Here is a 55,972-nt window from a genome sequence, read left to right on the forward strand (position 1 = left end):
CTGGAAGGAGCGGAGCCGGGTCAGCCAGTAGAACGCCTCGAGCTGCTTGAAGTTCATCGCATGGCCCCCTGCCATAAAGCTTTTCTATCCGGCGCGCCAAAATTTCTGCTTTGACCGCCGGGGCGCCCGCGGGGAGAGTTCCCCGGAGTTTCGAAGTGAAAGGATCGCCCGTGACCGTCGCCGTCTATCTGCCCTCCGAGGAAAAGAGCCAGGACTGGTGCAACATGCTCGGAGAGCTGCTGCCCGGCTGGAAGGTGGAGCCGATGCATGCCGTCTCGGACCCCTCGGCCATCGAATACGGCGTCGTCTGGCGTCCGAAGACCGGCGACCTGGCGCAGTTCCCCAAGCTGAAGGCGATCGTCTCGATCGGAGCGGGCATCGACCACGTGCTGGCTGATGCCGCCCTGCCGCAGGACGTGCCGATCATCCGCACCGTGGGCACCGACCTGACCCAGCGGATGCGCGAATACGTGGCGCTGCACGTGCTGCGGCACCACCGCAACATGCCGGACATCCTGGCCAGCCAGGCGAAGTCCGAGTGGAACCAGATCGTCGTTCCCCCCGCCACCCGCCGCAAGGTCGGCGTCATGGGCCTGGGAAATCTCGGCAAGGTCGCGGCACAGACGCTCGCGGGTCTCGGCTTCGACACCCATGGCTGGGCGCGCAGCCCGCGCGAGGTCGGGGGCGTGACCTGCCATGCCGGGACCGAGGGCTTCGACGCCTTCCTCGAAGGCACCGAGATCCTCGTCAACCTGCTGCCGCTGACCGGCGAGACCCGCGGCATCCTGAACGCGTCGCTGTTCAACAAGCTCGCCCGCGGCGCCTGCGTGATCAATGCCGCGCGCGGCCCGCATCTGGTGGACCAGGACCTGGTCGACGCGCTGGCCTCGGGGCAGGTCGCGCAGGCGACGCTGGATGTCTTCCATGTCGAGCCGCTGCCCTCGGACCACCCGTTCTGGAGCCATCCGCAGATCACCGTGACGCCGCATATCGCCTCGATGATCGACGCGCCGACCGGCGGGCAGATCATCGCGGCCAACCTCAGGCAGTTCGAGGCCGAGGGCAGCGTCCCCGACCTCGCCGATGCGCGCCGGGGCTACTGAGCGTCTCACGCCGCGGCGAGCCCGCGGGGCTTCGGCGCGGCGACCTTGCCGAAGCGGTCGAGGCGGAACCGGGCGGGATTGACGCAGGGCGCGGTCCCGCTGGCCAGATCGGCCGCCAGCCGCCCTGCCCCCGGGCCGATGCCGAAGCCGTGGCCGGAATAGCCGGTCGAGAGCACGAGGCCCGGGATCGGCGTTTCCGAGATCACCGGCACGGCATCCGGCGTGACATCCATCATGCCGGCCCAGCTGTCCGCCGCCTCGATGGTGCCGCAATCCGGGAAGCGCTTCGCCCAGGCCTGCCGCGCCCGTGCCAGCAGACGTTCCGTCGGGGCCGGGTTCCAGATGCGCCATTCCTCCGCTTCCATCGGCGACGGCCCGGAGGGATCCCAAGTCTTCGGCATCCGCGCCTCGTCGAAGAAGGTCCGGCCCAGCTCCAGCCCCAACTCGTGCCTTGTCTCGATCAGGCTCGGCAGGAAGCGGAAGAACATGCGGAAGCTGTCCGGCGTGATCTGCGCGGGCGATCCGCCGCGCCAGGCGAGGTTCAGCCCGCCGTCGAGCCGCGCCCGCACCCCGATGGCGCTGTCGCCGAGCGCCGTGGTCAGCCCGGGCGAGCCGGCGACGGAGACGCCGTCGAGCCGGAACAGCACCGCGCCGGGCGTCACGGCAGGCACCTCGGGCGGAACGATCTCGGCACCGACCATCGCCTCGGCAAGCCGGTGGCGGTCAGTCTCGGCGGTCCTCATCTCGGCGACCTTGGCGCCGCGGCGCAGGATCACCACGCGGTCGGCCACGGCCATCACCTCGCCCAGCTTGTGGCTGATGAACACCACGGCCAGCCCCTTCGCCACCGCCTTGCGGATCGTGGCGAAGAGCGCGTCGACCTCCTGCGGGGTCAGCACCGCGGTCGGCTCGTCGAGGATCAGCACGCGGGCATCGCGGTAGAGCGCCTTGAGGATCTCCACGCGCTGGCGCTCGCCCACCGACAGGTCGGCCACCCGCGCGGACGGATCGACCGCCAGCCCGAAATCCTCCGACAGCTGCCGCAGCCGCGCCCGCGCCGCTCGGCGGCCGGAGCCGAGCGAGAACAGCGGCCTTGTCCCGAGCACCACGTTGTCGAGCACGGTCAGGTTCTCGGCCAGGGTGAAATGCTGGTGCACCATGCCGACGCCCGCGGCCAGCGCCGCGCCGGGCTGGCCGGGCGGCAGTTCCTGCCCGGCGACATGCACCGTCCCCTCGTCGGCCACGTAATGGCCGAAAAGGATGTTCATCAGGGTGGTCTTGCCGGCCCCGTTCTCGCCCAGAAGCGCCAGCACCTCGCCCTCGGCAAGCGAGAAGCCGATGCCGTCATTGGCGAGGACGGGACCGAACCGCTTGGTGATCCCGTCAAGCCGCAGGATCGCAGCGCGGTCCCGCCGGAGGCTCCCGGACATCAGGCGGAGGGTTCGCTGTCGACGATCTCCACCGTGAATTCGCCCGAGAGGATCTGGGCGGTGCGGGTCTGCACCAGCTCCAGCGCCCCGGCGGGCACCTTGCCCTCGAAAGTGCCGAGCGGCGGCAGCGAGCAGCCGCCATGCTCCATGAAGCTGTAGACGCCGTAATCGGCGGCGGTGAATTCGCCCGCAGCCGCCGCCGCGATGGCCGCGTCCAGCGTCGGCTCGAAATGCCACAGCGCCGCGGTGATTTCGGTGTCGGGATAGTCGGGCTGGGTGTTGACCACGTTGCCGACCGACAGCACGCCACGCTCCACCGCCGCATCGGCCACGCCGAAGCGTTCCGCATAGAGCAGGTCGGCGCCGTTCTCGATCATCGCGAAGGCGGTTTCCTTGGCCTTGGGCGGATCGAACCACGAGCCGATGAAGGCGACCTGGAAGGCGATGTCGGGATTGATTTCGCGCGCCCCGGCCATGAAGGCGTTCATCAGCCGGTTGACCTCGGGGATCGGGAAGCCGCCGACCATGCCGATATTGGCCGACTTGGACATCGCGCCGGCCATGATGCCGGTCAGGTAGCTGGCATCCTGGATGTAGTTGTCGAAGACCGCGAAATTCGGCAGCGCCTCGTCCGGCTTGAAGGACGACCCCATCAGGAAGGCGGTCTCGGGATAGTCGGCGGCGACCTCGCGGGCCTCCTGCTCGACCGCGAAGGCCTCGCCGATGATCAGCTTGGCGCCGCCCTCGGCATATTCCCGCAGCACCCGGGTATAGTCGGTGTTCGAGACGTTCTCCGAGAACTGGTAGGTGATGTCGCCGCGCGCCTTGGCGGCCTCGGCGGCGATATGGATGCGGCCGACCCATTTCTGCTCCACCGGAACGGTATAGGCGGCGGCCACCGGCAGCGCGGCGCCCTGCGCACGCAGCAGGCCCGGGGCCATCCCGGCAAGCGCAGCTGCCCCGGCGGTGCGGGACAGAAGCTGGCGGCGGTTGAGGAAAAGGTTCGCCATGGTGAAGCTCCCTGACATTCGGTTTTGGTTAACCCTAGCCGGAAAGTCCTGTTTGGAAAGCAGAAGCTGTGCCGCAGCGCCCGTTTCCGGGCAGCCGCCCAATTCATGTGCACTCAAACAGCGCCGCCATGCGGCGCACCGGCCGGGGTGCCGCAACCGACCCCGAGCGCGCCGCCATGACGGTCGCGGATTTCCCAGCCTGCCGCCGCAGTGTTCCGCCCGTGGACAGGAGCACCGCGCTTGGCGGAGTTGGCCCGTGGCCACTCGCTTCCGCGCCGGGGATGGATCGGACCCGCCGCAGCTGGACCTCCCGCCCGTCGCGTTGTCACGTCGCGGACCGGCAGGGCGCCGCGCGACGCCGGACCGAGCACCAGATCGCCGCCGAGCCGGACCAGCGTTTCCACCCCGGCACGGACTTCGCCGAAGACCAGCGCCGAGCTGGACCCGCCCAGCGGCATGATGCGCGTGCCCGCGAGGGTCAGCGTCGGATGCACCCCGTCGCCGATCTGGTCGCTGACAAGCGCGTTGCCCGGCCGGTCGCCGGAGGGATGGACCTGCTTCAGCGCCTCGTCATAGCCCGTCGAGGGTCCCACGCCGACCAGATCGACGCCGAATTGCAGGCTGTTGCGCTCGCCCAGCATGTAGCCATGCAGCCCGAGGCTGATCACCCCCGCCAGCGGCCGGTCGTCCGGCGCGGGATCCGGCAGGCTCGCCGGGGTCAGAACCTCGGTCGAGAAGCGCAGCTCCACCAGATCCGGCCCGGACTGCCCCGGTTGCGGCTCGGCCAGCAGGCCCACCTGGTAGCTGTGGGTATGCCAGCGGTCATGCCGGTCGCCGAAGAAGTCGTTGGTCAGCAGCCGCGCCATGCCGACCGTTTCCCAGGCCGCCGCAGGCCCGGCCGCCAGCAGCAGCCCGAAGATGAAGAACCGCCGGAGGATGCCCATTGTCTTGCCCCGCTATCCGCGCCGCCATCCTGCGGCTCCGGGCATCCTGCGGCCGCGACTCTTTCAGCGCGGTTAACCATGTCCCGGTCAGGGCAGCCGGTGCCAGCTCTGGGCCGTGCAGAACGGCCCGACGCAGCCCGAGACGTCCAGCACGTCGCCATGCAGCACCATCTTCGAGCGGAAGGTCTTGTCGCGCTGCGGGTCCCAGATCCGGCCCTCGCCATAGCGCCCGCCCCCCTCGGGGCGCATGTCCCAGACGATCGGCTGCCCCACGGCCCCGGATTCGCGGCGGCTGCCATCGGCATTGAACGCCGCCTGCAGCACCCCGCAGAGCGCCGCCCCGCAGGCGTCGATGCGGACATGGCCGAAGGCGCCGTCCCGTCCCGGTTCGGTCCGCCACAGCCCCTCCGCCGGATCGGCAAGGACCGGCCCCGCAGCCAGCAGGGCCGCGCAGATCAGGTATCTCATCGATGTCTCCTCCCGCCCCCAGCACGCCTGCCCGCCCTCCGCCGGTCAAGCGGAACTTCGCGTCGCTTGGCTTCGCGGCCCGGACATGGCATGGGAACGCGGCAATCACGAAAGGGACCGACCATGATCCTCTACCCCGCCATCGACCTGAAGGACGGCAACTGCGTGCGTCTCTTCAAGGGCGACATGGACCAGGCCACCGTGTTCAGCGACGACCCCGCCGCACAGGCCAGGGCCTTCGTCGAGGCGGGCTGCGAATGGCTGCACCTGGTGGACCTGAACGGCGCCTTCGCGGGCGAGCCGGTCAATGCCGCGCCGGTCGAGGCGATCCTCGGGGCCTGCAAGGTCCCCGCCCAGCTCGGCGGCGGCATCCGCGACATGAAGACGATCGAGACCTGGCTGGACAAGGGCCTGGCGCGGGTCATCCTCGGCACCGTCGCGGTCGAGAACCCGGCGCTGGTGCGCGAGGCCGCCAAGGCGTTCCCGGGCCAGGTGGCGGTCGGGCTCGACGCCCGCAACGGCAAGGTCGCGACCCGCGGCTGGGCCGAGGAAACCGAGCTCCAGGTCACTGATCTGGCAAAGGATTTCGAGGACGCGGGGATCGCCGCGATCATCTATACCGACATCAACCGCGATGGCGCGATGCAGGGCCCGAACATCGAAGCGACCGCCGCGCTGGCCCGCGCCGTGTCGATCCCGGTGATCGCGTCCGGCGGCGTCTCCTCGCTGGACGACCTGATCGCGCTGCGCGATTGCGGCGTGACGCTCGACGGCGCGATCTCCGGCCGGGCGCTCTATGACGGCGCGCTGGATCTCGCCCAGGCGCTGGCCGCGCTGAAGGGCTGAAAGCCGTCCCCGGCTTAACCCGGCAGAAACCATGGCGCCTCCAGAACATGCGCGTTCGAGGAGGTGCCGGATGGCGATTGACGTGAGCATGGCCGCGGCGCGGCGCGGACGGAGCGGAACCGGGACAGGTCCGGGCGGGCGGCTGGCGCGGGACACCCGCATCCAGACCCCGGCGGGCATGCGCCGGATGCGCGACCTCGGCGTCGGCGAAATGGTCGACACCCAGGACCGCGGCCCGCAGGAAATCCTTCGTCGCGGACCTCTTCGACGCCGTCCCGGAGCTGGAAAACAGCCTGTGACCCGGAAGGGCGGGCAGCAGCGCCCGCCCGAACCCTGCCCGCTCAGTCCGCCGAAACTGCCGCATGGATCATCTCCGGCACGGCCGCCGCCCGTCTTTCCTTCATGTCTACCGCCAGAAGGCAGGTTTCTGAAACCGCGACCGGCCGTCCGGAAGCGGTCCGCAGAAGATGGGCGCTGATCCAGGACTTTCCGCCGACCTGCACGATCCGCGATTCCATCCGGAGGAGCTCTCCGGCGCCGCAGGGCGACAGCGGCCGGTGGCGGAGTTCGACCAGCATGCGGCCGATGCCGGTCTTGCGGACGGTGTCGCGCCGGAATCCCACATCTTCCATGTGCTGGTGGGACCCGGTTGCCAACCTGGCGATCTGTGCCTCGAAGCAAAGCGTTCCGTCTTCGCCGAGCTCGTCGCGGCGGACTGGGCCGAGTTCCGCCAGGCTGTCTCCGCTCTGCGCGGCCTGCCACGGCGCAACCTCGGGCACGGCAAGCCCGCGCGGCAGGACCAGCCCTTCCAGCTCCCGCGGCAGGTCGGGCAGGTCCGGCATGTGCGGTCCCGCCTGTTCGAGGGCCGTGGCCGCCACCCTTCCTTCCGAGATCATGACATGGGCAATCGCCCCGCCATCGGCCAGGCAGGACCGGATCGACAGCGCATCGCCCTGGGTCAGCTCCCGGTGGAAGCGCAGATGGCGCCGCCGCGGGGGCGGCATGCCCGGCAGGGCCCTGCCCTTCCGCGCCTCCAGGACCGACCGCGCGGCATCGAAGCTGCGGCAGTAGAACCGCGTGTTCCAATGGCCGTTGAAATCGCATTCCCAGCTTTCGACCCGGGCATGCAGGGTCGGGCGTCCCGCTGTCATCGCCTCTGCTCCCGCCTGTCCGCGCGGCAGTGCTGCCGCAGCCTCATTCCGCAGCCAGCGCCGCGGCGCTTTCCGGCGGCAGGCCGACACTCTTCAGCTCGAAGAAGGGGTCGAACCCTTCGGCTCCCGCTTCGCGGCCGAGGCCCGAAGCCTTCACCCCGCCGATCGGCGCCCGGAAGCCCACGCCGCTGCCGTTGATCTCCACCACCCCGGTCTTGATCCGCGCGGCGATCTCCAGCCCGCGTCCGGGATCGGCTGTGAAAACCGAACCGTTGAGACCGTAGGGCGAATTGTTGGCGATCGCGACCGCCTCCTCCTCATTCGCATAGCCGATGACCGACAGGACCGGACCGAAGATCTCCTCCTGCGCGATGGTCGCGTCCGGAGCGACCCCGTCGAACAGGGTCGGGCGCACGAACCAACCGCGCTCCAGCCCCTCGGGCCGTCCGCGGCCGCCGCAAACCGCGCGGGCGCCCTCGTCCAGGCCCTTGCCGATATAGCCCGCGACCCGCTCCATCTGAGCGCGCGTCGCCATCGGCCCGATCTCGGTCGCCGGATCGTTCGGATCGCCCACTGGCATGGTGCCGATCATCGCCGCCAACGCGTCGACCGTCTCGTCCCTGCGGCGGGCGGAGACGAGAATCCGCGTCTTCAGGCTGCAGACCTGGCCGGAATTGCGCAGCGATCCGACGCGCAGCGAGGCCACGACAGAGGGGAGATCGGCATCGTCGAGGATCAGCGCGGCCGACTTGCCGCCGAGCTCCAGCGTGATCGGCCGGAGCCTCTCGCCGCAGCGCGCCGCCAGGTGCCGCCCGGCGCCGGTCGAGCCGGTGAAGGACACCTTGTCGATGCCCGGATGCAGCGCCAGATACTCGCTGGTCTCGCGCCCGGCAGGCAGGATGCTGACGACTCCCTCGGGCAAGCCCGCCTCGGCGATCATCTCCCCCAGCAGATTGCCCGAAAGCGCGGTCTCCGGCGAGGTCTTGATGATCATAGTGCAGCCGGCGAGCAGCGCCGGGCCCATCTTCATGGTCAGCGACATCAGCGGCGCGTTCCACGGCACGATCGCCGCCACCACCCCCTTGGGCTGGCGCAGCACCAGAGCCTGCGCCTCGGCGGAGCTGCGCAGCTCGCGCAGCGGCAGGTCCCGGGCGATCTCCATGAAGGCGTCGAGCATGCGGATCGGCAGCAGCGCCTGCTGCGTGCGGGACGCGGTGATCGGGCTGCCCATCTCCGCGGTGATGACCTGGGCGGCCTCCTCCAGCCGCCGTTCCATCACCGCGCGGAGCCGCGCCACCGACCGGCTGGACGGCGGGCGGGTCGTCGCCATCGGCGAGGGCCAGCTGCGCTACCAGAAGAAGGGGCGCAACGAAGTCCTGGCGATGCCGAGCGGCTGATCCGCCCCGCCGCCGCGCCCGCGGCTTCCGCCCGGGCGCCCGACATGCCATCATGCCGCGGCAGCATGTTTCGGACCCCGTCCGGGGCCGCCGCAGCCTATACTCGCAGAAGACAGCCGGAGCCCGCAGGACATCATGGAGAGCTTTCTCTTTCAGGCCACCCTCTACCTGACAGCCGCCGTGGTCGCGGTGCCCCTCGCCGCGCGCCTGGGACTGGGGTCGGTGCTGGGCTACCTGGCCGCCGGGCTCTGCATCGGGCCGCTCCTGGGGCTGGTCGGCAACGAGGTCGGCGAGCTGCAGCATTTCGCCGAATTCGGCGTTGTGATGATGCTGTTCCTGATCGGGCTCGAGCTGGAGCCGCGGGCGCTGTGGGACATGCGCCACCGGCTCCTCGGGCTCGGCGGGCTGCAGGTGGCGGGCTCGGCGGCGTTGATCATGGGGGCGTCGATGGCGCTGGGGCTCGACTGGCGCCCGGCGCTGGCGATAGGCTTGGCGTTTTCGCTCTCCTCCACCGCGATCGTGCTGCAGACCCTGTCCGAAAAAGGGCTGATGCAGACCGCCGGGGGCCGCTCGAGCTTCTCGGTGCTGCTGACCCAGGACATCGCGGTGATCCCGATGCTGGCCTTCCTGCCGCTCTTGGCCCTGCCAGTGCTCGGCGCCGCCGACGGCAGCTTCACCATGGTCGGCGCAGGCAGCGGCACCGGCGCGCTGGAGGAACTGGCGACGAACGACCATGCCGAGGCGCTGGTGGAGATGATCGACCGGCTGCCCGCCTGGGGGGTCACGCTCCTGACGCTGGGCATCGTCGGCGGCATCGTGCTGGCCGGGCTCTATCTGGTCGCGCCGATCTTTGAATACATCCACAACGCCCGGCTGCGCGAACTGAACACCGCGCTGGCGCTGCTGATCGTGATGGGCATCGCCTTCCTGATGAGCATGGTCGGGCTGTCGCCCGCGCTCGGCACCTTCCTCGCGGGCGTGGTGCTGGCGAGCTCGGAGTTCCGCCATGAGCTCGAAAGCGACATCGCGCCCTTCAAGGGGCTGCTGCTCGGCCTCTTCTTCATCACCGTCGGCGCGGGCATCGACATCAACCTGCTGATGGCCGAGCCGGTGCGGATCGTGGCGCTGACCTTCGCGGTGATGGCGATCAAGGGGCTGGTGCTCTTCGCGCTGGCGATGCTCTTCAAGCTGCGCCGCCGCGACCGCTGGCTGTTCACGCTGGGACTGGCGCAGGCCGGGGAGTTCGGCTTCGTGCTGATCGCCTTCGCGCTGCAGCAGGACGTGGTGCCCGGCGATCTCGGCCCGACGCTCTACCTGATCATCGCGCTGTCGATGCTGCTGACGCCGCTGTTCTTCATCCTCTACGAATATGTCTCGAGCCGGGTCGGCGAGGACAAGAGCGAGGCGCCGAAAGCCGACGAGATCACCGAGCAGGGCCCGATCATCATCGCGGGCATCGGCCGCTTCGGCCAGGTGGTGAACCGGATGATCCAGATGTCGGGCTTCCGCGCCGTCGTTCTGGACCATGACCTGGCGACGATCCGGCTGATGCGCCGCTTCGGCTTCAAGAGCTTCCTCGGCGACCCGACCCGGCCCGAACTTCTGCATGCCGCCGGGCTCGGCAAGGCCAAGGTGCTGGTCGTGGCGATGGACGACAAGGATGCCTCGACCCGGATCGTCGCCTATGCCCGCAAGGAGCGGCCCGACCTGCATATCGTCGCCCGCGCCTATGACCGGGTGCATGTCTACGAACTCTACCAGGCCGGGGCCGACGACATCGTGCGCGAGATGTTCGACTCCTCGCTGCGCGCCGCGCGCTACGTGCTGGAGAACATGGGGCTCAGCGAATACGAGGCGTCCGAGGCCGAGCGCGCCTTCTACAAGCATGACCGCCGCGCCATGCTGGAGCTTGCCGAGGTCTGGAAGCCGGGCGTGCCGGTGGCGCAGAACGAAAGCTACGTGCAGCGCGCCAAGGAGCTGAACAAGGAGATGGAGACCGCCATGGTCACCACGCTCGGCGAGGAGATCGAGACCGCCGAGATGCGCCGCGCCGACGGCGGCTGAGCGGCCGGCGTCCCCTCACCCCGGCCCTCTCCCCGGCGGGGAGAGGACGAAGCTGCCCGAGGGCGCCACCGGCAAGCCCGTCGGCAACCCGGTGCGCCAGGTCGTCCATGACCGCGCGGGCGCGCCCTATATCCCGCCCGGCGACTACCCGATGAGCCTGACCGTGTTCGGCGGCAGCCAGGGCGCGCGCATCCTCTCGGACGTGGTTCCCGAGGCGATCTGCGGCCTGCCCGAAGAGCTGCGCGCGCGGCTGCGGGTCTCGCAGCAGGCGCGGCCCGAGGATCTCGACCGGGTGCGCTTCGCCTATGAAAGCGCGGGCGTGCAGGCCGATGTGCGCGATTTCTTCAACGACATCCCGGCGCGGCTGGCCGAATGCCAGCTGGCGATCGCCCGGGCGGGCGCCTCCTCGATCGCCGACATCACGGTGATCGGGCGGCCGGCCATCCTGATCCCCTTTGCCGCCGCCGCCGCCGATCACCAGACCGCCAATGCCCGCGCGCTGGTCGAGGACGGCGGGGCGATCATGATCCCGGAAACAAAGTTCGATGCCGCTGCGTTAAGGGCGCAGGTCGTCACCATCCTGCAACAGCCGGACGTGGCCGTGAAGATGGCCGCTTCCGCTCTGGCCGCCGGTCGGCCAGATGCAGCCACCCGCCTTGCGGCCCTGGTCGAATCCGTCGCCAAGAACAAGTAACGAAGAAGAGGAAGAGCAGATGAAACACTGGGAGGCCGCCATGCACGCCGCCACGAAACTCCCCCTCGGCCTCGGTGCCATCCATTTCGTCGGGATCGGCGGAATCGGCATGTCCGGCATTGCCGAGGTTCTGCTCAATCACGGCTACACGATCCAGGGCTCGGACGCGAAGACCTCGAAGATCACCGACCGGCTCGTCTCGCTCGGCGCCAAGGTCTTCGAAGGCCAGCGCGCGGAAAATCTCGAGGGCGCCGAAGTGGTGGTGATCTCCTCCGCGATCAAGCCGGGCAATCCTGAGCTCGACGAGGCGCGCCGCCGCGGCATGCCGGTCGTGCGCCGCGCCGAGATGCTGGCCGAGCTGATGCGGCTGAAATCGAACGTCGCCGTCGCGGGCACCCACGGCAAGACCACGACCACCACCATGGTGGCGACGCTGCTCGATGCCGGCGGGATCGACCCGACGGTGATCAATGGCGGCATCATCCATGCCTATGGCTCGAACGCGCGCATGGGGCAGGGCGAATGGATGGTGGTCGAGGCCGACGAGTCCGACGGCACCTTCAACCGCCTGCCCGCGACCATCGCCATCGTGACGAATATCGATCCCGAGCACATGGAGCACTGGGGCACGGTCGAGAACCTGCGCAAGGGCTTCGACGATTTCGTCCACGGCATCCCGTTCTACGGCCTCGCGGTCTGCTGCACCGACCACCCGGAGGTGCAGGCGCTGGTCGGCCGCACCACCGACCGCCGCATCCTGACCTTCGGCTTCAACGCCCAGGCCGATGTCCGCGCCACCGGGCTGCGTTACGAGCGCGGCGTCGCGCATTTCGACGTGTCGCTGCCCGACGGCGAGGTGATCGAGGGCTGCACCCTGCCGATGCCGGGTGACCACAACGTGTCGAACGCGCTCTCGGCCATTGCGGTGGCGCGCTATCTCGGCATGCCGCTCGAGGACATCCGCGCCGCGTTGGCCAATTTCGGCGGCGTCAACCGCCGCTTCACCCGCGTGGGCGAGGCGAACGGCGTGACGATCATCGACGATTACGGCCACCACCCGGTGGAAATCGCCGCGGTGCTCAAGGCCGCCCGCCAGTCCGTGGAGCCGGGCGCCCGCGTCATCGCCGTCCACCAGCCGCACCGCTATTCGCGCCTCTCCTCGCTCTTCGACGATTTCTGCACCTGCTTCAACGAGGCCGATGTGGTGGGCATCGCCGAGGTCTATGGCGCGGGCGAGGCGCCTATCGAGGGCGCGACCCGCGAGGGCCTGGTCGCAGGGCTGATCCAGCACGGCCACCGCCACGCCCGCGCGGTGATGGACGAGGACGACCTGGAGCGCCTTGTCCGCGAACAGGCCCGCCCCGGCGACATGGTCGTCTGCCTTGGGGCAGGCACGATCTCGGCCTGGGCAAACCGTCTGGCCGAGCGGCTGAATGGATAAACTAAATTTGCTCGTTGTCTGCGGCGGAAAGAGAAACTGAAATAAAGTCCGGGCTTTGCCCGGACTTTTCTTTTAGGGATTTTTCCATTTCGACGGCGCTGTTGCACAAATCAACTGATGACCGCAGTTACCGAGAATTCCAGCGGCACCGGCTCCTCGGCACCGGCCAGGTCGACCTCCAGCACGCTCTCGCGGCGCTCGCGGATCGCGGCCGCGATGGCGCCGCCGACCTGGCTGCGGGCCGGTTCGGCGAAGAAGCCTTCCAGGGTCTGGCCGCGGAGCGCGCCGATCTTCTGGCCGATCGCATCGCAGAAGGACCGGCTGGCATCCTCGATCAACCCGTCGCGCGACACCACCACCAGCACATCGCTGATCGAGGCGAGCACCGAAGCCAGGAAATCCTGCAGCACCTGCAGCTCGTTGTTCCGCGCCTCGAGCTTCTCCTGGTACTCGATCAGCTCGGCATAGGTGCGGTCGACGGCGCTGAGCACGTCGGCCCAGACATGCTCGCCCAGATCACCCGCCTTGTCCGGCATCCCAGCCTCTCGCTCCATCCGGCTCCTCCGCGCCACAGCATAGGCAGCCCCGCAGGCCATGGAAAGCCCCGCGCGGTCAGCCGCGCCCGATCGCGCGGGCGATCCGGGAGATGCCCTCGGGAATGGCCGAGCGCGAGATCGAGGAATAGGCCAGCCGGTAGAAGTTCCGCGGCCGCGCCGCATCGTCGAAGAAGGCCGCGCCCGGCTCGATCAGCACGCCTTCGCCGCGCAGTTCCAGCGCCAGCGCCTCGGTATCGACATGCCCGGGCGCCTGCATCCAAAGGCTCGACCCGCCGAGCGCGTCGCGGCCCGCAACCGTCAGCCCGTGTTCGGCAATGGCCTGTTCCATGACGGCGCGGCGCTGCTGGAAGGCGGCGGACATGCGCCGGATCAGCGCGTCGTAATGGCCGAGCGACAGGAAATGCGCGACAGTGCGCTGGATATGGCCGGGCGGGTGGCGCAGCATCAGCGCCCTGAGTGCGCGGGCCTCGCGGATGAAGGGCTCGGAGCCGACCAGATAGCCGAGGCGCAGCCCCGGGAAGAGCGATTTCGAGAAAGAGCCGACATAGATCACCCGGCCCTCCTGATCGAGCGATTTCAGGGCCGGGGTCGGCGGCGTGAGGAAGGACATCTCGAATTCGTAGTCATCCTCGACCACCAGGAAATCCTCGGCCGAGGCGCGCTCCAGCAGGCGGCGCCGCCGCTCCATCGGCATGGTCGCGGCGGTCGGGCATTGATGCGAGGGCGTGGCGAAGACCACGTCGGCGCCCTTCGGCACCGCGTCGGGGATCAGTCCGCGGCCGTCGACCGGCACGGTCCGCACCTCGGCCCGGCTCTGCCCGAGGATGTCCCTGAGCTGCGGATAGCCCGGATCCTCGCGCACTGCGCGGCGGCCCGGCCCCAGGAGCACCCGGCTGGCAATCCACAGCGCGTTCTGCGCCCCCAGCGTCACCAGGATTTCCTCGGGGCGCGCGCGGATGCCCCGGCGCGGCAGCGAGTGGCGGGCGATGAACTCGACCAGCATGGCGTCGTCGCGGTCGTAGTAATCCTCGGTCAGCGCGTTGAAATCGCGCTGTCCCAGCGCCATCAGCGCGCATTGCCGCCAGTTGGCGTGATCGAAGAGCCGCTTGTCGGTCTGGCCGTAGATGAAGGGATAGGGATAGCTGCGCCAGTCCTCGGGCCGCGCCACCCGCGCCGCGCGGACATGGCTGCGGGCGATATGGGCGGACCAGTCGACCCGGTCCTCGCGCTGCGGCGCATCGCCGAAATCCGGCAGCCGCGGTGCGGTCTCGGAGACGAAATAGCCCGAGCGGCCGCGCGAGGCGAGATAGTCATTCGCCACCAGCTCGGTATAGGCGAGCGTCACGGTGATCCGGCTGACGCCGAGATGCTGCGCCAGGCGGCGGCTCGAGGGCAGCTTGGCCCCCACCGGGAAGCGCCCCGCCAGCACGCCCTCGGCCACGATGTGCTGGAGCTGCTTCTGGAGCGTGCCGTCGAAGGACGGGTCGAGGAAGAACAGATCCTCGGAGATCACCATGGACGCCCCCTGCACTGGACCTAGCAACAGCCGCTTTGATAGGTCCAAATGCCGGGACGGGCAAGGCCGCCTCTCTTCGCCCGGCTCGACGTTGAAGCCGCGCGTCCACAGGATTGTCCGCACCGCCTTGGCGTTCCAGCATTCCATCGCGCTCCCGAGCGCGGGATCGAAGCGGCCCTACCTGGCGAAATCCTTGCAGCCAGTCTCGGGCTGCTCGAAGGGCGGCGCGCGCTGGCGGAGTTCGACCGCGCCCTGCCGCGGATCGGTGCCGGTGCGCGCGGTGACCGGGCGCTGGTCGCGATCGCTCCGCCGTGGCCTGAACTCAACTGGGGAAAGGGGAATCACGCCCTAACCCAGACTTCTGCAACAACGCCGCATCAGTGCGGCCGGCTGCGAAAGATCCATCCGGCGACGGACGCGGCAACGGGGTCATCGGCTTGGCGGACCTTGTCTCCAGCCGCGACGTCGGCAGCCCATTCGGCGGGGAAGCACGCCCCGGGCGTTTCTCCTGCTCCTCCTCATTGCCCAAGTTTCCGGGCCAGAACACGGGAAACGGGCGGATAGGCACGGTCACTGACGGCGGGGCGTGTCCGACACGCGCAGGTGCCGTCCGGCACTCCCGGTCTGCCGACAGGCCTGTCCGGTGGCGCGCCAGGACGCATCCGGAATCCGGCGCTTGCCTGCGGTCTCCGGTCCGGGATGGGAACGCGGCCATTGGAGCACGCGGACACGCCGGCAGCCCCTGGCCCAGGGACGCCATTTGCGACGGTCCCTGCGGCTGCCAGAGCCACGCCCGGGCCAGGCGCGTCACACCTCCGCGCCGCGGCCCATGTCGGCGAGGAAGCCCTGCGCCCCGTCGAGCACGGCCCGGCGATGCGCCGCGTCCATCCGGTCCCAGGTCCGGTACATCTGCGCCATCCGGGGATTGGCCTCGAACCGGTCGCGGTGGCGGTCGAGAAAGGCCCAGTAGAGCAGGTTGAACGGGCAGGCGCGTGCGCCTGTCTTGTCCTTCACCCGGTAGTGGCATCCGCCGCAATAGTCCGACATACGGTCGATATAGCTGCCCGAGGAGACATAGGGCTTCGAAGCGATCACGCCGCCATCGGCGAACTGGCTCATGCCCACCGTGTTCGGCGCCTCGACCCATTCGAAGGCATCGACATAGACCGACAGGTACCATTCATGCACCTCGGCCGGATCTATCCCGGCGATCAGCGCGAAATTCCCGGTGATCATCAGCCGCTGGATATGGTGGGCATAGGCCTCGTCGCGGGTCTGGGCCACGGCATGGGACAGGCAGTTCATCCTGGTCGGCGCCCCCCAGTAGAGAGCCGGCAGCTTGCGCTGGTGGTTCAGCTTGTTCTGCCGCGCATAGTCCGAGCCGCCGCGGAAATAGATGCCGCGGACATATTCGCGCCAGCCGACGATCTGGCGGATGAAGCCCTCGGCGGCATTGATCGGAACATGGCCTTCGGCCCAGGCGGCCTCGGCGCGGCGGCAGACCTCCAGCGGGTCAAGCAGCCCGATATTCAGATAGGCCGAGACCAGCGAGTGGTAGAGGAAGCGGTTCCCCGAGAGCATCGCGTCCTGGTAGTCGCCGAACAGCGGCAGCGCCTCGGCGATGAAGCGGTCGAGCACCTGGCCTGCCTGCTCCGGATCGGTGGCATGGCCGAAGGGGCGGAGCGTGCCGAAATTGCCGCCGAAGCGGTCTTCGACCAGGTCCAGCACCCCGGCGACAGTGTCGTCCGGTTCGAACCACAGGGGCTTCGGCGCGAAGAGGTCGTCCTTGGCGGGCTTGCGGTTGTCGTGGTCGAAATTCCACTTGCCGCCGGCGGGCTGGCCGTCCTCCATCAGGAGGCCGGTCTTGCGCCGCATCTCGCGGTAGAAATACTCCATCCGGAGCGCCTTGCGCCCCTCGGTCCAGGCGTCGAATTCGGCATGGCTGGCGATGAAACGGTCATCTTCCAGCAGGGTGACGGCGAGCGGCAGCCCGCCGAGCGCCTCGATCAGCCGCCATTCGCCGGGTTCGGTCGCGATGACCTCGGAGGCGCCGGTTTCCGAGGCGCGGCGCAGGAGCTCGCCGGGGATCGAGCCGGCATTGCCGGGATCGTCGAGCCGGGTGTAGGCGACGCGCCAGCCATCGGCCTCGAGCCGGGCGGCGAATTTCCGCATCGCCGCGAGGATCAGGGCGATCTTCTTCGGGTGATGCGGCACATAGCCGGTTTCCGCGCCAACCTCGGCCATCACCACCAGGTCGCGCTCCCGGTCGGCAGCTTTCAGCGCGGCCATGTCCGGCGAGAGCTGGTCGCCGAGCACAAGGATCAGCTTCATGCGCAGGCCCCTTCGCCGGAGACTGCTGCCGAAGGGCCGGGGGCCGGGCGCGGGAGGAGGAAAGCGCCGCCCGGATATCTGTGCTCGTCTGCCGCCATCTGCCGCTCCTGTTGCCGCTCCTGTGCCGTTTTGCACTCCAGATAGCGCGGCGGCGGCGGGCGGCCATGGCCGGAGGCAAGGTCCCGGCGGCCGCTTCTGCGGCGGCCCTGCCGGGGTGGCCTGTCCTGCCCGGGGCCGGTGCAAGCGGCCTCCGGGCGGAGGCGTTCCGGGAAAATCGCCTGGAGGCATCGCGGCGCGCAACGCCGGAAGCGCCGGGCCATGACGGGAACACGGACTTCCAGCCCGTGCGCAGGCAGGTCGGCGAGCTGGCGGACGCAATGGCTGTGTACATGCCGGGACCGCTTTCCGCAGCAGGGGCAGCTTGCCGAAGCGGCGGCGGCGCGTGCGGAGATTTCGATGAGGCCGGCCCCGGCGGCGACTTTCCCGGCGACAAGGCCAGCTGGAAGCAGCGTTTCCATGTTCAATCGTGGCATCTCGCTTGTCCTCCTGAACTTGCGTCAGAAAGATAGGGAGCGCGCGTGCGCCACTTGCATCGAAAGCGAGCCAGAGCCGAAATTGGATCCGCGCAGAGAAAAGGCCCCCGCGATGCGGAGGCCTTCCCAGCGTTGGCGCGGCGCGCGCGGGTCACGCGCGGCGGCGCTCCGGCTCCTGTTCGGACAGGCGCTGCTCGATGCTTTCCAGCCGCTTGAGCACCTCGTCGCGGTAATCCGCCGTGGCCGCGTTCGATTCCTCGGCATGCGCTTCCTGCATCGAGTTGACGATCAGGCCGACGATCAGGTTCACCACCGCGAAGGTGGTCATCAGGATGAAGGGCACGAAGAACGCCCAGGCATAGGGATGGACCTCCATCACCGGCCGCACGATGCCCATCGACCAGCTTTCCAGCGTCATCACCTGGAACAGGGTATAGGCGGAGTCGAACAGCGTGCCGAACCACTCGGGGAAGGTGTCGCCGAAGAGCTGCGTCGCCATCACGGCGGCGATGTAGAAGATCAGCGCCATCAGCAGGAAGACCGAGGCCATGCCGGGCAGGGCGCTGACGAAGCCCTCGACCACCCGGCGCAGGGTCGGCGCGACCGACACGATGCGGAACAGCCGCAGGATGCGCATCGCCCTGAGCACCGACAGCCCCTGGGCCGAGGGGATCAGCGCGACGCCGACGATGACGAAATCGAACAGGTTCCAGCCCGAGCGGAAGAAGGCCGGGCCGCGCGCGAAGATCTTGGCGGCCAGCTCGATGACGAAGATCGCGAGGCAGATCTTGTCCAGCGCCACGATCAGCGTGCCCGCGGCCTCCATCGCCCGGTCCGAGGTCTCGAAGCCGAGCACGACGGCATTGAACAGGATCACTCCGGTGATGAAATTGCGGATGGCGGCCCTGTCGAGGAACGCGCCGAGGCGCTGGCGGACGGTCATGGGGTCTCCTGCACGGGAAAGTGGGAAAAGGGTCTGGCGCGGATGCCTTACTGGCGCGCCGGAGACCGCACAACTGCGCGAAATGGGCCGCTCGCCCGGGCAGGCCGCGCCGGGCCTTGGAAGACAGGGTGCCGGGCCGGGCGTCCGGGCTTCACGTCTGCGTGGGCGGCGGCGGCCTGCCTGTCCGGCAGGCGGAAACGCAAGAAGGCCCCCGCGATGCGGAGGCCTTCGGATCACTCGCCAGAGGCGCGGAGGATCACTCCTCTGCGGCTGCCTCTTCTTCTTCGTCATCGGAGCTGCCGCCGAGACCGGCCGGTGCCTGGATGTTCGCGATCACGAAGTCGCGGTCGATGGTCGGCTTGACGCCTTCCGGCAGCTGCGCGTCCGAGATGTGGATCGTGTCGCCGATCTTGCGGCCTGCAAGGTCGATGACGATCTTCTCGGGGATGTCGCCTGCGGTGACGACCAGCTCGACTTCCGGACGGACCTCGGTCAGGACGCCGCCGCGCTTCAGACCGGGGCATTCCTCGTGGTTGATGTACTCGACCGGGATGTAGAGGTTGATCTTCGACGCACGGCGCAGGCGCATGAAGTCGACATGGGTCGGAAGGTCCTTGACCACGTCGCGCTGCACGGAGCGGCAGATCACGCGGACGTCTTCCTGGCCTTCGATCTTCATGTTGAAGAGCGTTGCGAGGAAACGGCCCTGCTTCAGGCGCTTCAGCAGCACGTTGAACGGGATCTGGATCGCCTGCGGCTCTGCTTCGCCGCCATAGACAACGCCCGGCACCATGCCGTTGCGACGTGCCTCGCGAGCGGCCCCCTTGCCCGTCCCCGCGCGAACCTGGACTTCGAGATCAGGAATCTCACCAGCCATCGTAAATTCTCCTAGATAAGTGGGCCGCCTCCAAGGGTGTCGGCCCGGATGAAGCGCGCCCATAGCCGGCCGGGGCCGTTCGCGCAAGGAAAAAGCGTCGCCGTGCCGCAGCTCAGGCGGCTTGCGCGCGGGCCGGGGCGGGGCGGCTTCCGGCCCAGACGCAGCCCAGCTGGATCGCATTCGTCGGGGAATTGATCCCCCGGACCGCCAGATTTCACGCTTTGCAGTTGAGACGAACACATTGCGCTACAGACATGGCAGAACTGAAAGATTGCGGTGCCACGAAAGTCCGGAAAGTCCCGCACCACGGCCGCCCCATGTCTTCGGGTAAAGGTCCGCTTCTCCGCGTAGGCAACTCGGGGCGAAGGGCGAGACAGGGCTGTTTGCGACCGGCTGCAAACTGCGGGCATCCGGCCGCCCCGACGCGGGCCGCCCCTAGCCCGGCGTGAACCAGATCGGCGAGGTGTAGGCGCGGTCCCGCACCGTCATCGAAGTTCCTTCCGGCATCTCGATCCCGAAGAATTTCGCATCATAGGCCGTCCAGCGCGGCGACGGGATCTCGATCACCCGCGCGTAGTAGAAGGCCCGCGCAGCCGGGTCGAATTCCGGGTCCTGCCAATGGCCACCCAGCACCGCCGCGCCGATCGTGTTGGTCCAGGAAGCATCGGCAATGTCCACCGTGCTGCCGACATCTCCGGCGCAGTGCCCCGCCTCGATCTCCCGTCCGGCACAGGCGATGTCCCAGATTCTCTCCTGCGGGATGCCCTCCGCGTCGAGCCAGCCCTTCACGATCTGGATCCGGTCGAGATTGGCGCCGTCGGGATCGCGCAGCGCGCGCACCATGAAGGTCGGCGACGCGCCCTCGGGGCCCGCGAAGAGATCGCCACCCATCGGCACGCCCCGCGCATAGCCCTGCCGCGCGAAATCCGGGCGGCTGACCTCGTCCTCGGCGAAATCCCAGCCGCCGAAAACCTGCACCCGCAGACGGCTGCCGGTGGTCGCATAGACCTCGCGCCGCTTCATCGCGTCCCAGATCGCCTCGCGGGTGTTCTCGGTCGCCCAGACCGCCGCCAGCCCGGACGCGCCCAGGTCGATGTCGTAGATCGAGTATTCCGGCGAGACCTGGCTTTCGATCAGCACTCCGTCGCGGCGATGCGGCGAAGGCTCCACGATATAGGCCTTGCCGAACCAGTTCTCCTCGCGCGTCGAGGGGATCGCGTTATGCGCGTCGGTCGAGCCGATCATGCCGAACTTGAACGGGTTCGCGCCGATCCGCGCCTCCTCGGCGAGGCCGAGCTTCAGCGCCTCGCGGGCATACTCGGTCTTCAGCATCTCCGGCTGCTTCGGCTCCGATCCCGAGAGGTTCGAGGCATCGACAATCTCGAAATCGGCAAAAGCGTCGTCCGGGGACAGCAGCGGATGCGCCTCGCCGGTGCCCTTGGGCTGGGTCACCTCGACCAGCGGCTCGTACCGCGCCCTCGTCGCCGCATAATCGCCGTCGAAGGCGGTGCCGCCGAAGGTCTCCAGCATGAACATCATGCCGTTCGACAGGTTGCCGTTGTGCGGGATCGCGAGCGCCCGGCCGCCGGTGCGCGCCTCGTAGGATTCCATGTAGGCCCAGAGCGCTTCGGGGTCGTCGCTGTCATAGGTCGAGAACGGCAGCACCTGCCGCGTGCGCTCCGCCCCGTCGCGGAAGATGACGTTGCGGTGCAGGTTGTTGCCGCCCGGGCCGGAGGTCCATTCGAAGCCGATGAAGGTGGTGAAAACGCCGGGATCGTTGTAGCGCTCGGCATTGGCGATCACCGTCTCCCAGACCGAGGCGGCCATCTCGGGACTGCCGATCTGGTCCTCGCCTCGGCCATTGCCGTCGACCCATTCGATGAAGGCGTCATAGCCGTTTCCCTGCCGCATCATCTCGGCCCAGCGGCGGCCGGTCTCGCTCTGCAGCACCAGCGGATCGCCGCGCTGGAGATAGTCCGAGAGGCCGATATTCTCGGCATGATCCGCCACCACCACGAAATCGAGCGGCCGCAGCAGCTTGAAGGGCCCTGCGGCCTGGCTCTGGATCACCTCGCCGCGCGAGACCCGGTAGGCCTCGTCCGGCCCGAGCGTCGCGCCCGCCATGCCCGCATCCGCAGACCAGGAGGTGTGCAGGTGGGTGTCGCCGAAATAGACGTCCTGCGGATAGTGGTCATTCACATAGGGGGAATAAGGGCGCGGCGGGGAGGCATAGTCTTCCTCGGCGACTTCGAAATCCTGGGCAAATCCAGGGAGGGACAGGCAACAGCAGATCGCGGCAAGCACAGTGCGGCAACAGGTGGGCATCTCGGTCTCCTCCAGAAACTCCTCGTCTCCGACATACAGGAATTCCCGCCAGGATTGTACTGCCATGAGCCCTCCGCCGAAACTCCGCGGACCAGCGAGGTGCCGTTTCGAGTTCCGAGCTATGGCTGAAAATGGGTGATGGGGCCTGAAGCGCCGAGACCGCGCCGAACAGGTCGTTGCGGCCCAGCACCAGGTCGGCCCCGGCACCGCCGTCCGCCAGAAGCTCGGCCAGCACGCCGCCCTCGCCGAGGATCCGGCCTGTCAGCACCTGACCCAGATCGGCGGCGCGGCTCTCGAGCCCGCCCGACAGCATGCCGAGGATCTGGCCCGCAATGCCGCCGAAGGGATCGAAAATCGCGGTCGAGGGCAGCAGCCCCGAAATCTTCGCCGCGACGCCTTCGAGCAGGCCGGTGATGCCGGTCGCGTCGAGGATCGGGTTCAGCACCGGGTCGATGATCTTCGAGATCAGCCAGTCGGCCTTGCCCAGAACCCATTCAAAGGGCTTCAGCGCGTCGGCGACCTTTGCCAGCGGCGCGAAGAGCGGGTTCAGCGCCGCGATCGCCGAGCCGAGCTGGCCGGAGGCGCGCTCCAGCGCCGCGGAGACGCCCGCCAGCGGATCGGCAGCGGCGACGAGGTCCGACACCTGGTCCGCCAACCCGGCCAGCGCGTTCTGCGCGGTGCCCAGATCGTTGGCGTCGAACCCCTCGATTGCGCGGCCGATGCCGTCGAGCGTCGCGGCCTGGGCATCATCCAGCAGGTCGCGGTCGATCTCGAAGGCGGTGGCGGCCTCCCTCAGGCTGCCCAGCACCCCGCCGATATCCGCGGCGGTGTTGTCGAGCGGCAGCTCGACCGCGGCCAGCGCCTTGTGAACCGCCTCGATCCCGTCGGACACCTTGGCGAAGGTCTCGTCGGTATTGGCGGCCTGCTTGCGCAGCTCCTCGATGCCGTCCTCGACCCGGTCGATCACCTTGCCCAGAAGGCCGACGATCTTGCCGGCCGGGCCGAACTTCGACAGCACCTTCACGACGGCCTTCAGGTCCTCGACCTTGTCCTCGGCGTCGCGGATCTGGTTGTGGAAGTTGCCCGCGGCGTCCGAGGCGTCCTTGGCCTCTTCCAGCACGGCCTGCACGAGGCCGATCCCCCCGAGCGCGCGGCCGACATCCCCGGCGGTTCCGGCAAGCTGGTCGGCAAGGGCGGCGATTGCATTGGTCTGGGTCATTGTCCTGGCTCCGGTCTGGCGTTTCCTGCGATGTCCCGAAGCTACCGGGCAGGGTCCGCCCGGGTTATGGGGTCGACACCCCATATTGCCGCCCGGCCTGCGCCGCCGGTTTTGCCGCAAGCGGTGGCACGCTCGCGGAAACAGTATAAGTAACAACCAGTTGTCGGCGCCTCGATTGACACTTATTGCGGCATATGCAGCTATGGCCCGTCAGTGCGGGGAGAATTCGGAACGTGCGGAACATCTTGCTCGAAGCGCCTGGCAGAACGGCCGGGACCGCCCTTGAGATCGCGGTGGACGCGGTGGCGCGGGTCAATGCGGCCTCCGCCCAGAACGGCGTGTCGATCCTGCGCGGGATCACGCTGCGCAATGCCGGGCCGGTCCCGCTCGAAGGGCTGACCGTCACCGCGGATTGCCGCCCCGGCCTGATCCGCCCCAAGACCTGGACCGTCGACCGGCTGGCACCGGGCGCCTCGCTGGCGCTGCCGCAGCTCGACACCCCGCTCGATCCGGCGCTGCTCGGCGGGCTGAACGAGGCCGAGCTGGGCGAGCTTGCCGTCTCCGCCGCGAAGGGCGAGGACCAGCTTGCCCGCGCCACGGTCCAGGTCGAAATGCTGGCGCGCGACGAATGGGGCGGTCTCGGCGAGATGGCGCATCTGCTGGCGGCCCATGTCTCGCCGAACGATGCCGCAGTCGCCGCGGTGCTGAAGGAGGCCTCCGGCCTTCTCGAGGCCGCCGGGCATGACGGCGCGATCGACGGCTACCAGTCGAAGGACCCGGGCCGGGTCTGGATGCTGGCAGGCGCGATCTGGTCGGCTCTGACCGGACTGGGGCTGAGCTATGCCGTGCCCCCGGCCTCCTTCGAGACCCGCGGCCAGAAGATCCGCGATCCGGGGCGCATCCGGGCCGAGGGGCTGGCGACCTGCCTCGACAGCGCGCTGTTCCTCGCCGCCTGCTACGAAGCGGCCGGGCTGAATCCGGCGGTGCTCTTCTCCGAGGACCATGCCTGGACCGGGCTCTGGCTGGCCGAGCGCGATTTCGGCGCGGTGACCGAGCCCGACGTGGTGGCGGTGCGCAAGGCTGCCGATGCCCGCGACTTCGTCATGCTGGAAACCGTGCTGCTGACCAAGCGTCCCTCGATCGGCTTCGAGCAGGCCGCCAGCGCCGGGCGCGAGCTGACCGCCGAGCATAACGAGCACGCCTTCCGCATGGCGGTCGACATCCGCCGCGCCCGCGCCGCCCGGATCCGGCCGCTGGCCGCGCGCCAGCGCGACGCGCTGCTGCTGGCCGCCCGACAGCGCGGCGGGGCGGCGTCCGGCCAATTGTTCGAGCCCGGTCAGCGCCAGCATTTCCCCGACCCGGGCGGCGATCCGCGCCCGGCTCCATTTGCGGACCCGCAGCGGAAAGGCGATGTTTTCCGCGACGCTGAGATGCGGGAAGAGCGCGTAGCCCTGGAAGACGAAGCCGAAATCCCGGTCCTCGGGATCGCGGGCGGTGATGTCCTCGCCCTCCATCAGGATGCGGCCCGAGCTCGGCGCGGTGAAGCCCGCGACCGACATCAGCAGGGTCGTCTTGCCCGAGCCCGAAGGCCCGAGCAGCGTGACGAACTCGCCCTCGGCCACCTCGAGCGAGACCCGGTCCAGCGCCCGGATCCCGCCATAGGTCTTGGCGAGCGTGTCGACGGTGAGAAGCGTCATCTCACAGCGCGTCCCGCGCCAGCGGCGAGGTCGAGCAGTGGATGCCGCCGCCGCCGAGCTCGACGGCCTCGTAGTCGATGGCCACGACCTCGATCCCGGCCTTGTCCAGCAGCTCGGCCAGCCGCGGCGTGCGGGTGTCGTGCATGATCACCCGGCCGGGCTTCACCGCGAGGCAGTTCAGCGAGAAGGCATTGTCCTCGGGCGGCAGCTCGATCAGGCGCATGCCGCGCTTCTTGAGGTAGTCGAGGAAGAAATAGGGCAGCTCGTTGATGTTGACGATGGCGGTCTCGCGGTCGACCATCATGAAGCTGCCGTCGATATGGATGCGGTAGCCGGGCATCGGCAGCTTGATCAGATCGATGCCGAGGCCGTTCAGGATGCTCTCGACCTGGCGCACGCCTTCCTCGTTGCAGGCGACCGTGACGCCGCAGACGGCGGTCTTGTCGTCGATCAGCGCGAAGCCGCCGCCCTCGAACACGCCTTCGCCATGCACGGTGCCGAGGATCGGGCAGCCCGCCGCCGCGAGCGCGCGGGTGACGGCCAGTTCCTCGCCGCGGCGCACCTGGCGCGCCAGCCGGGTCACGATGGCGCCGCCGCGCACCGAGATGACGCTGTCGCGGGTGAAGATCTGCTTCATCGCGCCGGGCGCGGCCTTGTCGACCAGAACCACGTCGACGCCCTCGGCGCGCAGGGTCGCGGCCAGCGTGTCATGCGCGGCCTGCATCGCGGCAAGGTCGGGCAGGGTCTTGCCCATCCAGTACCAGCCCTTCTCGGGATCGCCGAAACCGCCGATCTCGGGCATCGGCTTGTCCTCGACCACGCCCAGCTCCTCGCCGGGGCGGTGCATCAACACGGTGCGCAGCTGGCCGATGTCGGAGGTGCAGCCCCAGGGCTGGCCCCAGACGCGGGACTGTTCGGCGGGATCGTCGAAGCCCGGGCTCGGGACCGAGCCGAAAGTCTGGAAGAACTTGGCTTCCTTGTATTCGTGCTCGCTCATCGCGGGGGTGTGGGCGGTCACCTTGGCGGGCTTGTTCATCGGGAGGGTCCTTTGGTTGGGAACGGAGAGGAATGGGAGAGGGATCAGCGCTGCGCGCCGGGCGGGCGGCTGCGGTCGCGGAAGGCCATGCGCAGCGCGAGGCCGAGCACCGTTGCCAGCAGCATCAGCGTGGCGATGGCGGCGATGGCGGGATCGACATTGTCGTTGATCGAGGTCCAGATCCGCCGCGGCAGCGTCACCACGCTGCGCGAGGTGATGAAGAGCGTCACGGTGATCTCGTCCCAGCTGACGATGAAGGACAGCAGGGCCGAGGCCGCGAGGCCGGGCTTGAGGTTCGGCAGGATCACCCGCAGCACGACGGTGCCGGGCCGCGCGCCGAGCGACCGGGCGGCGCGCACCAGCGCCGGGTCGAGATTGCCGAGCGACCCGCCGATCGCCAGCACCGCCAGCGGCATCGCCAGGATGACATGGACGATGACGGTTCCCGCCCAGGTGTCGAGCAGCGACAGCGACGACCAGAGCCGCACCATCCCCACCGCATAGATGATCGGCGGCACGATCAGCGGCGACAGCAGGATCACCCGCAGCAGCGAGGGCCAGCGTCCGGCATGCAGCCAGGCGCCGATCGAGAAGGCCGCCGCGGCGGCGGTGCAGAGCAGGCTCGAGACCAGCCCGATCGCCAGGCTCGCGCCGATCGAGGCCAGCCAGCCGTCGCGGGGATCGGCCAGCGACGCGAAATGCTGCATCGACAGCGCGTCGGCGGGCATCGACAGGTAGCTGCGGTCGGTGAAGGCCACCGGCACCACCACGAGCATCGGCACGAAGAGGAAGGCGAGCAGGCTCCAGGCGAGGAGGCCGGGCAGCCAGGTCTCGGCCAGTTTCACGAGCGGCGGCGCCCCGGGGCGCCGCGCTTCGGCCGTCAGGAACACTCGCCTCATCTCTCCTCCTCAGAAGGCGTCGCATTGGGACTCGGGGGCATCGAGCCCCAGAGTGTCGAGCGGGGAGCTCTGGTGCAGGAAGCCCTCCTGCGGCGAAACGCTGGCCGTGATCCGCCCGTCGAAGAGCAGGATCGGCTGGCGGAGCTGGCCGTTCCAGCTGCGGAAGGTGACCTTCTGCCCCTTGAAGGCCGCAAGTTCGAACGCATCCGACAGGATGTAGCCGCGCATCTCGCCGGCATCGGCGCTGCCGGTGCGGGTGACCGCCTCGCCGAGCACGCGCAGCGCCAGCCAGGTGTCGTAATCCTCCTCGCGGACATAGCGCCCGGTCAGCGCCTCGAAGCGGCGCTGGAACTGCGTCGCGCCCCAGGCCTCGTGCGCGGCATGGAAGGTCACCGGGCGCAGCCCGGCCGAGCCCAGCACCGGACGCGGGTCCCAAAGGTGGAACGGCAGATAGGGCGCGAAGACATCCGAGGCATCGGCGGCGATCACCGCGTCATGGCGCTTCGCCCCTTCGGTGAAGACCGGCAGCTGGCGCTGCACCAGCACATGGCCCGTGTCCGTGCGCCGCGCGCCGCCCGTGTCCTCGAATTCCCGCTCCTCGACGATGCGGGCACCGAAGCGCGCGGCGGCCCGGCGATAGGCATCGGCCAGCTCGCGGTCCGCCGGGTTCGAGCCGCGGATCATGTAGAGGCTGGTCCATTTCTTCCAGGCGGCGAACTGCACGACCGCGTCGGCAAGCATCGCGGCCGAGGGCGTGACATGCAGGACGTTTGCCCGGCAATCCTGGCTCCGCAGCCCCGTGCCGCGCGCCCGCGCATTGAGGATCAGCACCCCCGGCCCCGCCCGGTCGGCGAGCCGCAGAAGGTCGGCCCCGTCGGCCAGCACGACGACCGACTCGATGCCCTCGGCCAGGAGGCGGTCGAGCGCGGCCTCCGCCTCCGAGGGCGGCGCCGACACGGTTTCCAGCGCATAGTTGTGGCCGAGGAACGCACCCGTGGTGGCGTTGTCCTCCATTGCCAGCTCGGCCCCGGCAAAGCCGAGATCCCCGGGCATCTCGTCGAAACGCGAAATCGGCGCCTGCGAAGGATAGTCGACGCGCAGCACGGCCGCGCGCAAATCGGCAGCTGCCGCAGGTAGCGGCATGGCCAGCATCGCCGCAAAAAGCGGTGCAAGCAGTTTCAAGTTGTCCTCCCTTCCCGGAAGCCCGGGATCCCTTGGCATGCAGACTGCGCCACGGGCCTCGCGAACCCAACCTATACCTTTGGCCGAGTTGCCGCACCCCCTGTGACCGCTACCATGCCGCCATGTTCCGCGTGACCGCCCTGCTAATCTCCCTTGCCGCCGCCGGTGCCGCCCTGGCCGGGCCCGCGCCGGAGAAAGGCGCGACCGTGGCGTTCCTGGGCATCCATCTGATCAACACCTCGCCGCTGCCGCTGCGCCCGGAAGAAACCGCGCGCAAGGCCATGCTGGAGGAGCAGGTGCGCGCGCGCTTCGCCGAGGAAGGGCTGGAGCTCGTCGATCTGGCGCCCGTCGCGGAAGAGCTGGACCGGGTGGCGAACCCGGCCAACTGCTATGGCTGCGACGTGCGCATGGCGCGCAAGCTCGGCGCCGATTACGTCGCGGTCGGCGAGGTGCAGAAGGTGTCCGAGCTGATCCTGTCGATGAACCTGGTGCTGCGCGAGACCGGCGAGGGCCGGATGGTCCGCGGCCGCAGCGTCGACATCCGCTCCAACACGGATAACTCCTGGTCAAGGGGCATCCGCTACATACTGAATACCGAGATCTTCAAGGAATGAGGGAGGCATGATGCGCATTCCAAGGATACTCGCGCTGGTGGCGGGGCTTCTGATCCCCGCCATGGCGCTGGCCCACGGCCCGTCGCGGCAGAAAGTGACGCTGACGACCGAGGTCGCCGCGGCCCCGGCCGAGGTCTGGGCCGTGATCGGCAACTTCCAGGACATGGGCTGGCATCCGGCGATCTTCTCGACCACCGGTGAGGGCGGCAACGAGATCGACGCCACCCGCCAGCTGGTGCTGGGCGAAGACGGCGGTCCGACCATCGACGAGCTGCTCTACAAGTACGACGACGCCAAGATGACCTATTCCTACCGCATCGATCAGGTCGATGTCGCGGTGCTGCCGGTCACCAACTATTCCTCGCATCTGACGGTCAAGCCGCTCGACGGCGGCGGCTCGCAGATCGAATGGCGCGGCGCCTTCTACCGCGGCGATCCGCTGAACGATCCGCCCCCGGAGCTGAACGACGAAGCCGCGCTGGCCGCGGTGACCGCCGTCTACCAGGCCGGGCTCGACGCGCTGACCGAGCGGTTCGGTGCGGCGCAGTAGCCTCCGGGCCGCCCTGCTCTGCCTCGCCGCGCTTCCGGAACTGCGGTCATCAGTTGATTTGTGCAACAGCGCCCATCAGCGCCCCTGACCGGACATCAATCTAGTTTCCAGCTTCAAACTCCAGGGTGCAGCGCAGTCCTGACGGAAGGCGGTGATCCCGATTTTCCAAGGTCAGCTCGACGCCGAAAGTGCCGCTGGCAATGTCGAAAGCCGAGTCGACAAGGCTGATCTCGGCGGCGATCGGCGTGTCGAACGGCGCCTGCGGATACACCGTTGCGCCTGCCGCCGCCATGACCATCGGGTAGGACTCGACCGGCACGAACGCGTGCACGGTGAGTGTGGAAAGATTGGCCAGTTCCAGGATGATCGCCCCGTTGGCAACCAGCGCCCCCGGATCGAGCGTCTGCTGCACCACTGTGCCGGCGAACGGGCTGCGGACAGTCTTCAGCGCCAGGACCGCCTTGGCCCGGTTCACTTCGAGCGCGGCGAATTCCAGGTCCTTCTGCGCGGTTTCAAGTTCGTTCCTGGCGATGATGAACTCCGTTTCGGCACGTTCCAGTGCCTCTGCGGTGGTCGCCTTGCGGTCGAAGAGCTGCTGCGCCCGGTCGAGCCGGTTCTCGTAGAACTCGCGCCGCCCCTCTGCCGTCTGCAGCGCGGTCCGGTTCGCGGCGCGGGCGCGCGAAATGGCAAGGTTGGCAGCTTCGACTTCGGACTTCAGCCGCGCCAGCACCTGACCTTCGGCGACGCGCTCCCCCGGGCTGACCAGCACCTCCTGCAGGATGCCGTCCACGGCGGTGGTGACGGCGACCTTGAGCGACGGCTGGACCGTGCAATCCAGCGGCGCGGCAAGTGCCGGCGGCGCAAGGATGGCGAGCAAGGCGGTTGGCAGGGTTTTCATGATGGTCAGCCTAGTCATTGTTGCCCGTGAATCCGAAGGCCTGTTCCATGGCCGTTTCCCATCGCATCCGCGCGGCGCGGTAGCGGGCCGCAGCGCGGCGTTCGAGCCGGTCCGAATGCGACAGGGCCAGAGCCACGAGCCGCGCGGACGGCCAATGGAGGCGCTTGCGCAGCTTCAAGCCGAACTGGCCGCGCACGGCAGCAATCGCAGGATCGTCCCAGGCCGCATGGAGTTCGATATCGGCGCCCGGCCGGGCGCGCCAGACGGCATCCATCTTCGGCACCCGCCAGCGGGCGGTCTCGGCAGCGGCGAAAAGCACAGGCATGTCCCCGGAGGCGAGCAGGTCCTCGATCTCCTCGGCCCTGACGGCAATTTTCGCGGCAGCGCGCAGTTCGGAGGGCAGCCTGGACAGGAGGGCCTCTTGCGACGGCGAAGCGAAGGGAGCGACCAGCGCCACCTTGCCGCCGCCTGCACTCAGGTCACGCACCCGCTCCGTTATCCGGCGCCAGCGCATCGTGTCATCGGCATGGGGCTCAAGCAGGACCTTGCCGCGGCGGACTGGCCGCAACGAAGCGATGCGATCCGCGGTCAGCGCATGGACCTGCCACAAGGCGCGGCCGAGGCCCGGAGCCGGCGCGGAGACGCCCGCCAGGTGGCGGTAGCGGTTCAGCACGCGGCTCAGCGACACTTCGCTGACGATTTCGCTCCGAGGATCCCGGTCGCCCGCCTTGGCCTGGACCAGGCTTGCGGCCGAAACGAGGCTGCCCCGCGACAGGCGCTCTGCACGAGCCGGGTCGGACAGCTTGGGCACGCCGTTGATCATCGCGTAATCCTTGTGCTGGTTCATCCCGTGAAGGACGGTCAGCGCGGACCCAATCGTTTTCTCGCGCCAGGCTGCCACTGCCCAGGCCGGGCCGAAGGACAGTGCAAGGCGTTCGGCGCGTCGCCTGCCCTCCGCGGTCAGGGCAGCGTCTCCCAGCCCGGCCAGGTCGAAATCCGTGCCGCGGCGCATCCGCATTGCCAGGATCATTGCTTCGGCCGCGACACTGGCTTCGTTCACGAGGTCGACCTCGTCCTTGAGATGCACGGGGCGCCCCGCGGCTTCCATTGCGACATCGGCAAAGCTGTCGACCAGCACCACGCCGAGCGGACCGCAGAGATGGGCCTGCCGCGCGGCGGTTCCATCCGCCAGCACATGCGCCAGATACCGGGCTCCGGACCGGTGGGTCAGTCCCGCCCGGCTGTCGCGGAGGTGGTCGGTGGCCACCTGCAGGATGCCGGCCGCCACGACCGGCGCGCCATAGCATCTGCGCCGCAAGTCGTTCGGCGCATCTTCGGGAATGGCGGCAATCGGCATTTTCATCGCAGCGAAAAAGGCTGCCGCGGCATCGCGGAATTCCTGCGCCATCGCCGGGACGGCGAAAAGGAGGTGTACGCGGTGCCCCTGCCGGGCGAAGGCCAGGGCGGCAACGGCCAGGGCGGCGCGGCGCACTTCGGCCTCCTCGGCAATCGCAACCTGGCCGCGCAGCAACGCTGCGGCGGCCAGCGCCGCAGACTGCAGTCATCAGCTGATTTGTCCAACAACGCCACGTGCCGATCTCCGTGACGGCGCTTTTTCCGACGTTCGGCTTGCGCGCTCACGACTCGATGGCGCCGAACTTGGTGGTGCAGAGCTCCGAGGAGCCAACTTGTGGCAAGCTTCGCCAATCGGCTGCCAATTACAGAATACTGACCTCCGCGACACTGAACTTCGCGGCACAAATTTCCAAGGTGCGAACTTCAAAAGCTCTCTTCTTGGGGGCATCTTCCGTCATCAACGGCCGGAAGATGCGGACGAGAATACAAAATCGTCACTCTCCAAAAACAGCTTACGGGGCGCGGCCTTTCGAGATTGCGATCTCAGACGCTTGTCTATCGATGAACATGACCTCCAGAAAGTTCTCGAAGACACATTCGTAAAACTGGATTTTCCGCATCCGCAGCATTGGGTGGCCCCGCAAAGGCGTGACGACTTCTATCGGGAATGGGTACAGTTCCAACGTAGTATTTGGTATCAATCCGTTAACCTTTGACCGTGCATCTCCTATCCAAAGAAGTTCAAGCCTCTGACCGCGGCCATCCTGCCCTTGGCGCTGGCCGCGGGATCGTCTAGGAGACCGGCAAACCACCCCCGGAGGCCCCTATGCACGACATCCGCATGATCCGCGACAACCCTGCCCAGTTCGACGCCGCCATGGCCCGCCGGGGGCTCTCGGGCGTCTCGGAGCAGGTGCTGGCCCTCGATGCCGACCGCCGTGCCAAGATCGCCGCCGCCGAGGCCGCGCTGGCCGAGCGCAACGCTGCCTCGAAAGAAGTAGGCAAGGCCAAGGCCTCGGGCGACGAAGCCGAGTTCGAGCGGCTGCGCGCCCTCGTCGCCGCCAAGAAGGAAGAGATCGCCAAGCTCGAAGCCGAGGCCAAGGCCGAGGACGAGGAGCTGCGCAACCTCCTGATGACGCTGCCGAACATCATGTCGGACGAGGTGCCCGAGGGCCCGACGAAAACGACAACAAGGAACTCCGCCGGATCGGCACGCCGAAGACCTTCGCCTTCAAGCCGGTCGAGCATTTCGAGATCGCGGGCGTCAAGGCCGGCATGGATTTCGAGACCGCCGCGCGGCTTTCCGGCTCGCGCTTCGTGGTGCTCAAGGGCGCGGTCGCGCGCATCCACCGGGCGCTAGCGCAGTTCATGCTCGACACCCATGTCGACGTGAACGGGCTGGAAGAGACCTGGACGCCGGTCCTCGTGCTCGAGGAGATGCTCTACGGCACCGGCCAGCTGCCGAAATTCGGCGAGGACAGCTACCAGACCCGCGAAGGCTGGTGGCTGGTGCCGACCGCCGAGGTGACGCTGACCAACACCGTCAACGGCATGACCGTCGAAGAAGCCAGCCTGCCCCGCCGCATGGTCGCCCATACCCAGTGCTTCCGCTCCGAGGCCGGGAGCGCCGGCCGCGACACCTCGGGCATGCTGCGCCAGCACCAGTTCGAGAAGGTCGAGATGGTCTCGATCGTCAAGCCGGACGAGAGCCGCGCCGAGCATGACCGCATGACCGCCTGCGCCGAGGACATCCTGGAGCGGCTGGCCCTGCCCTTCCGCACCGTGGTGCTCTGCTCGGGCGATATTGGCTTCGGCGCCATCAAGACCCATGACCTCGAGGTCTGGCTGCCCGGCCAGGACACCTATCGCGAGATCAGCTCGGTTTCCAATTGCGGCGACTTCCAGGCGCGGCGGATGAATGCCCGCTTCCGTCCCGCCGAGGGCGGCAAGCCGGAATTCATGCACACGCTGAACGGTTCGGGCCTGGCGGTCGGACGCACGCTGATCGCGGTTCTGGAGAACGGCCAGACCGAGGATGGCGGCGTCGAGCTTCCCGAGGCGCTGCATGCCTATCTGGGCGGCAAGACCCGCCTGACGCCCGAGGGCACGCTGGCCTGAGGCCGGGCGCGTCCCGAAAAGCTTGGACACGGCGCGTCCTCCCCTGTACCAGTTAACCATTGGTCAAGGGGAGGACGCGATTTGGACGGAACCGAGTCCGGAGCGGCGGAAGAGCCGCAGCACGACCCCGCCGCCGAGCCCCAAGCGGCGGAACCGGCGCAGCAGACCAGGCTCGACAGGCTGCGCGCCAAGCTGCGCCGCCTGAAAGGCGAGGACCCCGATATCTATCCGATGTTCTGAGCCCGCGATGCGGATCGCCGTGACGGTCGCGATGGCAGGGCTCTACTATCTGGCCTTCTGGCCGGGCGCGCTGCTGTGGCGGCGGTTCCGCCGCGATCCGCTCCGACTGGCGCCTGCGCCGGAGGCCGAAAGCTTCTGGCAGCCGCCGCCGCGCCAACCCCGGCTGGCCGGGCGGATTGCCCGGTGAAGATCCTCGGCCTCTCCGCCTTCTACCATGACAGCGCCGCCGCACTGGCGGAGGATGGCCGGATCGCCGCATGCTGCGGCGGTGAAGCGCCAGGTCGCGGCCATGGCGCAGGAGCCGCCCCGCGACATAGAGCGCGGCGCCGGGCTTGCGGGTGGCGTCGAAGAACTGCCGGATGTCCTTGCCAGAGGCGATGCCCATCCCCGCGAGCGAGATCACGCCCAAGGGCGGGCGCAGCCGCTTGATCCAGGGGCCGAGCGCGCGGCCGTCATAGGGCGCGGCGCAGACCGAGCGGCCGCCGCCGAGCGCGCCGGGGCTGTCGGTGAAATCGGGCACCAGGTTGCCGTCGATCCAGTCGACCTCGGTCTCGTCGCGGAAGAAGCGGATCGCCTCGGGGCCGGTCTCGAGGTACTGGGCGATGCGCGGATCGCCCGCGCGGTTGCCCATGATCCCGGCGAGATACTGCATCGGGCCGGAGAGCGGCTCGTCGATCCCGGCCTCGGTGGCCAGCGGGTTGCGAGGCACCCAGAGCCAGCCGCCCGACCAGGCGCTGGTGCCGCCGAAGACCGGCGCCTTTTCCAGCACCGCGGCCTTCAGGCCCAGATGGGCGGCGGTCACCGCCGTGGCGAGGCCGCCGGCACCGGAGCCGACCACCAGCAGGTCGTATCCGGCGCCGTCCTGGGGACGGGATTCGGTCTGGCTCATGTCGGTCATGCCTTCTTCTGGGGCTGTGCCATCGGAGACTCCGGGGCATACCAGCGCGAGAAATTGCGCCCGGCGCGGCTGGCCTCGGCCAGCTCGGCCGCGGTCTCCTGCAGCTCGGGCAGGAAATCGCGCAGCAGTTCCGGAGTGGCTCGGGCGGCCGGCCCGGCGATCGAGACGGTGCCGATCGGCACGCCGGTCTCGGGATGGCGGATCAGCACCGCGATCGCCGCCATGCCCAGCATGAAGCTGTTGGCGTTGAGCGCGTAGCCGTCCTTGCGGGCGGTCTGGATGATCTTCATCAGCTCGGCGACGCTGCCCGGCGCCGAGACCCCCGATCCGCCGGTCTTCTCCAGTCCCTGGCGCATCGCCGCGGCGATTGCCTCGTCATCGGTCATGCCCGACAGCCAGGCCTGGCCGCCTGCGGCGGAGGCGAGGTGGATGACCTGGCCGTGCTCGGCCTCGGGGTCGTAGCGCAGCCCCGAGGTCGCGCCCTGCGAGACGCCGACCCAGACGAGTTTCTCGCCGTCCGACAATGCCATCCGCACCAGTTCCCGCGTCGACTGCGCCAGCCGGTCGAGAATCGGCTGGCTGAGATCGGGGATGCCGGTGCGGGCGAGGAAGCTCAGTCCCGAGGTCGCGAGCTTCAGCGTCAGGCAGTAATCGCCGTGATTCCGCGTCTGGCGGGCATAGCCCAGCGTTTCCAGTTCCTTCAGCAGGCGGTGGACCCCCGAGGGCGGCAGGTCCAGAGCCTTGGCGATATCGGTGACGGCCGCCCCGTCGGGATGCTCCGCGAGGAAGCTGATCACCGAGAGTCCCTTCTCCAATGCGCTGCTCATGGTCGTCCTCATTGTTCCGCGATGGGGTTACGTTATCGAATAGGAATCAAAAAAGGAAGGAAATTAAAAAGTGGAAGTTCATTCCATTTTTTGAGATGGTGAGGACAGGCGGCGATTCGCCGGGGAAAAGGAGGAGCCCATGCCAGACATCACCATCGACCGCGCGGCCCCCGTCTATGACGTGGCGGTGATCGGCTCGGGGGCGGCGGGCCTCGCGGCGGCGGTCTTTGCCGCGCTCGACGGCGCGAAGGTCCTGGTCGTGGAGCGCACGGACCATGTCGGCGGCACCTCGGCGCTGTCGGGCGGCACGGTCTGGGCGCCGATGACCCGCACCGGCGCCACGGTGAATGGCGGCGACAGCCGCGCCGATGTCTCGGCCTTCCTCGACAGCGCGGTCGGCAATTTCGGCGACAAGGCGATGCGCGAGGCCTTCCTCGACGCCGCCCCCGAGGCCATCGCCACGCTGGAGGACCGCACCAAGGTCGCCTTCCGGCCCTGTCCGAAGCATCCCGACTATGAATGGGACCATCCGCATCCGACGCTGAACGGCCGCGCCATCGAGCCGGTGCCCTACGACACCCGCGCGATGGGCAAGCTGCGCGAGCTGGTGCGCCCGCCGATCGCCGAATTCACCGTGCTGGGCGGCATGAATATCGACCGGATCGACATCGGCCACCTGCTGAACCGCTACAAGTCGCCGGCTTCGTTCCTGCATGTGGCCAAGCTGGTCGCACGCTACATGCATGACCGCGCCCGCTATGGCCGCCATGCCCGCCTGGTGATGGGCGCGGCGCTGATCGGGCGGCTGATCGACACGGCGATGGATCTGGGCATCGACCTGGTGCGCAGCACCTCGGTCGCCGCGCTCGACAGCGATGCGGGCGAGGTCACCGGGCTCCAGCTCTCCGCGGGCGGCCGCACGGCAAGGGTCGCGGTCAAGGGCGGGGTGATCCTCGCCACCGGCGGCTTCGGCCGCTCTCAGGCCCCATCACCCATTTTCAGCCATAGCTCTGGAAAAGAGGCTAGTGGGTCGCGGGCCCTTCCCACTGATGGAAAATCGTGGCTAGCGAAACTGAGCTTTGCTTTGCTCGCCACGCACAGAGATCTTCCCGACCGAGCGAGGCAGTCAGCCTGATGGCGAATGGGCCGTGGCACAAAGATATATGTCTCTCGAAACCGTCGCCCGCGTCACCGAAAACCAGAGCATCAGGCTGCCAGCCGTGACCTCCTGATCAAATTTTGCAAAGGGCACTTTTTGGTCATCCATGCGCTGAGCAAGGAAAAGTCGGCTGTCCGTCCACCTCGACCAATGCTGCACGGCGTACGAACGCCCGAAAAGGGGCTCTCAGCAGCCTTGCGGCAGCGCGGAACCTTGGCGCTGGGGACGATAGCTTATCGGATGAGACCGTGCGACGCCGAGGGGCGGAACCTGCCGCTCGCCCTCAGCATCCCGAGCGCCTCCACCCAGCTCTTTTCCAGCCGACTGCGGCGGCCGCCTGTCGCCGCGCAGAGGCTTGCTGGCGCCACACTTAGGCGGACGTGCGCACAGCCAAGGCGGGCGCGCAACGCGGAGTCGCCATGGCGCGCACCAGCGATTCATGTTAGCCGCCACCTCTGCCATGAGCGCGCGCAGCTCCATCATCAGTTTGGCCATCCGGGCGCCCCCGGTTCTGTCGAACCGGTGGCGTTCACCGAATGGACACCGAAAGCTACACCACCACTTAGCGTAATCGCCATGTCCCACCCACTGCATGTCGTAGTGCATGATGGGTTGCAGCCCGGCAAGCAGCCGGGATCCGAACATGGAGGCGACGATGAACTTATTTGCTGCGCTTGATGTCTCGCAAGGCCTGACGGCGATCTGCGTGGTCGACGGCGCGGGTGCCGTCCTGGCCGAAGCCAAGGTGCAGACCTGTCCCGAGGCGATCACGGAATGGCTGTCACGGCACGCCGGGGAGGTCGAACGGGTCGGCATGGAAACGGGGCCGCTGGCCGTCTGGCTCTGGAATGCGCTGACGGAGCGCGGGCTGCCGGTCGTCTGCCTCGATGCCCGCCATGCCAATGGCGTGCTGAAGATGATGCCGAACAAGACCGACAGGTTGGACGCCCGGGGCCTCGCGCAGATCGTCCGGACGGGTTGGTTCCGGGCGGTGCAGATCAAGAGCCACGACGCCTATGTGAACCGTGCCCTGCTGACGGCACGGGACACGCTGGTCGGCATGCGCGTCAGGCTCGAGAACGAGGTCCGCGGGCTCCTGAAAACCTTCGGCGTGATGTTCGGAAAGCGGGTCGGCGGCTTCAAGCGCCGGGCGGAAGAGATCATCGCAAGGGATCTCGCGGTCTCGCCAGAACTCGTGCCCGTCTTCGAGGCCCTGATGCGGGCCAGGCGGGACGTCCTGGCCAGGATCGCAGATCTGGACCGCCGGATCCGGGCGATTGCCAGATCGCACCAGACCGTCCGGCTGCTGATGACAACGCCTGGCGTCGGGCCGATTACTGCGATGGCAGTCGTCGCGGCTTTCGACGATGCCGGGCGGTTCCGCCGTTCGTCGAGTGCCGGGGCCTACCTTGGCCTGACGCCGCGCCGCTACGAGTCGGGCGAAATCAGCCGGAATGGGCGCGTCTCGAAGCGCGGCGATGCCTTCGCGAGGAAATGCCTCTTCGAGGCGGCGAACGCGATCTACTGCCGGAAACTTGGCGGTTCGCGCCTGCGTGACTGGTCCAAGGGCATCGCGGAACGCACCGGACCGCGGAAGGCGAAGGTCGCGCTGGCAAGGAAGCTGGCGGTGACCCTGCATGCAATGTGGCGCACAGGTACGCCGTTCCGGGAGGAGGTCGCGGCCTGAACGACCCAGGTCCTCAACGCTGACTTCGCCACACCCGAATGCGTCCAGCCGGGACGCGCGGCGAGGGCAAGATCGTTCCCAGGACAGCGGACTTGACCGCGCACAGCACTTCGATCTGCCCGACCCTGAACGCAAACATGCGGCACCCATCGCGGTGACCGCGGAGAGAACCAAAGAGCCCGGCACGCAGAAGGACCGCGAGGAGATCAGCGCTTGACCAAGGCGATTAGAGAACGCCCCGGGACATGATCCTTCTGCCCGCCGAAATCTCGCATGGGCAGCCGCGCCAGCCCGAGGTCGGGGCGTCCATTTGCGCCGCGAGGGCATGATCGGAGCAGGGCCATGGCAGCTGCGCCCGCCGCCTGAACCGGCGGTTCCCGTAGCGGAAGCCTCCGGATCCAGCGGGTGCTGTGCCGCAGGGACGGCGACCCTGCCTGCGCCGGGAACAGAGCTGAGCCGCCGGCAATTTCCGCTCCGCCGGGGCGGCGAGGCGGGGTTTCCATCTATGGCCGCCCGCTTCCCGCCGCGCGTCCGCCTTTCCAGCCAGTGCGGTGCAGGCCTGCGCCCTTCCGTCATCGGTCCGGGGAGGTCCCGCTGGCTGTCGGGCCGCGCCACCCGGGCTCTGCCGCCCTCCGGAGCGGCTACCGCCGCCGCAGCAGGGTGGAGATATGGTATCCCTGCGGTGAGGGCCGTCTTCCGAGGTCTGTGACGCCCGTCTAAGAGCATGCCTTATGGCATGCGCTAAGGTTATTTCGCAATTTGAGCTCCTGGGCCCCGGTGATGCCGGGCGTCGGCGGGAGTGGTCTGACGAGGAGAAGATCCGGATCGTCGAGGAGAGTTTCCGCGGCCATCGCCAGGGATCGGCGACGGCGCGGCGGCACGGGATTTCGCGGTCGCTTCTGACGCTCTGGCGGCGGGCCTATCGCGAGAACAGTCTTGTCGCATCGCCGGAGGGGTTCATGGCGGTGTCGATCGCGCCCGATCCGGCGGCCGGAGCGATGAGCGGCGCTGACGCCGACGCGCGGATCGAGATCGTGCTGACCAACGGCCGGCGGATCCTCGTGCCCGCCGGGGTCGACCCCGGCAGCCTGGCCCGGCTGCTGCCGGTGCTGGAGCGGGCATGATCGCGTTTCCGGCCAGGGTGAAGGTCTGGATCGCGGGCGGCGTGACCGACATGCGCTGTGGCATGAACAGCCTGGCGATCAAGGTTCAGCAGGGTCTCGGCCGGGACCCGCATGGCGGCGAGATCTTCTGCTTCCGCGGGCGCAGGGGCGACCTGATCAAGCTCCTGTGGCATGACGGGGTCGGCATGTCGCTCTATGCCAAGCGGCTGGAGGCCGGGAAGTTCATCTGGCCGGTCAGCGAGGGCGGCACGTCCGTGGCGATATCGGCAGCGCAGCTGGGCTATCTCCTGGAAGGGATCGACTGGCGCAATCCGCGCTGGACGCAGAGGCCTGGAAAGGCCGGATAACTCTCTGGCTTCAGGTGATTTTCCTTTGCCCCTGCGAGGGTCGTGATAGACTTTCCGCATGACCGATGCCGCTGCCGAAATCGCCCGCCTGCGTGCCGCCCTCGCGGCTGCGGAGACACGCGCCGCAGCGGAATCCGGACGGGCGGACACGGCCGAGCGCGAACTGGCTGGCGCGCGCGGGTTGGTCTCGGCGGCCGAGGCCGCAATCCAGCATCTCCGGCTGGAGATCGCCAAGCTGCGCCGCGCCCAATACGGGAACAGCTCCGAGCGCCGCGCCAGGCTGATCGACCAGATGGAGATGCAGCTCGAGGAGCTCGAGGCCTCTGCCACCGAGGACGCGATCGCCGCCGGGAAGGCGGGGAAGACCACCACCGTTGCCGCCTTCGAGCGCCGCCGCCCGGCGCGCAAGCCGTTCCCGGAGCACCTGCCGCGCGAGAAGGTGGTGATCGAGGCGCCGACCGCCTGCGCGTGCTGCGGCTCGGCCCGGATCGCGAAGCTGGGCGAAGACGTCACCGAGACGCTGGAGGTCATCCCGCGCCAGTGGAAGGTGATCCAGACCGTCCGCGAGAAGTTCACCTGCCGGGATTGCGAGAAGATCAGCCAGGCGCCCGCGCCGTTCCATGCGACGCCGCGCGGCTGGGCCGGTCCGAACCTGCTGGCCACGGTCCTGTTCGAGAAGTTCGGCCAGCACCAGCCGCTGAACCGCCTGTCCGAACGCTTTGCCCGCGAAGGCGTCGAGCTCAGCGTCTCGACCCTGGCAGATCAGGTGGGCGCCTGCGCGGCGGCGCTGGGACCCATCCACGAGCTGATCCGGGCCCATGTCCTGGCGGCGGAACGGCTGCACGGCGACGACACCACGGTGCCGCTGCTGGCGAAGGGCGGCACGGTCACGGCGCGGCTCTGGACCTATGTGCGCGATGACCGCCCCTTCGCGGGCGGCGCGCCCCCGGCGGCGCTGTTCTTCTTCTCGACCGACCGCGAAAAGACCCATCCCAACGGCCACCTGGCGGGATGGACCGGCATCCTGCAGGCCGACGCCTATGGCGGCTACAACGATCTCTACCTCGGGGACCGTGCCCCGGCGCCGGTGGCCAGCGCGCTCTGCTGGGCACATGCGCGGCGCAAGTTCTTCGAGCTTGCCGACATTGCCGGACAGGTCCGCAAGAAGCGCCCCGCGCACGAGATATCGCCCATGGCGCTGGAGGCGGTGTCCCGGATCGACGCGCTGTTCGACATCGAGCGAGAGATCAACGGCATGCCTGCAGACGAGCGCCTTGCCGCGCGACGGGACCTTGCCCGACCTCTGGTCACGGGCCTGCACGACTGGCTGGCATCGGAACGCGGGCGGATGTCACGGCACGCGCCCGTCGCCAAGGCGATCGACTACCTGCTGCCCGGCGACCGCTGGGCCGCCTTCACCCGCTTCCTCGACGACGGCCGCATCTGCCTGACCAACAACGCGGCGGAGCGATCGCTCGGGGGCGTCGCCCTCGGCCGGAAATCCTGGCTCTTCGCAGGTTCCGGACGCGGCGGCGACAGGGCGGCCTTCATGTACACGCTGATCGTGACGGCGAAGATGAACGGCATAGATCCACAGGCCTGGCTTGCCGACGTGCTGGCGCGGCTGCCGGACACCAAGGTCTCGCGCGTGCCGGAGCTTCTGCCCTGGAACTGGACGCCACAAAGCGCCTTGTCACGCAAGGTCGCATGACCGCGGCCATCGCCGACCTCGGCCAGCCGCTCCTGGTCACCGGGCGCGGCGCGGTGCGCGACTGGGGCCTGACCCTGCCGGACCTGTCGAGCCGCCTCACCGCCGCGGCGCAGCTGCGGGTGTCCAATCCCGACATGGACACGCTCAGAATGGTGCTGATCAAGCTTTTTTCCGACCGCCAGCTTGCGGTTCAGCCGGAGACGGTGGAATATGCGCTCCACCGGATGGAACGGTCCTTTGCCGCCGCCTCTGCGCTGGTGGCCGCGCTGGACCAGACCAACCTGCTCCGGAACCGCCGCATCGACCGCAGCATGATCCGCGAGATCCTGACACAAGAACAAGAGGGACCTGATCCCCGAGGAGGCCCAGAATTAATATCGCCTTTCCACCCGCCGACCCCGCGGTCCTGAACACCGCAGATTTCCTGAATGCCGATTTTCCCGAGCCGACCGAGCTTGCCGGATTCGATCCCGAGAGCCCCGGACGCTTCTTCAACCGCGAACTGAGCTGGCTGGCCTTCAACTGGCGCGTTCTCGAAGAGGCCGGCAATCCCGACGTGCCGCTTCTGGAACGGCTGCGCTTCGTCTCGATTTCCGCGAACAATCTCGACGAATTCTACACGGTGCGCGTCGCAGGCCTGCGCGAGCTGGCAAATTCCGGCATTACCAATCCGGCCGCCGACGGGCTGACCCCGGCCGAGCAGCTGGCGCTGATCGATGCCGATGCCCGCGCGCTGATGCAGGAGCAGCAGCGCTGCTGGAACCTGCTGCACAAGGAAATGGAGGCCGAGGGCATCGTCGTGGTGAACCGCAAGGGGCTCAATGCCGCCGACCGGACCGTGATGGAGCAGCATTTCCTCTCCCAGGTCTTCCCGGTGCTGACGCCGCTGGCCGTCGATCCCGCGCATCCCTTCCCCTTCATCCAGAACGGCGGCTTCGCGCTGGCGCTGATGCTGGAACGGCGCAGCGACAAGCGCCACCTGCGCGCACTGCTGCCGGTGCCGGGCCAGGTGCCGCGCTTCCTCGCCCTGCCGCCCGACCGCTCGCGCCGCCAGCGGTTCCTGCCGCTCGAAGAGCTGCTGCTGCTGCATGTCGAGCATCTCTTCCCCGGCTACGACCTGATCGGCGACTGCGCCTTCCGGATCCTGCGGAACTCGGATCTCGAGGTCGAGGAAGAGGCCGAGGATCTGGTGCGCGAATTCGAGGTGGCGCTGAAGCGCCGCCGCCGCGGCGAGGTCATCCGCATGAAGATCTCGGCCGGCGCGCCGGAGGAACTGCGCCGGATGATCATCCATGAAACCGGCCTGAAGGACGGCGAAGTGGTCGACATCAAGGGGATGATCGGCGTCGTCGACCTGAAGGAGCTGGTTCTGGACAACCGGCCCGACCTGCTGTGGCCGTCCTACACGCCGCGCGTGCCGGAACGGGTGCAGGATTTCGACGGCGACATCTTCAGCGCGGTCCGCCAGAAGGACATGCTGCTGCACCACCCCTATGAAAGCTTCGACATGGTGGTGCGCTTCCTGCAGCAGGCGGCGCGCGACCCGAACGTCCTGGCGATCAAGCAGACGCTCTACCGCACCTCGCGCGACAGCCCGATCGTGGCGGCGCTCTGCGAGGCAGCCGAGGACGGCAAGTCGGTCACCGCGCTGGTGGAACTCAAGGCACGCTTCGACGAGGCCGCGAACATCCGCCAGAGCCGGATGCTGGAACGCGCCGGCGTGCATGTCGTCTACGGCTTCACCAACTACAAGACCCATGCCAAGATCAGCTCGGTGGTGCGCCGCGAAGGCGACCGGCTGGTGACCTATTCGCATTACGGCACCGGCAACTACCACCCGATCACCGCGCGCATCTACACCGATGTCAGCCTCTTGACCTGCGACGAGGCACTGGGGCGCGACGCCACGCGGATCTTCAACTACCTCTCGGGCTACGCCAAGCCCGACACGCTCGAGAACCTGAAGATCAGCCCCCACACGCTGAAGCCGTTCCTGTTGGAGGCGCTGGAGCGCGAGGCGCTGCATGCCGCCCAGGGCCGCCCCGCCGAGGTCTGGGCCAAGCTCAACGCGGTGATCGACCCCGAGGTGGTGGACGCGCTCTACAAGGCCAGCCAGGCCGGCGTGAAGATCAGCCTGGTGGTGCGCGGCATCTGCGGCGTGCGGCCGGGCATCAAGGGGCTCAGCGAGAACATCCGCGTCAAGTCGATCGTCGGCCGGTTCCTCGAGCATTCGCGGATCGTCTGCTTCGGCAATGGCGGCGGGCTGCCCTCGGATGCGGCGCGGGTCTTCATCTCCTCGGCCGACTGGATGGGGCGCAACCTGAACCGCCGGGTGGAGACGCTGGTCGAGATCCACAACGACACGGTGCGCGACCAGATCGTCGAGCAGGTGATGGCCGCCAACCTGCGCGACGAGGCGCATAGCTGGGTGCTGATGCCCGACGGCAAGTTCCTGCGCCCGGACACCGCGCGGGCGCCGGGCGCCTTCAGCTGCCACGACTTCTTCATGAAGACGCCGTCGCTTTCGGGCCGCGGCTCGGCGGGGATCGGCGACGTGCCGCAGCTGACGCTGCCGCAGGAGATCCGCCCCGGCAACGACCCCGAGCGCGCGCCGCTGGCCCGCGACGCCGCGCCCGGTGACCAGGAGCGGCTGGCCGAGGTCGCGCGCCTGGTTGAACAGGTGGAAGGCGATCTGCTCGCGGATCGCGTCCCCGGCCAGCTCATGCGCGTCCTCCAGAACCACCGCGGGGCGCTCGGCGGCGCGCGGCACGCTGTCGGCGGCCAGCCGTCCGGCGGCGAGCATCAGGGCGCCGGTCTCCTGCGCGAAGACCTGCGCCAGATGGGTCTTGCCGACATTCGCCGTCCCGGTCAGCACCCGCGGTTCGCCGTCCCAGAAATCCGAGGTCAGGATCTCCGAGAGGGCTTCGGTGTTGCAGGGGCCCTCGAAGAAGCTGCCGCGCGTCATGCAGACCGTGCCGGAAAGCACGTCGAGGACAAGCTGGGGTTCGGCGGCGTCGGTCATCGGGCGGGGTCAGGGGCTTTCTGCCGGGTCGGTCCTGTCCTCGAGGGGCGCGGAGGGCTGCGGGGCGGGGGCGCCGGGGCGCCGGGTCAGCGCCTCGTAGCCGAGATAGAGTCGTCCGGTCTTGTACTGGTCGACGAAGAACCGAACAAGAACGCCGATCATCGCGGCCAGCGGCACGGCGACCAGCAGCCCGACGAAGCCGAAGATTGCGCCGAAGACCGACAGCGCCAGCAGCAGCCAGACCGGGTGCAGGCCGACCGAGTCGCCGACGAGCTTGGGCGTGATCAGGTTGCCTTCGAGGAACTGGCCGAGGAAGAACACCCCGGCCACGACGCCGATCATCAGCGGCGTGTCCCAGAACTGGACGATGGAGACGCCGATGGCGAGGACGCCGCCGAGGATCGCGCCGACGAAGGGGATGAAGGTGACGATGCCCGCCAGCGTGCCGATCAGCATGCCGAAATTCAGCCCGGCCAGCATCAGCCCGACTGCGTAATAGACCCCCATGATCAGGCAGACCGTGCCCTGTCCGCGCACGAAGCCCGACAGCGTGTCGTCGATCTCGGCGGCGATGCGGCGGATCACGGGGGCGTGGTCGCGCGGCAGCAGCTCGTCGATGCGCGCGATCATCCGGTCCCAGTCGACCAGCAGGTAGACCGACACGACCGGCACGATGACGATCAGCGTCAGCACGTTGACGAAGCTCACCGCCGAGGAGAGCGCGGTGTTCAGCAATTCGCCGCCGCGGGATTTCAGCGTCTCGATCACGGAGGACAGGCCCTGCTGCAGCGCCGAGCCCTCCTGCAGCTGCTCGGGGAAGCGCGCGGCGAGGAAGTCGCGGAAGGATTGCAGGTAGCCCGGCAGCGCCTCGACGAAGGAGACCGACTGGCTGACCAGAGAGGGGATGATCAGCAGGAGGCAGATCACGAAGAGCAGGAGCGCAACCAGCGAGATCACCGCGACCGACAGCGCCCGGCTCAGCCCCGCGGCCTCCAGCCGGTCGGCCACCGGGTCGAGCAGATAGGCAATCGCCGCGCCGATCACGAAGGGCAGCAGCTGCGGTCCGAGGAACCACAGCACGGCCAGGGTCAGGACGGCGGCGACACCCCAGATTTTCGTCTGGGTCTTGGAGGGCAGGGCCATGAAACCTCTCGTTAACTGGCTACGCGTCGGGCGCCGGCAACTGGCGCCCCTGCACGGGACTATAGCGGGAAGTTCGCGTCCGGGCAGGGGAAGTTTGCGCGCAGCCGCGCCGCCGGCGCCGCTGGAGCACGCGGTAGAAGCCGCTGTTGCGGCGGTTTGCCATCCTCTCGAAATTCTTGCTGCAATTGAACTTGGCATCGACCAGCAGCGCCGAGGGGAGCAGCTCCTCGACGATCTCCCCGACGCCCATGACCTCCTTGGTCACGAAGCGGCAATAGTCGTTCACGCCGAAGAGATGCGGCTTGAACCCGCCGGGATTGGCATGTTCGCGCAGCGCCCCGAGGGCAATTTTCTTCTTCTTCGGCCCGGCTTCGACGAAGAGCGACTGCCGCTCCTGCTTCGGCATCTTCTCGCCGCGCAGCTCGGCAAGCAGCGCCAGGATGGCCGCGGTATTCCTGTGGTCCCGCGTGAAGTGGTCGACGGCCGCCGCCTGGAAGCAGGCGGTGATGAAGGCGCAGCAGGTCGTGCCGCTGGTCTTGCTGAACCCGGTCCGCATCCTCGTGGCCCATTTGAAGGCGCGGTAGAGCGCGTCGAATTCGAAGGGCGCGCTGGCATCCTGGTGCAGCCAGGCTTGGACGCCCGAATAGCGGCTCATGTCGGCGCCGGTCTCGGTCGTCCGGTTGCAGGAATGTCTGGTGACGGGGTCCTTGGCGTCCTTGCGGGTTACCTTGCCCGTCGCGCTCCGGCTATGTGCCCAGTGGGTCGCGAATTCCACGCCGTTGGCGAGCCGAGCATCCTGCGGCTTGCAGAACCGGAAGGCATTGCCGTTCACCTCTTCCATCTTCAGATCGACGTCCTCGCAGTAGACTCCGGGCTCGACCGAGGCGGCGTGGATCACCTCGATCCTGCGTTCTTCCCGGGCGGCGCGGTTGAGCGCGACCGCATCCGCATGGAGCTTCGGGCCGGAAACGACCATGGTGTGGTGGTACTTGCCCTTGCGGAAAGGGGCGTCGCCGCGCTTGTTCATTCTTCCCCCGCTGCCGGAGTCCCCGAACTTCGACCGTTGGAAGCTGGAAATTGGCCGGGAGACGGGAGACGGGAGACGGGAGACGGGAGAACGTGCCGGCCCGCATGCCAAGCGTCAAGGCAAAAAGGCAAATGCCTGGGTCCGGCCACACCCGGCGCAGCCCCCATGCGCTCCCTGCTGCCATCCTCCGGTTCTGCCTGCGTGCCAAGCCAAGGACGGCACATCCCTCCCGCTTGCGGAGCTCTCCTTCCGGCCGATGCCTCCCCGGCGATCTGCCATGCCCGGGTCCCGGCACATGCCCGCTTGACCGTACAGCTCTTTGCCCAGGTCGCCGGAGCCGCCGATGCCTACGCCGCAACGGCGCCGAGGCGTTGCCCTGCCTGCCGGAAAGCAGACAGGAAGGCAGCCACGCGCCCCCGGCGCGGATCGCGCCTCAAATCCGGCCTGCGCTGCACGGCAATGCCGCGCCCCTCCCGTCTCCCGCGTCCGTCTCCGGGCCGCCGATCGAAGGGCAGACATGCCCTGCCGCACCAGCCCCACGGGCCCAGCGCATGCGGCCCCGTCCCCGACGCACATCCCCCTGTTATGGGCAACCGTGCGGGCAACGATGGCAGGGATCAGCCGCGCATCGCGCTTGGAGCACCCGCTTTCTCCGAGGACCACCGTTCACCCAACCCTACCCCCTGTTGCGCCAGCCGCGGCTTATGCCGTGCGCGACTGGCGCAAGATCCACCCCGACCGGCCCAGCGCGGCTGTCTTGGCTAGGCCCCCCGGCGTCCGCAGTCGCTGCGGGTCGGCAGTCCCCGCCCCATGCAGCGGCGCCAACGCACGCCGGTCGCCTGGCCAACTGCCGTCACGTGGCAGGAGTGGCGTCCCGCCCTCCGCGACGCTCCATCCTCCCCCGGGGCAGGACAGCCAGTCCGTGCCGGGCTTGCACGTCCCGGGCTGTAGACCGGCGCAATCGGGCGGCGAGCAGGACAGGACAGGCGACATGTCCCAACACAGATCCGCAGGCCCGGCGCAAAATGCACGGCAGCCGGTCAGCGCAGACTGATCGACAGGACGGGAAGGCAGCCCGGCACGGACAGCGGCACCGGCATGCAGGGATCGGGAAGGGCGGCGGGGAGCTCAGGCGGCCGCGCCGGTATTCCGGTTGCGGCGGCGGCGGCGCGGGGCGGGCGCGTTTGCCAGTCCCTTCGCCAAGATGCGCGTCATCGGATGGTCGGGCGCCCCGGTCCCGTGCAGCTCGAGAAGCGCACGCAGGGCGAGGCAGGGCTCCACCCCCTCGGGGATGGACAGCGACCAGTCCAGGAACATCGCCCGGCAGTCGGACAGCCCGATGCCGTCGATCCGGTAGGCATCGCGGATCAGGCCATCGGGATCGGGATCAGCTGGAAGCTTGCGAGTCGGCATGGCCTCAAGCTAGCGATCTGCGACAACCTGTCAATCCTGACAGGATTGGACGGCAGCGTCCACGATCTTGGCCGAATGCGCCAGAACCTCGGCGATATGTGCCTCCAGGGAGCCAATGTCCGGCGTTCCCGTGTCCCGCAGGAGCATGTCGCGGCCGCCCTGCCCCAGATGCGCCGGATCGGGCCGCCCCCCGGTCAGCAGCCGGCCCGCCTGCTTGAGCACCCCGAAGAACCGCAGATGGCCGATCAGCTCTTCGGCAACCTCGGGCGCCACGAAGCCCGAGCGCAGCTGCACCTCCGGATCGCGGTCCGGGCAGCCGGTAACCAGCGCGCAGGCCGAGGCCAGGAGCTCGACATCCTGGCGCCCCCCGGGGCCGTTCTCGGTGTCCCAGGGCCCCTTGCGCGGCTTGCCCGCCCGCAGCCGCTCGCGCATGTCCTGCAGATCCGCCAGCACCTTGGCGGCATCGGCCTCCCCGGCAATCACCCCGCGGCGGAACGCCTCGATCTCCTCCGACAGCTCCGGCGCCCCGGCGATAGGAATGGCGGTTCCGGATCGGCGTGCACCTGCTGCGCGGGCTGATCGGCGCGAAGGAGGCGGCGGCCGAGTATTCCGACCTCGCCGAGGCGGTTCTCGAGGTGCTGACCCCTGTGGTGGTGGCGCAGTTCGCCGAGAAGCACGGCACGCTGCCGGGACGCGGCGGCGCGGTGGTGGGCATGGGCTCGCTCGGGGCGCGGAACCTGGCGGCGACCTCGGATCTCGACCTGATCGTGATCTATGACGCGCCCGGGGACGCGATGTCGGACGGGCGCCGCCCGCTCGATGCCCGGACCTACTATGCGCGGCTGACCAAGGCCTTCGTCACCGCGCTGTCGGCACAGATGTCCGAAGGCACGCTCTACGAGGTCGACATGCGGCTGCGCCCCTCGGGGCGGCAGGGGCCGGTGGCGACCGGGTGGGCGGCCTTCAAGAGCTATCAGGAGACGGAGGCCTGGACTTGGGAGCATCTGGCGCTGACCCGGGCGCGGGTGGGCGAGGCCTTCGTCACGTCGGAGGTCGCGGTTCCGGTGCTGCGCCAGCTCCTCGACGAGGCGCTCGCCGCCGCCTGAGCCTGTCCGGCAGGGCGGGATCGTCCTGCCGCAACGGCACCCGGACAGGGTGCCGCCCGACCGCCTTCCGGGCGCCAGGACCTCGTTGCTGCCGACCTGCAGCACGCCGCCCAGATCGCGGGGATGCATCGGCCGGGCCAGCGGCGCGAGCGCGGCGTTGCGGGCCGGGATGGAGGGGGACAGCGGAACGATGTTCATCGCATGCAAGCGGGCGGAAAGCGGCCGCCGCTGCGGCCGCCTGCCGTCCCCGCCGGCCTCAGATGGTGATCGTGCTGGAATTGTTGCGGTCCGGCAGCGCCGTGCCGCTCGAATCCTGCGCGCCGGTATCGCTGGCCGGGTCGCCGCTCGAGGCCATCGTGTAGGTGTTGCCCGAAGCATCCGTGACCTGCATCACCAGCACATAGGCCGATGCGTTGACCTGCACGTTGGGAAACTGGCCGGACACCTCCAGGTCGAACTTGGCATGGCCCTGCACTTTCTGGGTCTGCGAAATCTCGTGGAAGACCTGGTGGATCTCGGATTTGTGCGTCGAGGCATTGGCGCCGAGGCCCAGCCAGCCCCAGAATCCGCTGATGCCGCCGCCGATCGAATAGTCCTTCTTCATCTGCTGGTAGGTGCTCGATTTCTCGAGCGAATGCAGATCGAAATGCATCTTGCCGGTCAGCCGGGCCCAGGCCCCGGCCCCGCCGACGGTCACGCCGACGCCGGACTGCGTGCCGCGGGCGGTCGACACCTTCCAGGAATTGACGTTCGTCGAGCTCGCGGGGGCGATTGCAAGGCTCATGTTCGGGGTCTCGAAAAGCATGTCTTTCATGGCTGTATTCCTCCTGTTTTGCCGGACCGGCCAGCTCCGCGGCCATCCTGGAGCCAGAATGCGCCGCCGCGCCGGAGGATTCTGTGCCCGCGGACACAGAGGCGCGCCGCCACGGAAAATGCTGATCGCGGCGTGAAAAAGCCCCGGCGCGGCGGCCGGGGCTTCTGTGTCGGTCAAGCGTGGGTCAGGCGGAAGATCGTCAGGCGGTGACCCCCATCCCCTTCTCGCGGCCCAGCTCGCGCATCCGCTTCTGCAGCTTCTCGAAGGCGCGGACCTCGATCTGGCGGATGCGCTCGCGGCTGACATTGTAGCGCGCGGACAGGTCCTCCAGCGTCATCGGGCTCTCCTGCAGGCGGCGCTCGGCGAGAATGTCCTTCTCGCGGTCGTTCAGAACCGACATGGCTTCAGCCAGGAGCTCGCGGCGGACCGAGAGTTCGTTGTTTTCCTCGTAGCTCTGCGCCTGGTTGGCATCGGTGTCCTCGAGCCAGTCCTGCCACTGGGTCGAGCCCTCGTCATCGGCGCCGACGGTGGCGTTCAGCGAGGCATCGCCCGAGCTGAGGCGCCGGTTCATCGAGATCACCTCGTCCTCGGACACGTTCAGGTCCTCGGCGATCTTGCGGACATGCTCGGGGCGCAGGTCGCCGTCCTCCAGCGCGCCGATCCGTGCCTTGGCCTTGCGCAGGTTGAAGAACAGCTTCTTCTGCGCCGAGGTGGTGCCCAGCTTCACAAGGCTCCAGGAGCGCAGGATGTACTCTTGAATCGACGCCCGGATCCACCACATCGCATATGTGGCCAGGCGGAAGCCCTTCTCGGGATCGAAACGCTTCACCGCCTGCATGAGGCCGACATTGGCCTCCGAGATTACCTCGGCCTGCGGCAGCCCGTAGCCGCGGTAGCCCATGGCGATCTTGGCGGCGAGGCGCAGGTGCGAGGTGACCATCTTGTGGGCCGCCTCGGTGTCCTGATCCTCGACCCAGCGCTTGGCCAGCATGTATTCCTCTTCCGGTTCCAGCATCGGGAACCGGCGGATTTCCTGTAGGTAACGGTTGAGCCCCTGTTCGGGACTCGGGGCGGGAAGATTGCCGTAGTTGCTCATTGGTCGACCTCCGGGGCCTGATGTAACACGCTTTCACATAAGCTAGAACTGAACCGGTCGGTTTACAAGTCTGCGCGTCCAGCTTTTGGCTGGCATCATTAGCGCATGGCTTGTGCGCATTTGCGAGACTGTGTCACTCTCCTCACCGGCATATGAGGGGATGTAACGGGTGCCCGGGACGCATGTTCCCGGCGGGAGGAACACGGAAATGAAAGCGCGGGACCAGAGCGGCCCCCCCCCCTGCCCGGCGATGCCCCCGCGATCGGCACCGGCCCCGGCGGGCTGATCCGGACGGTGCCGCAGGCCGCCTTCCAGGACGCGTTCCGCCCGCTGCTGGCGGATGCGGAGGCCCGCCTGGCGCCGCGGAGATGCCCGCTGGTCCACAGCGTCTATGTCTATGGCAGCGTCGCCGCCGGGCGCGCCCTGCCGGGCCGCTCCGATCTCGACCTGACGCTGGTGCTGCACGGGCCTGCGGAGGACAGCGCCCGCCAGGAGCTCGAGGCGATCCGGACAGCGCTGGAAGCGGCCCATCCGGTCGTCGCGAAGGTCGATTTCGACATCGGCAGCCTCCGCGATCTCGCCTCGCAGGACAGCGCGATGGCCTGGCGCTACTGGCTGCGCCACCACTGCCGCTGCCTCGCGGGCGCGGACCTTTCGGTCGGCATCCGGCTTTTCCGGCCGTCCAAGGCGCTGGCCCTGGCGGTGAACGGAGATTTCGGGCGGGTGCTGGCGGGCTACCGGGCAGCGCTGGCCCAGGACCCTCCCGAGCCGCAGGCCCGGCGGCTGATGCGGGAGGCCGCGCGCAAGCTGGTCCGCTCGACCAACATGCTGCGCTGCGACAGCGATCCGGACTGGCCGGAGACGCTCGAAGAACATGTCGAGAGAGCCGCGCGCCGCCATCCCGCGCGGGACAGCGACCTGCGCTGGGTCCTCGGCCAGGCCCGCGAACCCGATGCCGATCCCCGCGATTTCGCCCACCGGCTCGGCGATCTCGCGGACTGGATGGAACGCGAACTCCGCTGAGCACCCAGCCTCACCCGGCGGCGGGTTCCGTACGCAGCGCGGCGAGCAGGTCTTCCATGTCCTGCGGCAGCGGCGCGTCGAAGCTCAGATGCGCGCCGGTCGCCGGATGCTCGAAGCCCAGCGTCGCGGCATGCAGCGCCTGGCGCGGGAAGTCCTGGGCAAAGGCACGCGCCGCCTCGGGCATGGTCTTCGGCAGCTTGCGCCGCCCGCCATAGGTGTCGTCGCCCAGCAGGGCATGCCCGGCATAGCTCATGTGGACGCGGATCTGGTGGGTGCGGCCAGTTTCCAGCCAGCAGGTGACCAGCGCGGCGGCGCCGAAATCTTCCTCCACCCGCGCCCGCGTCACCGCGCGCCGCCCGTTCGCCCACATCACCGCCTGCTTCTGGCGGTCGGTGCGGTGGCGGCCCAGCTCGGTGGCGATGCGGATCACCCCGCCCGGCTCCATCGAGATGCCGCGCAGGCCGCGCAGCCGCGGATCGCCCGCATCCGGCACGCCATGCACGACCGCCCGGTATTCGCGCTCGACGGTATGGGCGGCGAATTGCCCGGCCAGCCCGTGATGCGCTCGGTCGGATTTCGCCACGACCAGAAGGCCCGAGGTGTCCTTGTCGATGCGGTGCACGATCCCCGGACGCAGCGCGCCGCCGATTCCCGACAGCGTGTCGGCGCAATGATGCATCAGCGCGTTGACCAGCGTGCCCGAGGGCGTGCCCGGCGCCGGATGCACCACCATGCCGACCGGCTTGTTGACCACGATCAGTTCGTCATCCTCGAAGACGATCTCCAGCGGGATCGCCTCGGGCTTGGCGTCGATCTCCTCGGCCGGGCCGATGGCGATCTCGATCACGTCGCCCTCGGCCACCTTGGCCTTGGGATCGGCGAGGACCTCTCCCGCACGGCGGACCGCGCCTTCGGCGATGAGCTTGGCCAGCCGCGAGCGGCTGAGGCTCTCCTCTTCTGGCACATCCCGCGCCAGCGCCTTATCAAGGCGCGCGGGCGGATCGGCCTGGATCGCAATCTCGAGGAGACGGGACGTGGACGACATGGAGACAACTCCGCAGGACTATCAGGAACCGGCCCCGCTGAAATTCCTCAGGCGGCTGGTGACGGTTCTGACGGGGGTGATGATTCTGGGCCTCATAACCATCATCGGGCTCTTTGTCATGCGCTTCTCGGCGGACAGTGCGAAGATCGCGGTGCCCGCCGAGCTGTCGCTGCCCGCAGGCACCGTGCCGGTCGCGGTCACCGCCGGTCCCGGCTGGCATGCCGTGGTCACCGAAGACAGCCGCATCCTGATCTTCGGCAAGGACGGCGCGCTGCACCAAGAAGTGGCCGTCGACCTGGACTGAGACAGGGCGCGGCGCCCGAGCCGCCGCAAGGGGCCGGAGGCGTCTAGCGGGACATGTGCCGCCCCGGCCCGGACACGGGTCCCGGCCGCGGCGTCAGGTGCCCGGCGGCCTCAGCAGCGGCAGCAGCTGGCCGCGCAGCCGCCCGATGCACTGGTCCGGACCCAGCCCCTCGAAAACCGCCATGCGCATGGTCCAGGTGTAGATCGCGAAGATCGACACCGCGGTCTCCCCGGCGGGCACGTCCGGGCGGAATTCGCCCGCTGCCGCCCCCCCCCTCAGCAAATCCGCAAGGACGGCCTCGAACTTGGCGCGTTCCGCCCGGTTCTCCGCCTCCGTTTCGGCGGGCCAGGTCCAGGAATAGGCCTGCATCACGGCGAGCATGGCTGGATCGGACAGATCGCCTTCGGCCCAGAACCTGAGCACCGCGAAGAGCCGGTCCTCCGCCGGTCCCGGACCCGCCGCGATGTCCAGGGAGGCCTCGAGCTGCGGCGCATTGGTCTCGCGGACCAGCGCATAGAGCAGCCCCGCCTTTCCATCGAAATAGGCGTTGATCAGGCTCGGCGACACGCCGGCCGCGCGCCCGATTTCGGTCACCGAGACATTCTCCATCCCATGCGCCGCGAAGAGCTCGCGCGCGGCTTCGAGGAGGCGGGCAATGGTTGCCTCGCGCTGGCGGTCCCGTGCGGTCACGCGCCGCCCTGATTTTGCCCGGAGCGATTTCATCGAGGCCATCATTGAGCTGTTTGATGAAACTGTCAACGAAACCCTTGATGAAAGGTCATCCCACCCCCATTTGCCTGCTTCATTCATCAAATCTTTCAGTGAAATACTTCTCGAAGCAGCAAGGACACCCGGCGATGCCCATCATGACGACACAGGACCGCCTGCGGCTTCTCGCGCAGGCCGCGCGCGCACAGGGCCTCGGCCCGTTCCAATTCGACGCTGCCCGGCAGCAGGCCGGGCTGGCGGATGACGGGAGCCTCCATGAGCTGGCGCTCGCCTGGGCGCAGGCGCTGCCAAGGGACTGCCGGACGCTTCACGACTACCTCCGGAAGCGGCATGCCACCGCAGAGGACGTCGCCGACCTCCTCGAACGCGCAGCGGAACTGGCAGGACAGCCGCCCGGCCCGCAGGACGGAGCCGCGCCATGACCCCGCGACGCGGCCGAACGGGCCTCACGTCCCGGCAGACAGGCAGCGCCATGCCATGGCCCGCTCCGGCAGGATGTCCCCGATGATCGGGCAGGCCTTGCCCGCCATCTGCCGGAACGGCGGAAGAGGCGCCGTGCGCGCCGCGGCCGCACGCCGCGGGACCGGGTTTTCTTTGCCAACCGCTCGATCCATGCGCGTCCCGGGAAATCAATGAACGCCAAGGGTTTGGCCATTGGGAATGAGCGGCGACCGTGGCCGCTGTGCGGCCGCGAAAGCGGCGCGAATGACCTGATGATCTTCAAACGCCACCTTGGCGACGCCAACGTCTGTCCATGGCCGAGCGCCGGACGTGGTTCGCGGTGTTGATCCGGAACAACGACCGCATCATCAGTGCCCTCTCGCCGCTGCCCCTGGCGGCCAGGCAGTCGATCACCTTCGACCGTGGAGTCGAGTTCGGCGCCTGACGCGAACTCGGCACCGGCATGGGCACCGGGAGCTGTTTCTGCGACCCGCAGGCGCCGTGGCAGAAGGGCCGGATCGAGACCCTGAACCGCCGTGCGCGCCGCTACCTGCCCCGGGACACCGGCCGAAGCTTTCCGCGAAGAACGGGCCAGGCTGATCTGAAACGGAACCGGTGTCGCAACCGAGTTGGAACTCACCTGGGGTGCGCGCTGCCTCGAAGTGCGACTCCTGTTGGAAAACAATGGGGAGAGCCAGCATGGGAACGGTCTGCATGCAACTGTCGCTGCAATAACGCCGCAAAATCGAGAACTGGCGGCACGCCAAGGTCCCCGACAGAGAGATGGCACCCGTCCTTGAGCGGCACAGATCGACCATCGTCCGGGAGATCGAACGCAACTTCCGGGCCGATGGCGCGTAGCCGAAGATACACCGGCAACTTCGGGCAGGCATCGTTGCAGAAAAGGGCTTCAGGACGTGATGCCCCTTTCCCCAGCTGAGGCCAGGCCCTGCGTTCGCGCTCGGCGGTGCCGGGGGCGTCGAAGCGGTTCGAGACCTGGCGGCAAGCATCCTCGGTCCGATCGATGCCGCGAATGATCCGGATGTAGATCTTGGCGGTCTGGCGCTCGGGGTCCTGTGAGGCGCTCCGTTCGCCGAAGGACCCGTGGCCTCTCCTCCCGGCGCCGCTCCGGCTCCGGACATGGTCACCGGACCATCGCTTGCAGAGCGAGCCGGAACCGTGGCGCCTTGGCGCCGTGCAAGTCCTGTTTGGATGGTTCCTGGATGGCAAGCGGGAAATGGCTTTGCTGCACCCATTCAGAAGCGGTCGTGTGTCCGGCCTGTTTGCGCGGCCTTGCAACCGCCGGCCCTTACGGCTTCCGCGTCCCGGGTCCCCGTCAGCTTGCCGTGCTGTTGCGCCCCGGAGTTTCAACGGGGTCGCCCGGGGGCGCGGCTGTGGGTGTCTCCGTCATCTCGCCGGTCTTGCCGCGTCAGGCAAGTCTCGGCGACCAGGGCTCCTTCCGGGCCAGAACGGCCCAGATGATCCAGGCGGCCTTGTTTGCCATGGCTATCGCCGCGAGCCGAAACGGCTTTCTCTCCGGCATTTTTCTCGGCCACGGGTCCCCCCCCTGTCCGGCCGGACCTGCGCGTTCCGGGGCCATCCGGTCAGGCATTCCGA

47 protein-coding genes and 7 pseudogenes (1 of these 54 running past the window's edge) are annotated in these 55,972 nt (G+C 68.5%); 23 read left to right on the forward strand and 31 right to left on the reverse strand.

The genetic code is table 11. The annotated features are described in order from the left end of the window. Nucleotides 1–75, reverse strand: a pseudogene (locus C7T91_RS39780) (LysR family transcriptional regulator); its annotated part reaches 66 nt to the left of the window's first position; the annotation flags it as partial. A gap of 80 nt (nt 76–155) precedes the next feature. On the opposite strand from C7T91_RS39780, the gene C7T91_RS21065 reads away from it, so the two are divergent. Further along, nucleotides 156–1,103, forward strand: coding sequence for a 2-hydroxyacid dehydrogenase (locus C7T91_RS21065; RefSeq protein ID WP_236638390.1), 948 nt, complete (start codon nt 156–158; stop codon nt 1,101–1,103). Nucleotides 1,104–1,108: 5 nt separating this feature from the next. Here C7T91_RS21065 and C7T91_RS21070 read toward each other — a convergent pair whose 3' ends face one another. The 4 genes from C7T91_RS21070 to C7T91_RS21085 all read right to left on the reverse strand — a co-directional run bounded on the left by C7T91_RS21070 (nt 1,109) and on the right by C7T91_RS21085 (nt 4,955). Then, a complete protein-coding gene (locus C7T91_RS21070) occupies nt 1,109–2,533 on the reverse strand; it encodes an FAD-dependent oxidoreductase (protein WP_108260971.1) in 1,425 nt (474 codons plus the stop codon). Then, nucleotides 2,533–3,543: a BMP family protein gene (locus tag C7T91_RS21075; RefSeq protein ID WP_236638391.1), complete on the reverse strand. Its 1,011-nt coding sequence runs from the start codon at nt 3,541–3,543 to the stop codon at nt 2,533–2,535. The genes C7T91_RS21070 and C7T91_RS21075 overlap by 1 nt, the downstream gene beginning before the upstream one ends. Before the next feature lie 113 nt (nt 3,544–3,656). Next, nucleotides 3,657–4,487, reverse strand: a complete 831-nt coding sequence (locus tag C7T91_RS21080; protein ID WP_108260973.1) for a lipid A-modifier LpxR family protein — start codon at nt 4,485–4,487, stop codon at nt 3,657–3,659. Between the two features lie 87 nt (nt 4,488–4,574). Next, nucleotides 4,575–4,955 (reverse strand): DUF2147 domain-containing protein, encoded by a 381-nt coding sequence (locus tag C7T91_RS21085; RefSeq protein WP_108260974.1) that lies wholly within the window; start codon nt 4,953–4,955, stop codon nt 4,575–4,577. A gap of 123 nt (nt 4,956–5,078) precedes the next feature. On the opposite strand from C7T91_RS21085, the gene hisA reads away from it, so the two are divergent. Further along, the gene (gene hisA, locus C7T91_RS21090) at nt 5,079–5,801 is read left to right on the forward strand and encodes a 1-(5-phosphoribosyl)-5-[(5-phosphoribosylamino)methylideneamino]imidazole-4-carboxamide isomerase (protein WP_108260975.1); all 723 of its coding nucleotides are present in this window, start codon (nt 5,079–5,081) and stop codon (nt 5,799–5,801) included. A 341-nt stretch (nt 5,802–6,142) separates the two neighbouring features. Here the strand turns inward: hisA and C7T91_RS21095 are convergent, their stop codons facing one another. Both C7T91_RS21095 and C7T91_RS21100 read right to left on the reverse strand, forming a co-directional pair. Beyond that, nucleotides 6,143–6,952, reverse strand: coding sequence for an acyl-ACP thioesterase (locus tag C7T91_RS21095; protein ID WP_145962969.1), 810 nt, complete (start codon nt 6,950–6,952; stop codon nt 6,143–6,145). 43 nt (nt 6,953–6,995) lie between these two features. Next, entirely contained in the window at nt 6,996–8,228 is a 1,233-nt protein-coding gene (locus tag C7T91_RS21100) for an aldehyde dehydrogenase (RefSeq protein WP_236638447.1), read from the reverse strand. Here C7T91_RS21100 and C7T91_RS36475 point away from each other — a divergent pair. From C7T91_RS36475 to murC, 4 genes and pseudogenes are all read left to right on the forward strand, one after another. Beyond that, nucleotides 8,113–8,349: a hypothetical protein gene (locus C7T91_RS36475; protein WP_236638462.1), complete on the forward strand. Its 237-nt coding sequence runs from the start codon at nt 8,113–8,115 to the stop codon at nt 8,347–8,349. The two genes, C7T91_RS21100 and C7T91_RS36475, sit on opposite strands and share 116 nt — an antisense overlap. Before the next feature lie 135 nt (nt 8,350–8,484). Beyond that, complete coding sequence (locus C7T91_RS21105) at nt 8,485–10,413, forward strand: cation:proton antiporter domain-containing protein (protein ID WP_108260978.1); 1,929 nt, start codon at nt 8,485–8,487, stop codon at nt 10,411–10,413. 46 nt (nt 10,414–10,459) lie between these two features. After that, nucleotides 10,460–11,107: pseudogene (locus tag C7T91_RS21110) on the forward strand (glycosyltransferase); the annotation flags it as partial. Nucleotides 11,108–11,147: 40 nt separating this feature from the next. Then, entirely contained in the window at nt 11,148–12,548 is a 1,401-nt protein-coding gene (gene murC / locus C7T91_RS21115) for a UDP-N-acetylmuramate--L-alanine ligase (protein ID WP_108261668.1), read from the forward strand. A 110-nt stretch (nt 12,549–12,658) separates the two neighbouring features. Here murC and C7T91_RS21120 read toward each other — a convergent pair whose 3' ends face one another. The 12 genes from C7T91_RS21120 to C7T91_RS21165 all read right to left on the reverse strand — a co-directional run bounded on the left by C7T91_RS21120 (nt 12,659) and on the right by C7T91_RS21165 (nt 27,663). Beyond that, entirely contained in the window at nt 12,659–13,102 is a 444-nt protein-coding gene (locus C7T91_RS21120; protein WP_108260980.1) for a PAS domain-containing protein, read from the reverse strand. 58 nt (nt 13,103–13,160) lie between these two features. Continuing rightward, on the reverse strand, nt 13,161–14,621 hold the full coding sequence (gene pdxR / locus C7T91_RS21125) for a MocR-like pyridoxine biosynthesis transcription factor PdxR (RefSeq protein ID WP_108260981.1): 1,461 nt from the start codon (nt 14,619–14,621) through the stop codon (nt 13,161–13,163). A gap of 807 nt (nt 14,622–15,428) precedes the next feature. Then, nucleotides 15,429–16,952: a cryptochrome/photolyase family protein gene (locus C7T91_RS21130; protein WP_108260982.1), complete on the reverse strand. Its 1,524-nt coding sequence runs from the start codon at nt 16,950–16,952 to the stop codon at nt 15,429–15,431. Further along, entirely contained in the window at nt 16,949–17,485 is a 537-nt protein-coding gene (locus tag C7T91_RS39785; protein ID WP_407943322.1) for a transposase family protein, read from the reverse strand. Before C7T91_RS39785 ends, C7T91_RS21130 begins: the two co-directional genes overlap by 4 nt. A 151-nt stretch (nt 17,486–17,636) precedes the next feature. After that, on the reverse strand, nt 17,637–18,428 hold the full coding sequence (locus C7T91_RS21135) for an ion transporter (protein ID WP_108260983.1): 792 nt from the start codon (nt 18,426–18,428) through the stop codon (nt 17,637–17,639). A gap of 256 nt (nt 18,429–18,684) precedes the next feature. Next, nucleotides 18,685–19,305, reverse strand: coding sequence for a 50S ribosomal protein L25/general stress protein Ctc (locus C7T91_RS21140; protein WP_108260984.1), 621 nt, complete (start codon nt 19,303–19,305; stop codon nt 18,685–18,687). Nucleotides 19,306–19,740: 435 nt separating this feature from the next. Then, nucleotides 19,741–21,609, reverse strand: coding sequence for a DUF3604 domain-containing protein (locus tag C7T91_RS21145; RefSeq protein WP_269102425.1), 1,869 nt, complete (start codon nt 21,607–21,609; stop codon nt 19,741–19,743). Beyond that, nucleotides 21,497–22,849, reverse strand: a complete 1,353-nt coding sequence (locus C7T91_RS36480) for a hypothetical protein (RefSeq protein WP_236638392.1) — start codon at nt 22,847–22,849, stop codon at nt 21,497–21,499. Before C7T91_RS36480 ends, C7T91_RS21145 begins: the two co-directional genes overlap by 113 nt. 200 nt (nt 22,850–23,049) lie before the next feature. Further along, nucleotides 23,050–24,546: an ABC transporter ATP-binding protein gene (locus C7T91_RS21150; RefSeq protein ID WP_108260986.1), complete on the reverse strand. Its 1,497-nt coding sequence runs from the start codon at nt 24,544–24,546 to the stop codon at nt 23,050–23,052. A gap of 1 nt (nt 24,547) precedes the next feature. Continuing rightward, the gene (locus tag C7T91_RS21155) at nt 24,548–25,582 is read right to left on the reverse strand and encodes a dimethylarginine dimethylaminohydrolase family protein (RefSeq protein WP_108260987.1); all 1,035 of its coding nucleotides are present in this window, start codon (nt 25,580–25,582) and stop codon (nt 24,548–24,550) included. Nucleotides 25,583–25,626: 44 nt separating this feature from the next. Further along, nucleotides 25,627–26,481 (reverse strand): ABC transporter permease, encoded by an 855-nt coding sequence (locus C7T91_RS21160; RefSeq protein WP_108260988.1) that lies wholly within the window; start codon nt 26,479–26,481, stop codon nt 25,627–25,629. A gap of 9 nt (nt 26,482–26,490) precedes the next feature. Continuing rightward, nucleotides 26,491–27,663, reverse strand: coding sequence for an ABC transporter substrate-binding protein (locus C7T91_RS21165; protein ID WP_407943323.1), 1,173 nt, complete (start codon nt 27,661–27,663; stop codon nt 26,491–26,493). Between the two features lie 122 nt (nt 27,664–27,785). Between C7T91_RS21165 and C7T91_RS21170 the strand changes: the two genes are divergently transcribed. Then, nucleotides 27,786–28,277, forward strand: a complete 492-nt coding sequence (locus C7T91_RS21170) for a DUF3280 domain-containing protein (RefSeq protein WP_108260990.1) — start codon at nt 27,786–27,788, stop codon at nt 28,275–28,277. Between the two features lie 10 nt (nt 28,278–28,287). Beyond that, nucleotides 28,288–28,827 (forward strand): SRPBCC family protein, encoded by a 540-nt coding sequence (locus tag C7T91_RS21175; RefSeq protein WP_108261670.1) that lies wholly within the window; start codon nt 28,288–28,290, stop codon nt 28,825–28,827. A gap of 100 nt (nt 28,828–28,927) precedes the next feature. On the opposite strand, the gene C7T91_RS21180 is transcribed toward C7T91_RS21175, so the two are convergent. Both C7T91_RS21180 and C7T91_RS21185 read right to left on the reverse strand, forming a co-directional pair. Then, nucleotides 28,928–29,725, reverse strand: coding sequence for an efflux RND transporter periplasmic adaptor subunit (locus C7T91_RS21180; RefSeq protein ID WP_161556035.1), 798 nt, complete (start codon nt 29,723–29,725; stop codon nt 28,928–28,930). A gap of 10 nt (nt 29,726–29,735) precedes the next feature. Then, nucleotides 29,736–31,286, reverse strand: coding sequence for a hypothetical protein (locus tag C7T91_RS21185; RefSeq protein WP_330848879.1), 1,551 nt, complete (start codon nt 31,284–31,286; stop codon nt 29,736–29,738). 10 nt (nt 31,287–31,296) lie between these two features. Between C7T91_RS21185 and C7T91_RS39790 the strand changes: the two genes are divergently transcribed. Both C7T91_RS39790 and serS read left to right on the forward strand, forming a co-directional pair. Then, on the forward strand, nt 31,297–31,797 hold the full coding sequence (locus C7T91_RS39790; RefSeq protein ID WP_407943328.1) for a pentapeptide repeat-containing protein: 501 nt from the start codon (nt 31,297–31,299) through the stop codon (nt 31,795–31,797). 110 nt (nt 31,798–31,907) lie between these two features. Continuing rightward, nucleotides 31,908–33,199, forward strand: a pseudogene (serS, locus tag C7T91_RS21195) (serine--tRNA ligase). Nucleotides 33,200–33,251: 52 nt separating this feature from the next. Here serS and C7T91_RS33735 read toward each other — a convergent pair. Together C7T91_RS33735 and C7T91_RS21205 are read right to left on the reverse strand one after the other, a co-directional pair. Beyond that, nucleotides 33,252–34,337 (reverse strand): FAD-dependent oxidoreductase, encoded by a 1,086-nt coding sequence (locus C7T91_RS33735; RefSeq protein WP_236638394.1) that lies wholly within the window; start codon nt 34,335–34,337, stop codon nt 33,252–33,254. Beyond that, on the reverse strand, nt 34,334–35,164 hold the full coding sequence (locus C7T91_RS21205) for an IclR family transcriptional regulator (RefSeq protein ID WP_108260994.1): 831 nt from the start codon (nt 35,162–35,164) through the stop codon (nt 34,334–34,336). Before C7T91_RS21205 ends, C7T91_RS33735 begins: the two co-directional genes overlap by 4 nt. Nucleotides 35,165–35,303: 139 nt before the next feature. Between C7T91_RS21205 and C7T91_RS21210 the strand changes: the two genes are divergently transcribed. The 7 genes and pseudogenes from C7T91_RS21210 to C7T91_RS21240 form a co-directional block, all read left to right on the forward strand. Next, nucleotides 35,304–36,299, forward strand: coding sequence for an FAD-dependent oxidoreductase (locus C7T91_RS21210; RefSeq protein ID WP_108260995.1), 996 nt, complete (start codon nt 35,304–35,306; stop codon nt 36,297–36,299). A gap of 667 nt (nt 36,300–36,966) precedes the next feature. Then, a complete protein-coding gene (locus tag C7T91_RS21215) occupies nt 36,967–38,010 on the forward strand; it encodes an IS110 family RNA-guided transposase (protein WP_236638395.1) in 1,044 nt (347 codons plus the stop codon). Nucleotides 38,011–38,741: 731 nt separating this feature from the next. Then, on the forward strand, nt 38,742–39,134 hold the full coding sequence (gene tnpA, locus C7T91_RS21220; RefSeq protein WP_108260996.1) for an IS66-like element accessory protein TnpA: 393 nt from the start codon (nt 38,742–38,744) through the stop codon (nt 39,132–39,134). Next, on the forward strand, nt 39,131–39,481 hold the full coding sequence (tnpB, locus tag C7T91_RS21225; RefSeq protein WP_108260997.1) for an IS66 family insertion sequence element accessory protein TnpB: 351 nt from the start codon (nt 39,131–39,133) through the stop codon (nt 39,479–39,481). The genes tnpA and tnpB overlap by 4 nt, the downstream gene beginning before the upstream one ends. A gap of 58 nt (nt 39,482–39,539) precedes the next feature. After that, nucleotides 39,540–41,192, forward strand: a complete 1,653-nt coding sequence (gene tnpC / locus C7T91_RS21230) for an IS66 family transposase (protein ID WP_108260998.1) — start codon at nt 39,540–39,542, stop codon at nt 41,190–41,192. Continuing rightward, nucleotides 41,189–41,602: a P-loop NTPase family protein gene (locus C7T91_RS33740; RefSeq protein ID WP_108260999.1), complete on the forward strand. Its 414-nt coding sequence runs from the start codon at nt 41,189–41,191 to the stop codon at nt 41,600–41,602. The genes tnpC and C7T91_RS33740 overlap by 4 nt, the downstream gene beginning before the upstream one ends. Continuing rightward, nucleotides 41,599–43,761, forward strand: a pseudogene (locus C7T91_RS21240) (RNA degradosome polyphosphate kinase); the annotation flags it as partial. The gene C7T91_RS33740 and the pseudogene C7T91_RS21240, both read left to right, overlap by 4 nt. 462 nt (nt 43,762–44,223) lie before the next feature. Here the strand turns inward: C7T91_RS21240 and C7T91_RS21245 are convergent. From C7T91_RS21245 to C7T91_RS21260, 4 genes are all read right to left on the reverse strand, one after another. Further along, the gene (locus tag C7T91_RS21245) at nt 44,224–45,357 is read right to left on the reverse strand and encodes an AI-2E family transporter (RefSeq protein ID WP_108261674.1); all 1,134 of its coding nucleotides are present in this window, start codon (nt 45,355–45,357) and stop codon (nt 44,224–44,226) included. A 19-nt stretch (nt 45,358–45,376) separates the two neighbouring features. Further along, the gene (locus tag C7T91_RS21250; protein ID WP_108261000.1) at nt 45,377–46,384 is read right to left on the reverse strand and encodes a hypothetical protein; all 1,008 of its coding nucleotides are present in this window, start codon (nt 46,382–46,384) and stop codon (nt 45,377–45,379) included. A 1,128-nt stretch (nt 46,385–47,512) separates the two neighbouring features. Next, a complete protein-coding gene (locus tag C7T91_RS21255; protein ID WP_108261001.1) occupies nt 47,513–47,797 on the reverse strand; it encodes a hypothetical protein in 285 nt (94 codons plus the stop codon). A gap of 30 nt (nt 47,798–47,827) precedes the next feature. Then, nucleotides 47,828–48,280 (reverse strand): hypothetical protein, encoded by a 453-nt coding sequence (locus C7T91_RS21260; protein WP_108261002.1) that lies wholly within the window; start codon nt 48,278–48,280, stop codon nt 47,828–47,830. 53 nt (nt 48,281–48,333) lie between these two features. On the opposite strand from C7T91_RS21260, the pseudogene C7T91_RS21265 reads away from it, so the two are divergent. Then, nucleotides 48,334–48,825, forward strand: a pseudogene (locus tag C7T91_RS21265) (glutamine-synthetase adenylyltransferase); the annotation flags it as partial. A gap of 334 nt (nt 48,826–49,159) precedes the next feature. Here the strand turns inward: C7T91_RS21265 and C7T91_RS21270 are convergent. Together C7T91_RS21270 and rpoH are read right to left on the reverse strand one after the other, a co-directional pair. Continuing rightward, nucleotides 49,160–49,717, reverse strand: a complete 558-nt coding sequence (locus tag C7T91_RS21270) for a hypothetical protein (RefSeq protein WP_108261004.1) — start codon at nt 49,715–49,717, stop codon at nt 49,160–49,162. A gap of 199 nt (nt 49,718–49,916) precedes the next feature. Further along, nucleotides 49,917–50,813, reverse strand: coding sequence for an RNA polymerase sigma factor RpoH (gene rpoH, locus C7T91_RS21275; RefSeq protein ID WP_108261005.1), 897 nt, complete (start codon nt 50,811–50,813; stop codon nt 49,917–49,919). 294 nt (nt 50,814–51,107) lie between these two features. Here rpoH and C7T91_RS21280 point away from each other — a divergent pair, with 294 nt between their 5' ends. Further along, on the forward strand, nt 51,108–51,836 hold the full coding sequence (locus C7T91_RS21280) for a nucleotidyltransferase domain-containing protein (protein WP_161556036.1): 729 nt from the start codon (nt 51,108–51,110) through the stop codon (nt 51,834–51,836). Nucleotides 51,837–51,846: 10 nt separating this feature from the next. On the opposite strand, the gene C7T91_RS21285 is transcribed toward C7T91_RS21280, so the two are convergent. Beyond that, a complete protein-coding gene (locus C7T91_RS21285; RefSeq protein ID WP_108261007.1) occupies nt 51,847–52,881 on the reverse strand; it encodes a pseudouridine synthase in 1,035 nt (344 codons plus the stop codon). Between C7T91_RS21285 and C7T91_RS21290 the strand changes: the two genes are divergently transcribed. Then, entirely contained in the window at nt 52,880–53,185 is a 306-nt protein-coding gene (locus tag C7T91_RS21290; protein ID WP_108261676.1) for a DUF6476 family protein, read from the forward strand. The two genes, C7T91_RS21285 and C7T91_RS21290, sit on opposite strands and share 2 nt — an antisense overlap. Before the next feature lie 93 nt (nt 53,186–53,278). On the opposite strand, the gene C7T91_RS21295 is transcribed toward C7T91_RS21290, so the two are convergent. Beyond that, nucleotides 53,279–53,875 carry a TetR/AcrR family transcriptional regulator gene (locus C7T91_RS21295; RefSeq protein ID WP_161556037.1) on the reverse strand — a complete coding sequence of 199 codons (597 nt, stop codon included), beginning with the start codon at nt 53,873–53,875 and terminating at the stop codon, nt 53,279–53,281. Between the two features lie 56 nt (nt 53,876–53,931). Here C7T91_RS21295 and C7T91_RS21300 point away from each other — a divergent pair, with 56 nt between their 5' ends. The 3 genes and pseudogenes from C7T91_RS21300 to C7T91_RS39795 form a co-directional block, all read left to right on the forward strand. Beyond that, on the forward strand, nt 53,932–54,336 hold the full coding sequence (locus C7T91_RS21300) for a hypothetical protein (protein WP_161556038.1): 405 nt from the start codon (nt 53,932–53,934) through the stop codon (nt 54,334–54,336). Nucleotides 54,337–54,752: 416 nt separating this feature from the next. Beyond that, nucleotides 54,753–54,920: pseudogene (locus tag C7T91_RS40445) on the forward strand (IS30 family transposase); the annotation flags it as partial. Nucleotides 54,921–55,099: 179 nt separating this feature from the next. Then, nucleotides 55,100–55,250, forward strand: a pseudogene (locus C7T91_RS39795) (helix-turn-helix domain-containing protein); the annotation flags it as partial. Nucleotides 55,251–55,972: the final 722 nt, after the last annotated feature.

The organism is Mangrovicoccus ximenensis (assembly GCF_003056725.1).
In the GTDB taxonomy this organism is placed as follows: domain Bacteria; phylum Pseudomonadota; class Alphaproteobacteria; order Rhodobacterales; family Rhodobacteraceae; genus Mangrovicoccus; species Mangrovicoccus ximenensis.

What these genes read in the sequence shown, in the direction of transcription:
- C7T91_RS21070 (WP_108260971.1), bottom strand. Translation starts at nt 2,533, where the DNA reads ATGTCCGGGAGCCTCCGGCGGGACCGCGCTGCGATCCTGCGGCTTGAC.
- C7T91_RS21075 (WP_236638391.1), bottom strand. Translation starts at nt 3,543, where the DNA reads ATGGCGAACCTTTTCCTCAACCGCCGCCAGCTTCTGTCCCGCACCGCC.
- C7T91_RS21080 (WP_108260973.1), bottom strand. Translation starts at nt 4,487, where the DNA reads ATGGGCATCCTCCGGCGGTTCTTCATCTTCGGGCTGCTGCTGGCGGCC.
- C7T91_RS21085 (WP_108260974.1), bottom strand. Translation starts at nt 4,955, where the DNA reads ATGAGATACCTGATCTGCGCGGCCCTGCTGGCTGCGGGGCCGGTCCTT.
- hisA (WP_108260975.1), top strand. Translation starts at nt 5,079, where the DNA reads ATGATCCTCTACCCCGCCATCGACCTGAAGGACGGCAACTGCGTGCGT.
- C7T91_RS21095 (WP_145962969.1), bottom strand. Translation starts at nt 6,952, where the DNA reads ATGACAGCGGGACGCCCGACCCTGCATGCCCGGGTCGAAAGCTGGGAA.
- C7T91_RS36475 (WP_236638462.1), top strand. Translation starts at nt 8,113, where the DNA reads ATGAAGGCGTCGAGCATGCGGATCGGCAGCAGCGCCTGCTGCGTGCGG.
- C7T91_RS21100 (WP_236638447.1), bottom strand. Translation starts at nt 8,228, where the DNA reads ATGGAACGGCGGCTGGAGGAGGCCGCCCAGGTCATCACCGCGGAGATG.
- C7T91_RS21105 (WP_108260978.1), top strand. Translation starts at nt 8,485, where the DNA reads ATGGAGAGCTTTCTCTTTCAGGCCACCCTCTACCTGACAGCCGCCGTG.
- murC (WP_108261668.1), top strand. Translation starts at nt 11,148, where the DNA reads ATGCACGCCGCCACGAAACTCCCCCTCGGCCTCGGTGCCATCCATTTC.
- C7T91_RS21120 (WP_108260980.1), bottom strand. Translation starts at nt 13,102, where the DNA reads ATGGAGCGAGAGGCTGGGATGCCGGACAAGGCGGGTGATCTGGGCGAG.
- pdxR (WP_108260981.1), bottom strand. Translation starts at nt 14,621, where the DNA reads ATGGTGATCTCCGAGGATCTGTTCTTCCTCGACCCGTCCTTCGACGGC.
- C7T91_RS21130 (WP_108260982.1), bottom strand. Translation starts at nt 16,952, where the DNA reads ATGAAGCTGATCCTTGTGCTCGGCGACCAGCTCTCGCCGGACATGGCC.
- C7T91_RS39785 (WP_407943322.1), bottom strand. Translation starts at nt 17,485, where the DNA reads ATGCCACGATTGAACATGGAAACGCTGCTTCCAGCTGGCCTTGTCGCC.
- C7T91_RS21135 (WP_108260983.1), bottom strand. Translation starts at nt 18,428, where the DNA reads ATGACCGTCCGCCAGCGCCTCGGCGCGTTCCTCGACAGGGCCGCCATC.
- C7T91_RS21140 (WP_108260984.1), bottom strand. Translation starts at nt 19,305, where the DNA reads ATGGCTGGTGAGATTCCTGATCTCGAAGTCCAGGTTCGCGCGGGGACG.
- C7T91_RS36480 (WP_236638392.1), bottom strand. Translation starts at nt 22,849, where the DNA reads ATGACCCAGACCAATGCAATCGCCGCCCTTGCCGACCAGCTTGCCGGA.
- C7T91_RS21150 (WP_108260986.1), bottom strand. Translation starts at nt 24,546, where the DNA reads ATGACGCTTCTCACCGTCGACACGCTCGCCAAGACCTATGGCGGGATC.
- C7T91_RS21155 (WP_108260987.1), bottom strand. Translation starts at nt 25,582, where the DNA reads ATGAACAAGCCCGCCAAGGTGACCGCCCACACCCCCGCGATGAGCGAG.
- C7T91_RS21160 (WP_108260988.1), bottom strand. Translation starts at nt 26,481, where the DNA reads ATGAGGCGAGTGTTCCTGACGGCCGAAGCGCGGCGCCCCGGGGCGCCG.
- C7T91_RS21170 (WP_108260990.1), top strand. Translation starts at nt 27,786, where the DNA reads ATGTTCCGCGTGACCGCCCTGCTAATCTCCCTTGCCGCCGCCGGTGCC.
- C7T91_RS21175 (WP_108261670.1), top strand. Translation starts at nt 28,288, where the DNA reads ATGCGCATTCCAAGGATACTCGCGCTGGTGGCGGGGCTTCTGATCCCC.
- C7T91_RS21180 (WP_161556035.1), bottom strand. Translation starts at nt 29,725, where the DNA reads ATGAAAACCCTGCCAACCGCCTTGCTCGCCATCCTTGCGCCGCCGGCA.
- C7T91_RS33735 (WP_236638394.1), bottom strand. Translation starts at nt 34,337, where the DNA reads ATGACCGACATGAGCCAGACCGAATCCCGTCCCCAGGACGGCGCCGGA.
- C7T91_RS21205 (WP_108260994.1), bottom strand. Translation starts at nt 35,164, where the DNA reads ATGAGCAGCGCATTGGAGAAGGGACTCTCGGTGATCAGCTTCCTCGCG.
- C7T91_RS21210 (WP_108260995.1), top strand. Translation starts at nt 35,304, where the DNA reads ATGCCAGACATCACCATCGACCGCGCGGCCCCCGTCTATGACGTGGCG.
- C7T91_RS21215 (WP_236638395.1), top strand. Translation starts at nt 36,967, where the DNA reads ATGGAGGCGACGATGAACTTATTTGCTGCGCTTGATGTCTCGCAAGGC.
- tnpA (WP_108260996.1), top strand. Translation starts at nt 38,742, where the DNA reads ATGGCATGCGCTAAGGTTATTTCGCAATTTGAGCTCCTGGGCCCCGGT.
- tnpB (WP_108260997.1), top strand. Translation starts at nt 39,131, where the DNA reads ATGATCGCGTTTCCGGCCAGGGTGAAGGTCTGGATCGCGGGCGGCGTG.
- tnpC (WP_108260998.1), top strand. Translation starts at nt 39,540, where the DNA reads ATGACCGATGCCGCTGCCGAAATCGCCCGCCTGCGTGCCGCCCTCGCG.
- C7T91_RS33740 (WP_108260999.1), top strand. Translation starts at nt 41,189, where the DNA reads ATGACCGCGGCCATCGCCGACCTCGGCCAGCCGCTCCTGGTCACCGGG.
- C7T91_RS21245 (WP_108261674.1), bottom strand. Translation starts at nt 45,357, where the DNA reads ATGGCCCTGCCCTCCAAGACCCAGACGAAAATCTGGGGTGTCGCCGCC.
- C7T91_RS21250 (WP_108261000.1), bottom strand. Translation starts at nt 46,384, where the DNA reads ATGAACAAGCGCGGCGACGCCCCTTTCCGCAAGGGCAAGTACCACCAC.
- C7T91_RS21255 (WP_108261001.1), bottom strand. Translation starts at nt 47,797, where the DNA reads ATGCCGACTCGCAAGCTTCCAGCTGATCCCGATCCCGATGGCCTGATC.
- C7T91_RS21270 (WP_108261004.1), bottom strand. Translation starts at nt 49,717, where the DNA reads ATGAAAGACATGCTTTTCGAGACCCCGAACATGAGCCTTGCAATCGCC.
- rpoH (WP_108261005.1), bottom strand. Translation starts at nt 50,813, where the DNA reads ATGAGCAACTACGGCAATCTTCCCGCCCCGAGTCCCGAACAGGGGCTC.
- C7T91_RS21290 (WP_108261676.1), top strand. Translation starts at nt 52,880, where the DNA reads ATGGAGACAACTCCGCAGGACTATCAGGAACCGGCCCCGCTGAAATTC.
- C7T91_RS21285 (WP_108261007.1), bottom strand. Translation starts at nt 52,881, where the DNA reads ATGTCGTCCACGTCCCGTCTCCTCGAGATTGCGATCCAGGCCGATCCG.
- C7T91_RS21300 (WP_161556038.1), top strand. Translation starts at nt 53,932, where the DNA reads ATGAAACTGTCAACGAAACCCTTGATGAAAGGTCATCCCACCCCCATT.